This is a genomic window from Acinetobacter sp. Q85-2 (assembly GCF_013420555.1).
Classification (GTDB): domain Bacteria; phylum Pseudomonadota; class Gammaproteobacteria; order Pseudomonadales; family Moraxellaceae; genus Acinetobacter; species Acinetobacter indicus.
The window spans coordinates 229,522-283,265 of sequence record NZ_VOXW01000001.1 but is presented as its reverse complement, the minus strand read 5'-3'; the positions used below and the strand labels follow the sequence as shown (position 1 = coordinate 283,265).

The window sequence follows — 53,744 nt, the reverse complement described above, 5'->3', positions numbered from 1 at the left end:
TAAACGGAATTCCCCACATGATTTTCATATCAGGATGCCAATATCAGCAAGAGCCAAAAAACTTAATCCAGCATTAGGAGATTACTGGGAAGCACGTTTAATTGAAGTTGAGCAGGCAGGAAAAATCAGACGTTACATTACTTCATTATTAGATTCAAAGACATACCCACTTATAGCCTTGGCAAAGTTATATGCTCAACGTTGGGAGATAGAGATGTGTTACCGAGAAATTAAAAGCAATTTACACGAAGGTAAGCACTTAAGGAGCAAACAGCCAGACTTAATTTATCAAGAATTATGGGGTGTCTTGATTGCTTATAATGTTCTAAGAAGACAAATGAAATATATGGCTCAACGAGCTAAAGTAAGTCCTTTGAGAATTAGTTTTCATATTGCATCTATTGCCCTTCTTAATTTACTCAGATTCGACTCTTTGGCTTCTGCAGGTAATCTACCCAAACATCTGGAAAGTTTAATGGAGAAATCTAATCGGTATGTTATACCTGAGAGAAGAGTGAGGAGTTATCCAAGGGTTGTAAAAGGAAAACCTCAAAAATACCCAAGAAAAAGCCAGTCAATCTCTTAACTGACTGGCATTAGCCCGGTTGGACGCTTTTTCATGTTTAATTTACAGCGCGTACTGCGAGCTTATTCTGGTAATGGAATAAACTGTTTATCACTGTTTTGCACTTTACGCTCACCAACCACCACTTGCAGCTCTAAAGACTGTTCTTCACGTTCAATCAGGATATTCACCGGCTGGTTCGGTTGCTGCAGCGCCACATAATTAATCAGGTGTGATGTTGAGCTAATCTCTTCATCATTCACTTTCAGGATTTTATCGCCACGGCGAATACCGGCTTTGGCCGCAGGACCATTGGCCAAGACATCTGCCACCACCACGCCACTTTGTTTTGGCTCCAGAATATTCTGTTGCTGTACCGGCAATAAGCTAATACCTAACCAGCCACGTACCACGCGACCATCTTTTAAAATCGAGTTCAGTACCTGCTGACAGACCTGTGCCGGAATAGCAAAGCCAATGCCCAAAGAACCGCCCGATTGCGAGAAAATTGCGGTATTAACCCCAATTAAGTTCCCGGCCACATCAATTAGCGCACCGCCGGAATTCCCCGGGTTAATGGCAGCATCAGTCTGAATAAAGTCTTCATAGGTATTAATGCCTAAATCCGAACGACCGGTCGCGGAAATAATCCCCTGAGTGACGGTTTGGCCTACCCCAAACGGGTTACCAATCGCCAGCACCACATCACCGACTTCATTGCCACTGAGTTTAAATGGTAAAACCGGTAACTGATCCAGCTCAATTTTAATTACCGCCAAGTCGGTATCCGGATCGGTGCCGACCACTTTTGCCTCGGCACGACGGCCATCATGCAAGGCCACCACAATCTGATCGGCCTGGGCAATCACATGGTTATTCGTCAAAATGTAACCATCGGCACGTACAATCACCCCGGAACCGAGGCTGTTTTCATTAGGTCCCTGGCGATATTGTTCCGGTAACTGATCACCAAAAAATTCACGGAATGCCGGATCATTAAACAAAGGATGATTAGGCTGCTTGATTTTCTGGGTGGTAAAAATATTGACCACGGCCGGTGCTGCTACTTTTACGGCAGCACTATAAGACACCACCCCGCCAGTACGGGTGGTATCAATCAGCGGTTCTACTTTTTCAGCAGGCATTTTCACCCCATCCGGGGCAACGGGAGCTTTCGGTTTTTGAAACTGTTGCCAGCCCAAAAAGCCAATAATCACAATAATAAGTAACACCCAAGGTAACCATGTAAAGGTCCGGCGCACAGCTCTATCCTCTAAAATTTTTTAATTCATTGATGACTAAGTAATTTATGACCTATTGTAAAGCGAAATACATAAGGAAACATAAAAATCACTAAAGAGTTTTGTGCTGCTTTAGTTACAATTCAAAATATGTTTTGATGACAACAAAATTTAAGGCTTTTGAGAGATTTATGGCTAAGCTGCATGACCTGATCCGCTGGTGTGATCAAACCTTAAAATCAGCCGAGTTTAAAGACTATGCCCCGAACGGCTTGCAAATTGAAGGCAAGCCGGAAGTCAAAAAAATTCTGTGTGCGGTAACTGCATCACAAGATGCAATTGAAGCCGCCATTGCCGAGCAGGCCGATGTGCTGCTGGTGCATCATGGCTATTTCTGGAAAGGTGAACCCTACCCGATTACCGGAATGCGCGGTAAACGCATTAAAAGCCTAATCCAGCATGATATTTCACTGGTAGGTTATCATTTACCGCTCGATTCACATCCTGAACTGGGCAATAATGCGGCCATTGCTGATATTTTGGGACTGGAGCAACTAGAAGCACTGGACCCGAGTGAACGTCATCCAATTGGCAATATTGGCTATTTAAAACAGGCCATGTCACCAGAAGCGTTTAAAGCCCTGTTAAGTGAAAAACTGGGGTTTGATACCATTCATTTACCGGCCAATCCAACCGAAATCCGCAAAGTCGGTTTCTGTACCGGCGGCGCGCAGGATTATATTCATAAAGCCGCAGCGCAAGACTGTGATGCCTATATTTCTGGCGAAGTGTCAGAACGTACCTTTTATGAAGCCAAAGAACTGGGCGTCCATTATTATGCCTGTGGCCATCACGCGACTGAACGCTACGGTGTACAGCGTTTGGGACAGGCGCTGGCACGCGAATTTAATCTCGAATATGTCTATTTCGAATTGAATAATCCGATTTAAAACTTGGGAGATGAATTGAGGCTGGCTTATACGTATAAATTAAGGATTTATTGTGTAATGTTATTTATAAGCAATGCGCAATTTTGTTGAATAATCTATTACAATAAGCCGACTTAAACTCAAAACCCAGCATAAGCAAGGAATTGAAAACATGACAACGATTACTTTACCAGCATTACCATATGGTTACGAAGATCTTGCGCCGCACATCAGCAAAGAGACTTTAGAATTTCACCATGACAAGCACCACAACACCTATGTTGTGAACCTGAACAACCTGATCGCAGGTACTGAGCTTGAAGGTAAAACTTTAGAAGAAATCATCAAGGCAAGTGCTGGCGATGCTTCTAAAGCAGGTATTTTCAACAATGCTGCACAAGTATGGAACCACACATTCTACTGGAACTGTATGGCGAAAAACGGTGGTGGTAAACCTACTGGTGCAATTGCAGCGAAAATTGATGAAGCTTTTGGTTCATACGAAAAATTTGCTGAAGAATTTGCAACTGCTGCTGCAACTCAATTCGGTTCAGGTTGGGCATGGTTAGTGGCTGACGACGTAAACGGCAAACTGTCAATCATGAAAACTTCAAATGCAGATACGCCAATGGCGCACGGCAAAATTGCAGTATTAACGATTGACGTTTGGGAACACGCTTACTACATCGACTTCCGTAACGCACGTCCTAAGTACATCTCGACTTTCCTTGAAAGCCTGGTGAACTGGGATTATGCCAACGCGAAACTTGCAGGCCAACCAGCTGGCGTAGAAAAATAATTTTATTTTTCTGTGTAAAAAATCACCCTTTAAGGGTGATTTTTTTATTTTTAGGGAATAACTGCATAAATCTAAGGCAAATGATTCATTTGTTTAAATAATCTGGTTGACGACCGGCGCATTCCTCCCTAAAATGCGCATCAGATTCTCCAATAGCTCAGTCGGTAGAGCGACGGACTGTTAATCCGCAGGTCCCTGGTTCGAGCCCAGGTTGGAGAGCCATCTAATCTCCCATAGCTCAGTCGGTAGAGCGACGGACTGTTAATCCGCAGGTCCCTGGTTCGAGCCCAGGTGGGAGAGCCAAGATTCTAAAAACCCACTCCAGTTGAGTGGGTTTTTTTATGGCGTTTAGATTGGGGGATTCAATGAGAATCATCATCCTAAAATAGCCCCTACCTGTACCACGGCACCCTGCCCGTCATAGACCAGTAAAAGCCACACACCAAGCTTTCTGCTTCCAAACGCCTTCATTCGTTTATTTTTAATTCAGTTAAACTGAAAAACTACATTTTTTCAGGCCGCGGACTTGACCACCTGCCCTTTGCCGCCTAGAATGCGTTTCAGATTCTCCCATAGCTCAGTCGGTAGAGCGACGGACTGTTAATCCGCAGGTCCCTGGTTCGAGCCCAGGTGGGAGAGCCAAGATTCTAAAAACCCACTCCATTTGAGTGGGTTTTTTCTTTATACAAGTATGTGTTGTGTTCAATAGCGCTCAGTCGACTTTCTTCTTTATTGGCTGCCTGGCCACACTGGTGCTGATGCTGCTGGTGGCAGCCTCCTATTTGCGCCCCAAACAGAAATATTTTCCGAAAAAAGTCATTACCCCGTTTGAAGCCAAGATGTTTGCCCGCTTAAAGCAGGCTTTTCCCGAACATCATATTCTGGCTCAAGTTGCTTTTAGTGCGTTAATTACCAATAGTAACTACAAGATCCGTTCCCGCTTTAATCGCAAGGTCACCGATTTTGTTTTGCTGGATCAGCAGATGAATGTGGTGATTATTATTGAACTGGATGATCCCACTCATATTGGCAAAGAAAGCGAAGATGCCGAGCGGGATGCCATGTTGCTTGAGGCGGGCTATCAGGTGATCCGATACACGGAGATTCCGAGTATCAGACAATTGCAGCAGGATATTCTTTAATTAAGGCGCTACAGCTTCAGAAGCTGCTGGTTTCGCATTGGCCTGTTGTTGAGCTTGTTGCTGCGCCTGCTGTTGTTCAGCCGCTTCACGCGCTTTAATCCGCGCAATCATCTCTGCCTGCTGCTGTTTATATTTTTCCTGATTTTTCGCATCGCTGTTGACAGCCAGAAACGCCATACTGACCAGAAAAACAGGAATCAGCAGACCTAAACTGGCCAACAGAATAATCTTTTTGGTATTGAGTGGCTGATTCGGTCGTTGCTGTTCAGGCGCGGTCATGAGAGAGTCCTCTGTCAGATGCATCAAAATGACGCTCAATATAACAAAATCATTTTCGAGGACAAAGCCTCTGTTGATGTTTGCTTGAACCTGAAGATACAACACAGCCGCCTGTACGGCTACAGACGGCTGCGTTACAGATCACGTCAGACTGCTCATCTACCCGATTAGAGGTTCAGCTGAATCTCGCCAAAAACCTGAGTTAAACAGGCCAGATGATCAAAGCCTTGTTCTGGTGTGTCCTGCATCCGCCAAGCCACATAGCCATCCGGACGTACCAGCACGGCACCGGCATCGGCAATTTCCGATTTTTGCTGCCAGGTGGCATAGACATCGCGATGTTCACGTGAACCAATCTGAATCACATCCAGATAGTCCAGCTTTAACCGGGCCGCTGCCGCTTTCCATGCTGCACCCGATAAACCGGTCAGTAGCGTAAAGCGCCCTTTACCGACAATATCCAGGGTGGAATGTTTATAGCCCTGCGCATCAATCAGCCAGGTATGCGGTAGTTTGGCACCCGGACGTGTGGTGGCTTGCAAATACAGCTGCGGGTCCTGTACAAAGATTTCTTCATCTGTTTCTGCCAGCACGGCATTGGACAGATAACGCTGGTTTAGCTCCACCCCTTGAGCATTAAACTCATAATGTTTAATCGCCAGCGCCTGATACAGCTTTTCCCGAATCTCGGCCGCTTCCGGTGTTTCCGCAAAAATCCGCTGCAACATCTCGGCCTGGGTCTGCACGCCCTGATCAAAACCAAATACTGCTTTTAAGTGCTTATAGTCAAAACGGGACTGGTTGGCACGCGCCACAATCTGCTTGCCCACCGGCGCCCGTTCATCACTATAAGAGTCCAGTAGCGCTGGCTTGGCCCAGCCTTTAAGCACATAAGCCAGCTTCCAGCCCAGGTTAAACGCATCCTGCATACAGGTGTTGGAACCTAAACCACTCGATGGCGGATGACGATGTACCGCATCGCCACCACAGAACACACGCCCCACCGAATACTGGGTGGCCCAGGTCTGATTGACATACCAGTAAGATACTTTTTCAATTTCGACCTGCTGCACCTCTTCACCCACAAAGGTGTTCAGTCGCGCCCGAACCTGGGCTTCGGTGACTTGCGGCTCGCCTTTGCTGATATCAAAGCCCCAGCCCATAATCCATTCATTCCAGGGCTGAATGGCACGTAGCAATCCCATGCCCAAGTCACCAAAACTGGCTTCCGGATTCACAATCCATTGTAAAATGGCCGGACGATGCGCCACGTATTTGGACAGGTCGGCTTTAAAAGTGACGTACACGGTTCCGGCACGCGCCATCACTCCTTCTAAGGGCAGCTTCAACTCTTCGACAATTTTCGAACGCGCCCCATCCATACCAATTAAATATTTGGCTCGCAGGCTAAATTCAGTTTGGGTCACCCGATTCAGGAAGGTCGCGGTTACGCCGTGCTCATCCTGAGTATGTGATAAATATTCGGTATTGAAGTTATAAATCGCACCGCGTTCGGCCGCATTCTTGACCAGCAGTGCTTCCATTTTCGGCTGGATCAGATCGACAAAGGGACATGGACTGCCTTTGATGTAATCGCCATGACGTTCATCGCCCGTGCCCCAGCAGCTCATCCGGGCAATTTCTTCCCCGACCAGACTGGTGGTGAGTAAACTTTCGCCCATCTGCTGCCACGGCGTGGCAATGGCTTTGACCTGCTCTTCAATGCCCAAGTCACGCAGAACTTCCATCGCACGCTGATTGGTAATATGCGCACGCGGACTGTTGGCCAGCCAGTTAAACTGGGTAAACAGCTGTACCCTGATGCCATAACTGGCCAAGGCCAGCCCTAAAGTAGAACCCGCCGGCCCCGTACCAATCACCAGCACATCAGTATCATAGTGTGTAGACATTCCGGACTCCTTTCACCGCTGTATCTGTTGCAGAATATTTGTATGCAGTGTAATCCGCTCCATCCAGCCCGCCTATTTCTATGCGTATAAACGATAGTGCTATTGGTTTTAGCTCTAGTCAGCTGCTGGATAAAACACATCGGCTGATGTGAAATGCAGTTCAGACTGTGTTGGGTTACACTAGGGCGATGATCTGCACGGTGGATGAAAGTCATGGAATTACGGCATTTACGCTATTTTGCAGCGGTGGCAGAAGAACAGAGTTTTACCAAAGCAGCCGATAAACTCTTTACCGCCCAGCCCTCTTTAAGCCAGCAGATTAAGGATTTAGAAGAAGAAGTCGGGGTTCGTTTGCTGGATCGCTCCGCGCGGCAGATTCAACTAACCGATGAAGGCCGGGCCTTTTTACCTTATGCCTTGCAAGCGATTGAAAATGCCAAACTTGCAATTGCCGCAGCGCGTCAGGTGGCGCATCAGAAAAACAACCAGATTCATATTGGCTTATTGAACGTGGCCGAGCTGAAAGTGCTGCCGCTGATGCTAGAACGCTTAAAACAGGCCATTCCCAATCTGCAGATTCATATCCAGAGCCTGACCTGTCTGGAGCAGATTCAGCGCCTGAAAAATGCTGAGCTGGATTTAAGCCTGACCCGCTATGCCATTCAGCAGGATGATTTTGTCGATCTTCCCATTTTGTCAGAGAAAATCTATCTGGTGTCAGGGCAAAAATCTGCACCGACCAAGTCGCGGATGAGTGCTGAAGCCTTGCTGCAACAGCGGCTGATTATGTGCGAGCAAACCGCTTCTCCGGTGTTTTATGAACAGGTCACCCGGCAGGTGCCGATTGAACAGATGCCGGCCGAGCAGTTACTCTGGGTCACCAATGTATTGCAGCATATTAATCTGATTAATCTAGGGATGGGCTACAGTTTTGTGCCGGAATATCTGCTGCGCTTTCTGAATGAGCATGTGGCGATCATTGAAACCGATTTTGAAGTTCAGCCGCTCCATCTATATGCCAATTACCGTAAAAATAACCATAATCTGGCACTGCAGCTCATTACTCAGGAACTGGCCAAACTCGAAATCTCGGTCACTGAGAGCTGATCAGCCCCGATCTTCCGGACTGATCAGCGAGTTTTTCAGGAGGACATTATTGCGCAGGCATGTGGGTTTGAATAAAGCGCACCAGCTCGGCATTTCTCTGCACAATGGCCTGGGTATGCGAGGCACCCGGGACCAATTCATATTCAACCGTCGTCCCCATTTCTCTTAAGTTATCTACCAGTGCCGTGGTGACAGCTGCCGGTACAGCAGTATCTGCCTCACCCTGAATCACCATAATCGGTTTATCCAGCTTTTTGGTGGCCGGCTGGTTAATGGCCAGGAACTGCTTAATGGTTGCATTGTCCTGGAAATTTGCCGTCAGTCCCGGATAATCAGCCACAGCAAGATCACTATTTTCAGTAAAGGCATCTATATCTTCTCTAAAGGACTGCATCAGCTCGTCCAGACATTGGCCATTTTCACCATTGTTGCCTTCGGCTTCTGGCACAATATCCTGCGATTCCGGCTGGAAGATGCTGAGGTAATTAAAGTCCGGTTCATAGGCTTTAATGCCGACCGCGACATAGGCAGCATAGGCCATCAGTTCTGCATAGACATTACGGGCCGTTCCAACCGGATACAGACCAACACTCTCTGCCAGCTCCAGATCATGAATGGCCGCCGGCGCGACTTCCGCAATGATATAACCCAGACTCGAAGCCGGTGCTGCTGCCACTGCACCTTTATAATTGGCATCCTGATTGGCAAATTCCGCAGTACCTAAAGAGGCATGACCACCCTGTGACTGCCCCACCGACATCCAGGCACCATGCATGTGTGCACCCAGATCTTCTTTTAAGGCGCGTACTGAATAAATAGCAGACTGGGCCGCACTTTCTAAATGTAAATACGGATGAATGCCCGGCGTGCCCAGCTCTTCATAATCTGGCGCGACAATCACATAGCCTGCGGCCAGTAAACTTTCCGCCATGGCCTTAAAACGCGGATTTAAACTGTTGCGACTCGGTGCACAATGATCAGCAATGCCCACTGTTCCATGTTCCTAGACCACCACACGCCAGCCATCTACCGGACGAGGTGTGGACGGATAAAATACCATGGCGGTAGCTTCTGCTTTCTGGTCACGTACATTTGGCATGTTATAGGTCATGACCCGGATGACCGCACCCTCAATACCATCTTGGGTATAGGCAGCATCAGATACAAAAGTTTTGTCACGGATAAAGTTAAAGTCATTATCATCGCCACCACATGCTGTAAATAACAGCGCCGAGGAGCAGGTTACCGCCAATAACAGTTTTTTAAATGTCGTTGTCATCTTGAATTCCTCTTTATCTTCTTGTTGTTAAGTACTCAGCCTGAGTTCTTTGAGTTAAGCATAAAAAAAAAGCATCCTGCTCGGATGCTTTGTTGGCTTTTTGCAAGATCAGACCAAATGCATAAACCTAGAGAAGTGCAAGAAAAATTCCGGCAAAAATCATCAGCCCAACCCAACGGTTATGCCGAAAAGCCCAGAAACATTGCTGCGGATTGCGGTCTTTGGTTTTGTGCCATTGATAGATAAAATCCAGTGCCACCGCAGCCAGTGCCACCAGACCAAATGGCATGAACAGATTTTCGATCCACAACGCCGCGCCAATCAGGAGCAGACTGATCAGCTGCAAGGCAGAAATAATCTCAATATCATAACGGCCAAATAAAATGGCGGTCGATTTCACCCCAATTTTGAGATCATATTCGCGGTCAGTAATCGCATATTGAGTGTCATAGGCCACAGTCCAGGCCAGGTTGCCAAAGTACAATAACCAGCAGGTTAAATCCGGGGTTGCACCCACCGCGGTATAGGCCATAGGAATAGACCATGAAAATGCGGCGCCCAGAAATACCTGCGGTAAATGAGTATAGCGTTTCATAAACGGGTAGATAAAAGCCAGAAATAACGCCCCAAACGACCAGTAAAAGGTTTCAAGCGGCAAGAACAACAACAGGCAGGCACTGGCAGCAACCAGCACCAGAAACACCATCACCGCTTCTTTAGCGCTAATGATGCCGGTGGCCAAAGGACGGGTTTTGGTGCGCTCAACATGGGCATCGACTTTACGGTCGGCAAAGTCATTAATGGCACAGCCTGCCGCACGCATAAAGATCACACCCAGAATCATTGGAATCAGCACACCTATGGTCGGTGTTCCCTGAGCAGCAATCCATAAGGCCCACATGGTTGGCCAGAACACCAGTTCGGTGCCAATCGGCTTATCAAAACGGCATAAATAGTAATAGGCTTCCAAGCGCTCACGCCAGGTAATTGAATGTGCAGTTGCCATGACTGTCCTTAACCACGTTGCTGTTGAAAAGAAGAATGTAGAAATTGCTCAAAGCTGGGCAAGAAACTTTCTTGCACAATAAATTTACAGCCATGCCAAGTATAGCAGCTCTGTCTGGTCCAGCCTTCGGGCAATAAAATCACCCGGCGCTCACAGGCCGGATTGGTACGTTGAAACAAAAACCGGCCAATCGGCTTTTTACCAATATGCTTGAACAGGCGTGCTTTTTTTTGCAGGCTTAAAATCGGAAAAATACTTTTGGCTTGAACCCAGGGCTGCTCTTCACAGCCATATAAATAGCTTTCCCGCACCCAGGAGGTATGCTGATGCGGCATGCCCAGCCATTTGGCATCTTCAAAGCTCAGGCGCTGGAAACTTTCGCGCAGTGGCTGTACCTGAAACTGGCCACCGGCCAGATCGGTTAATTGTTGTGTCAGAGAGCCCGGTGCATACAGCCATGTCTTCAATCCTGCAGGAATGGTCTGATCCTGAAATTGACAGGTCTGTTGGCCGCGCATCACTTATTCCCCTTTTATCGCTTGGCCTAGTGTAACTGAAATCTGTTACTAAACCATGGGCTTTTCAGCCAAAAAGCGCAAATGTCATATTCACTATCAATCTACCTCACCTAAATGAATATGAAGGCCATAAAAAAATCCGCGACAAGCGCGGATTTTCTGAGCATGAATCTGAGGTCAAATTACAGGCTGTAGTACATGTCTAATTCAACTGGGTGAGTAGTCGTGTTCAGACGACGAACTTCTTCAGTTTTCAGCTCGATATAAGCATCGAGCATTTCTTTTGTAAACACGCCACCTTTTAACAGGTAGTCATGGTCAGCGGCCAGTGCTTCCAGCGCCATTTCAAGGCTGTGAGCAACGGTTGGAATTTTTGCTTCTTCTTCCGGTGGAAGATCGTACAGGTTCTTGTCCGCCGCTTCACCTGGGTGAATCTTGTTCTGGATACCGTCAATACCCGCCATTAACAGTGCCGCGAAACCTAAGTACGGGTTCATCATTGGATCTGGGAAACGTGCTTCAATACGTTTGCCTTTCGGGCTAGACACGTAAGGAATACGGATAGAAGCAGAACGGTTACGCGCTGAGTAAGCCAGCATAATCGGTGCTTCGAAGTGCGGAACCAGACGCTTGTACGAGTTAGTCGAAGGGTTAGTAATCGCATTCAATGAACGGGCATGCTTGATGATACCGCCAATGAAGTACAGTGCCATTTCAGACAGACCAGCGTATTCATCACCCGCGAACAGGTTTTTGCCGTCTTTAGAGATCGACATATGCACGTGCATACCTGAACCGTTATCGCCTACCATTGGTTTAGGCATAAACGTCGCAGTTTTCGCGTATTGGTGCGCTACGTTCCACACCGCATATTTGAACTGTTGCACTTCGTCAGCTTTACGCACCATGGTGTTGAAGCTCACACCAATCTCTAACTGGCAAGATGCAACTTCGTGGTGATGTACTTCTACACGACCTGGGCCCATGATCTCTTCGATTTTTGCACACATATCTGCACGCATATCGTGGTGAGAATCAACTGGAGGAACCGGGAAGTAACCGCCTTTAACGCGTGGACGGTGGCCAGAGTTACCAGACTCGTAGTCTTTACCTGTAGACCAAGCCGCTTCTTCAGCAATTAAAGTGTGGCGTGCGCCAGACATATCGATGTCCCATTTCACTTCGTCAAATACGAAGAATTCTGGTTCTGGGCCAAAGAATGCAGTATCACCAATACCGGTAGACTTTAAGTAATCTTCTGCACGGCGAGCAATCGAGCGTGGGTCACGTTCATAACCCTGACCTGTAGATGGTTCGATGACATCACAAGTCACGACAACTGTTGGTTCCGCAAAGAATGGGTCGATGAAACCAGTTTCAGCGTCTGGACGTAAAATCATGTCAGATGCTTCAATGCCTTTCCAACCAGCAATTGAAGAACCATCAAACATTTTACCGTCTTCGAAGGTATCTTCATCGATACTGTCTGCAGGGTAAGTTACGTGCTGCTCTTTACCCTTAGTATCAGTAAAGCGGAAATCGACCCATTTTGCACCACTTTCTTGTATGAGTTGAAGGACCTTGTTCGCCATGCTCATTTTGCTCCAATGATATTTTGTTGCACACCCAAGTGCGTGTTAGTAGTTGGCAGTTATTAAGCAATTACCGTACCAACTTTTAAAAGCAAAGTTAAAATATTGAATTTCTTATGAGAAATTAAGATTTAGGGATTTTGCTTTGTGCCTATTATACTAGGGCTATACTGAAATGCACCATATTCAAGCACTCTTTGCGATTTTTCCTGCAAAAGATTTCTCGTGTGTATCAAAATAGTGCAAATAATCAGGTTTCATTTTAACACAGCTTAATAATACTGCTGTTTATTTCGCCAATTTCGCGCTTCATGCAATTTTTCTAATGAATTTCAGACTGGATTAATTGAGTGATTTATAGATAAAAACTCTTTTTTCCAGTAAAAATCAGATTTTCATTTATTTCTGCTTATTTTTTCTTCAAGTGCTTTTCTGTGCGCTTTTCGCAAGTCGTGCTCAGCTAAATTTTTATGCCCATTTTAAAATGCGCCATTTTGGTGAATCTGCGTCATTATGCATCATTTTAGGGGTTTGGCAGCAAGAGGGGTCAACATCACAGCGGACACGTAAAAGCCACAAGCTGAATGCAGCTCAGCCATAAACTTAAAAGATTTCATCTGTATAAAAGCTATTCTGCTTGAAAATGTTCAGCCGCACATGTTTATTTTTTGCTATGATGATTTGCACTGCGTTTTCCCCGCATTTTTTCGCTCGAAAAATAGCCGTGTTGTGACCTCCCTCCACTTTGGAAAACCAGGCATTTCAGGGAATTCTTCAAGCACAGTCAGGTGCATAAATTTTGACAGGTTAAGCTCATGCTTTTGATGATCGATAATTACGACAGCTTTACTTACAACATCGTCCAGTATTTTGGCGAGTTAAATCAAGAAGTTAAAGTCGTTCGCAATGACAGCGTCACATTAGAAGATATTGAGCGATGGCAACCGAAGTATTTGGTGATTGGTCCCGGTCCGTGCTCACCATCTGAAGCAGGCATTTCCATTCCAGCAATTCAACATTTTGCCGGCAAAATCCCGTTATTGGGCGTATGTCTGGGCCATCAGAGTATTGGTCAGGCCTTTGGCGGCAACATTGTACGGGCCAAAAAAGTGATGCACGGCCGTTTATCGGATATGTATCACAGCGATCAGGGTATTTTCAGCAATTTGCCCTCCCCGTTTTCTGCGACCCGTTACCACTCGCTGGTGATTGATCAGGCGACCTTACCAGAATGTCTGGAAGTCACCTGCTGGACCAATGAAGCCGATGGTTCCATGGAAGAAATTATGGGCGTGAAACATAAGACATTGCCGGTCGAAGGCGTACAGTTCCACCCGGAATCCATTTTGAGCCAGCATGGCCACAAAATCTTCCAGAATTTTTTAGAAATTTATGCCTAATTTGCACAAAGTGAACACCATGAATATTCAACAAGCTTTAAATCATATTACAAAACAGATTCACCTGACTCAGCCACAAATGGAAGATGTGATGCGTGCCATCATGTCGGGCGAAGCCACCGATGCGCAAATTGGCGCCCTGATGATGGGCCTGCGCCTGAAAGGTGAAAGCATTGATGAAATTACCGCAGCCGCGCGCGTGATGCGCGAGTTCGCGATTAAAATTGACGTTAGCGATATTCCGTATCTGGTCGATATTGTCGGTACCGGCGGTGATGGCCAGAACCTGTTTAACGTATCGACGGCATCCAGCTTTGTGATTGCAGCCGCTGGCGCCACCATTGCCAAACATGGTAACCGCGGCGTATCGACCAAATCTGGTTCCTCTGACCTGCTGGAACAGGCTGGAATTAACCTAGACTTAAACATGCAGCAAACTGAACGCTGTATCCGCGATATGGGCGTAGGTTTCCTGTTTGCGCCGAACCATCATAAAGCCATGAAATATGCAGTTGGCCCACGTAAAGAACTGGGTATTCGCAGTATTTTTAACCTGCTCGGCCCGCTTACGAATCCGGCCGGAGTTAAACGTTTTGTGATTGGCGTATTCTCCAGCGAACTCTGCCGCCCGATTGCTGAAGTGATGAACCAGCTGGGTGCTGAACACGTGCTGGTGGTGCATTCACGTGATGGTCTGGATGAAATCAGTCTGGCATCTGCCACGACCGTAGCAGAACTGAAAGATGGGGAAATCACCGAATGGACCATTACTCCAGAAGAAGTGGGCATTGAATCGCAAACCCTCACCGGTCTGGTGGTGGAAAACTCGGCAGAAAGTCTGGCCCTGATTAAAGATGCACTTGGCAAAAATAAATCTGAACGCGGTGAAAAAGCGGCCAACATGATTGCCCTGAATGCCGGCGCCGGGATTTATGTGTCTGGTCTGACCAAAACCTATCAACAGGGTGTGGCACTGGCGCATGACATTATTTATGGCGGTCAGGCACTGGAAAAAATGGGCGTACTGGCCGAATTTACCAAAACCTTAAAACAGTACGAAGCTTAAGACGGCAGGATAAAATCATGGTGGATATCGCAAATACCATTTTAGGTAAAATTGTTGATCGCAAACAGGAAGAGTTTGCTGCACGTCTGAAACAGCGCAGTCTGAATGATCTGGAACAACTGGCCCAGGCCGCCACACCGGTGCGCGGTTTTGCCCAAAGCTTGAAAAGCAAACGTCCGGGCGTGATTGCAGAAATAAAAAAGGCCTCGCCATCTAAAGGGATTATTCGTGAAAACTTTAATCCGGCTGAAATTGCCCAGCAATATGAAGCTGCCGGTGCTGCCTGTCTGTCTGTACTGACCGATGTCGATTTTTTCCAGGGCGCTGATGAAAATATCGCGCTGGCCCGCAACCATTGCAGCCTGCCTGCACTGCGGAAAGACTTCCTGATTGATCCTTATGGTGTGGTTGAAGCTCGTGCGCTACATGCCGACTGTATCTTGCTGATTGTAGCCTGCCTGTCAGACCAGCAACTGGAAGAAATGTCGAAAACCGCATTTGAACACAATCTGGATGTACTGGTTGAGGTGCATGACGAAGAAGAGCTGGAACGCGCTTTGCGTTTAAGTGATCGCTGTCTGCTTGGCGTGAACAACCGTAATTTAAAAACCTTTGATGTGGATTTAAACACCTCATTGCGTCTGAAAAAATTACTCGATCCAGCACGTTTACTGGTAACCGAAAGCGGTATTGCCACCCCGGCAGATGTCAAGATGATGCAGGAGCATGACATTCATGCCTTCCTGGTCGGTGAAAGCTTTATGAAACAACCGTGTCCGGATCAGGCCTTTAGCGAGCTGTTTGGTACGCCGCAAAAGGTCTAAGTCTTGGTGCAGTTCAGGAGGCAGGTTTATCCTGAACTGTGCGATTGCACTGCCCTACTTTCATAGGGCGGTCATCTTCCTATATCGCCCCATCTTAACATCTCTCATTTCAAGCCAGATGCAGCGCCAAGCTGAATCCGTTTCAGTTCAAATCAGGCGTAATTCAGACTATACTGGATTGAAATTTTATCCTCCTATTTTCGATTATGAGCAAACACGATTCTTCGCTATCGAAAGAACAGTTTAAATTACTCAAAGACTTTAAAAAGCAGATCAGTAATCCGCATCCGCGCGTAGAGCCAGCAGCGCCGGCCATCAAAACGGCTGAACAGGAACAGGCCGAAGATTTTGAGCTGTTTCAAAAAGAAATGCGTGGGGTCCAGAAAATGGATCATGGCAATATCGCGCCAGTGGCCCAACCGGCCAAGAAAAAGCTGGATGCCCAGACGCTGGCTAAACGCGCAGCCGCCGAAGGCCCCATGCAAACTGATGAGACCATTTTGTCGGACACGCAAGCCATGCTCAATCCGGTGGGCAGTCAGGCCAGTTTAAGCTACCGCATTGCCACCTTGCAGCATAAGGTGTTTGAAGATTTAAAAGCTGGCAATTTGCGCTGGTTTGAAGCGGTCGACCTGCATGGCTGTACCGTGGAAGAAGCCCGGGTGGCGGTGCTGCAAATTATCCAGATGGCCAAAGATGAAAACCAGAACGTGATTAAAATTGTGCATGGTAAAGGCCCGGAAGCCATTTTAAAAACCTATGTCAATGGCTGGTTACGTCAGCATCGTGATGTTCTGGCCTTTGTCAGTGCACCGGAAAAACAGGGCGGCACCGGTGCGGTGCTGGTTCTGCTAAAACGTGCAGAAAAGAATCCAAAGTTTAAACAATAAGCGGATTTTTCCTCAAAAGCAGGCATTGTTGCGGTTTTCTGCTACAATGCCGTCCTTGTTCAATATCAGTGTAAGTGAACACGTCTTATGTCTATGCAGCAATCCTACGCAAACATTCTTACTGCCGTTGGTGAAGATTTAAATCGCCCTGGTCTCAAAGATACGCCTATGCGTGCTGCTAAAGCATTTTCGTATTTAACCTCGGGTTATAGCCAGACGTTGGCTGAAGTGACCAACAACGCCGTGTTCCCGTCTGATAACCGTGAAATGGTGCTGGTCAAAAATATCGAATTCTATTCGCTATGCGAGCATCACCTGCTGCCATTTTATGGCCGTGTGCATATTGCCTATTTACCGGAAGGCAATGTTTTGGGACTGTCTAAATTTGCCCGTATTACTGAAATGTTTGCGCGCCGTTTACAGATTCAGGAAAACCTGACCCAGCAGATTGCAGAAGCCGTGGCTGAAGTGACCAAAGCCCGCGGTGTTGCGGTGGTGATTGACTCTGCACACATGTGCATGATGATGCGTGGTGTTGGCAAGCAGGAATCGACCACACGTACCGTGTCATTTATTGGTGACTTTAAAACCGATAAAGATGCACGCCGTGAATTTTTAAGTGCTGTGCCTGAAAGTTACTAAGCTAAAATCATGCTGAAGCCTCGACATCTGTTGGGGCTTTTTTATGTCCTGTTTCTTATACTACCGCTGGTTTCCCTATTATTTTAAGGAATGCAAATGTCTTCAATTTATTTAGCCGGTCAGGGCCTGACCCAAAGTGAATGCAGTGTCGACTTCCCGCGTCCGGATCGTTTGGTCAAAGGCAATCCCAAACGTGATACATATAGTGCCTATGAACATCCCAATATGAGCTGTGGCATCTGGCAGTGCGAAGTCGGCGCCTGGAATATTGTCTTTGCTGACAATAAACAGGAATTCTTTAATGTGATTGAAGGCGTGGTGCGTATTCATGACCAGCACGGACAATATATTGAAGTTACCGCCGGTCAGGCCGGAATTATTCCACCGGGTTTTGTCGGTACCTTTGAAGTGGTTGCAGCAGTGAAAAAATATTATGTGGTGGTTGAGGCCTAAAATACCGCTTGAGCTTTTTGATGTTTTGGCTGGTTTTATCTTGCTGCTTTGATATAAAAAACGCCCGACAGTTTTGGGCGTTTTTTCATGCCGGGATGAGACTTAAAAGGCTTATTTGGCCAGATAGACCTGATTACGTCCGGCATTTTTGGCGCTATATAAGGCTGCATCTGCGGCATCCAGAAAACGCTGATAATCCGGATGGCCATCATACTGCACTGCGCCAATACTCACGGTAAATTTAAAACTCTCACCTTCAGCAGAACGGATTGGGGTATCTTCAACCCGGCGACGGATGGTTTCGGCAATCATCTGGGCCCGGTTCCAGTCACTATCGACCAGCAGCAATAAAAACTCTTCCCCACCAACCCGGAAAGCATAATCACTGCCCTTGCTCGATTCCAGCAGCACTTCGGCCATAAACTGCAAGGCCAGATCACCGGCGGCATGGCCATAGCGGTCATTAATCTCTTTAAAGAAATCGGCATCAATCGCCAGTAGACTTAAAGGTGAGCGGTTTTTGCGCGAGAACTGGATTTCACGAATCAGGATGGTATTTAAATAACGCCGGTTTAACAGCTGGGTCAGCGAATCATTGCCCGTGCCGATATATTCCGCCACCTGAAACAGCTGATCGACCAGATGCTGGATTTCGCGGTTTTTACAGCGAATCTGCTGAATCAGTAACAGCTTCTGCTGCTGATTGGAAGTGTCCAGCAGCTGCTGGTTCAACTGATCCACCTGATAAATCCGCTGGATAATAAACTCGACCTGCTCGGCGCTGGCAAAAGCATAGGCTGCTTTATGAATGAACCACAGGCCAAATTCAGATTTGGAGAGTGGCGGATGAAACAGCTGTGACTGGTCAGAAAAGGCTTTAAACATCAGCTCATTTTCCCAGTCCAGCAGACAACCGCGCTGGCGGTCTTTTTGCACGGCCACATCCTGCATGGCAGAAAACAGGCGGTAGGTGTGTTTCATATCATTATGAATTTCCACCTTGGCCTCATAAGTGCGGCACATAATTTCCGCGGCCAGGCTCAGCACCTGGGTCATATAATCGGCAGCAGCCAGTACATCGGCCTGCGGGGTTTGCAGAAAAAAGGCAAAACTTTTGCGCTGGATTTCGCGGATGCCGCGAATAATCAGCCAGGAGGGAACGCCAATACGCGCATGCACTTCCCCAACTTTCAGCTGCTTGGCGACAATGGCTTTAAAATCCTGCTTGAACGGAACTGCAAAACTGTCCAGCAGCCATTGCTGCAAGGCATTTTTCAGGCGGCTACGCACCAGTTCATCAGACAGGAAATAAGAGGCTTCCTGCTCCTGCATCATCTGTCGATAAAATTCGGCCACCAGCACCGTGACATGCTGTTGAATGAACTCGAAGCTATAGCTTAAATCGGTTTCAGAAAATTGCCCGCAAATCGCCTGCCACTGCGCTGCAAGTTCCTCTATACGCTCTTGGTTCATACAACCGCCTCACACAGATGAATTACAGCGCAGATTTTAACGCAGCTGTCACATAAGACAATTCTTTTGTGAATTAAATGAATATTCACTTAATAACAATCTGGATTTTCAAGCCTGACTTCACGACTTCAGCTTAAAAGAACCAGGCATAACCAAGACTGGTCTGATGCCAGTCCTGTTGATCCTGCTGCTGATATTCCCAGCCCAGACGAATCGCATGCTGCGGATTCAGCACATATTGCAGCTGGCTGTGCAGTCTCAAATTCCATTGCTGGGCATCTTCCCAGTATGGCAATTCCACTTGCAGCACACTATTCAGCTGCGGACTCCAGATATTCTGGCAGCCCAAGGTGGGTCCGACACCCACGCGCCAGCCACGACCCAGTGCTTTACCGGCCTGTAGATGGTTTTGTAGCTGGGCATAGCAAATATGCTCACGGTCGGCACTGGCCCAGCTATAGCCCATCTGGACCTGTAAATTGGCTACACCATGCTGTTCCTGAGTGCTGAACTGACCATGCTGATCGAGCGCTTCCTGGGTCCAGCCCAGATTAAAACCCCAGGACAATGGTGTTTTAAACGGCGTAATCGGGTTATAGGAGTTCACCGCCAGCACATCGAGCTGACTCAGTTTTAGGGTTTCATCCCGATATTGCAGCGCACCCTGTAAAAATAGCAATTGAGTCCCAGTGCGAAAACCACCTTGCGGATCGAGCAGATCATGATAGGCTTGCCGATGGCCCAGTTCGATAAAGGATTGTCCCTGCACTTCACCAGTGCTTAACGTCAGATTACGCGCATGATGGCCCTGGCTTGGATCAACGTTTGGGACGTCCGGCGCGCGGCGCTGCTTGTCGACCTGAAGCTGGCTTCGCAGGCTGAGTAATTGGCGTAAACGTGGCTGGGCAAAACCGGTTTCGACCTTGCGGGCTAAAAACTGCAGGTACAGATCATCGTAGGCCATTTCCAGTATTTTGGCCTGCTCTAATGCGGTATAAGACTGTAATAACGTATTTAAATCGGCAGATTCGGCAAAAGCCAGCTGATGTGCAGCTTGCGCCAGGTCTGTACCATGCTGGCGGGCTTGAGCCAGTAACTGGGTTTCTAGTGCCGGGCGATAGACCGTGTCTTTGACCAGATCTGAATCTGCCAGCGCCTTGATGGTTTCAACTGGAATCGACGCCACTTTAAACTGTTGCTGTAAATTCAGCTCTGGACGGACCAGATCAATCAGGCCCAATAAACGATAGGCACAGTTATCACTGACAAAATAATAGGGAAAGCTGACGTGCTTCATTTCCCAGATATGTTCCACCAGAAAACGGGTTTCATCCGGGCTTAAATCCAGCTCGTATTCCCATAAATCGCGGCTTTCCAGATCACCATATTCCTTAACCTTGCGGTAATACGGCATGAGGGAATATTCACCCGGATACTGTCCGGTCAGACCTTTCCAGGCATAGGACCAGCTTTGCTCACCCGGCACTGTGGCCGCATAATTTACCGCATAGGAAATCAGGTTCAGTTCCTGCTGATCTTTCGGGTCCAGTCGCAGCAAGGTATGCCCGAACATGGAGCTGGGATTGCCCATAAAATCGGTGGCATAAATTAAAGTGGTTTTGTATGGACGAATCTGGCCAATCCATTCATCCAGTTCCGGACAGGCCACGGCAGCCAGTTCCGTCTGTGGAATATTCAGTTGTTGCACCAGCCAGCGGCTACGTGCCGGAAAACGGCATTGTACCGATTGATTTGGCTCGGCCTGCTGAAACAGCGCTGCAATATTCGCCTGTAATTCCTGATTTAAATCGGGTGTTTTGGCCTCTGTTAAAAAATAGCCGGCATAGCTGACAGTACTCTGCCCGGAAGTATTGGCATACATTAAGCGTTGCCAGGTATTTTGCTGTGCCAGTTGCTGCTGTTCAGCACGCTGGATATACAACTGTGCCGGCGTTGAAGATTCAGAAGAAGACGTCGCGGCATACGCCACAGGAGATAACAAAGCAGCACATACAAAAGCAAGAGGTTTCATTCAGCAGATCAATTCTTATTCGGTTCTTATATAGAGAAAAACCCTGCCAGAAGACAGGGTTTTATGGGATGCTTAATTAGACGTAGGCTTTTAAGATGTCGTCTTGTGCCATCACTGACTGTAAAGAAGCCAGCACTTCAACAGAAGTCTGGTTGTCAGCTGAATAAATTTCAGAGAAGTTTTGTTTGGTCACTGCAAAGAAACGTGCTTTGTCTTCTGCTTTAATGCTCAGTAATTCAGCCAGTACGTTCAGGCTTTCACCCTCGCCTACAGCCATATCACGCGCCAGCGTTTCGGCATTTTCATTGGTAAATGTCACCACTTGCGCAGTTACAGTACCAGTACCGCTACAGCCTAAAGTACCGAAGGTAATACCGAACAACTGGTTTGCAAAAATACCATTGGTTGTAGCAGCTAAAATTTTAGGCACTTTACCAGACTGACCTGCCCAAACTTGAGAACCAATACCACAGCCGGCATCAGCGTCTGCAAATGCTGCTGTTGAACCTGCTGCCAATACTGCTGCCAAAGCTAATTTTTTTAACATAAAAGTCTCCAGAATTTATTATCTGAGTTTGTTATTGTTTCACAATGTGTAATTTTTATTACACTGTTTAAAGATAACGCATCCGCCAGCGAACACAAAACACTTTATACCAAAGTGGAAAAATTATTTTTCTGTATCCTTTAAGTGCGCAGGTTTCAGTTGCCAGATGCCATTTGGCTGACGATCACCCAGAATTTTCAAGACCAGCACCAGACTCAGCAATAACAGCAGATACCAGGACCCCAACTTGCCCCAGCCAACCATATGCCAGCTGTCGACCTGACTTGGATACAGCCAGATCTGGTAAAAGGTGCTGATATTTTCTGCAATCCAGATAATAAAGGCCAGTAACAACAAGACCGGTAACATCGGCAGCTGCATCCGGTGATGCTGCAATTCAAACTGGATACGGGTTTTCCAGAATATCAGTACGCTCCAGGCAAACAGCACATAGCGGATATCCGGCACAAAAAACTTGCTCATAAAATTAATATAAGACAGCACCGCCAGACTCAGCATATTGGCAAAACCCGGCAAGCGAGTAAAAGATACCCGATACAAACGCAAGGACCGGGCAAAGAAACTGCCGACGGCCGAATACATAAACCCGGCAAACAGCGGCACGGTCATAATTTTAAATACGGCCGGCTGCGGATACTGCCAGGACGCAATCGCCGGATGGGTCAGAAAAATTTCCATAATCATCGCCAGCAGATGAAACAGCGCAATGACTTTAGCCTCGGCCCAGGATTCCAGCTTGAGATACAACAGTAAAATCTGGATAAGGACCGCATAAAACAGCAAATAGTCATAACGGAAAAAACCGTAATAGTCCTGGCTACCCAGACTGGCGGTAAAAGCAAAAGCTATCAGCAATAAAATTCCAAATAAGGCAGCCGAAGCTGCCTTATAAGTGAATTCAAAACCTGATTTTAAAATTGTGATCAAGGTTGAATCCTAATATTGTTGCATCTTCTTAAAGGTACTTGGCACTGTATTCATGCACCGTATCAATAAAGACTTTCGGATTGGCCGGATCAACCCATTGGGTAATACCATGTCCAAGGTTGGCAATATAGCCAGTTTTTTCACCATGGGCATAGGCATCATCCAGCATGGCTTTGGTCGCCTTGGCAATTGAGTCCGGGCTTCCATATAACGTGGCTGGATCGAGGTTGCCCTGTAAGGCAGCACGGCCATTCACGGTTTGGCGCGCCACATTTAATGGCGTGGTCCAGTCCAGACCAAAGGCATCGGCACCGGTGGCCACCATTGGCTCCAGCCATTGACCGCCGCCTTTGGTAAATAGAATGACCGGAATTTTACGGCCATCTTTTTCACGTTGCAGACCCGCTACAATCTTTTGCATATAGTTCAGCGAGAACTCGATATATTCACGATGCGCCAGTGCCCCGCCCCAGCTGTCAAAAATCTGTACCGCTTGTGCACCAGCATCAATTTGCGCATTCAAATAGTCAATCACGGCGACTGCCAGACGGTCGAGCAAGGCATGCATCACTTCCGGCTGGGCATACATCATCTGCTTGGTAAAGCGGAAATCCTTGCTTGAACCACCTTCAACCATATAAGTCGCCAGCGTCCACGGACTGCCAGAAAAACCAATTAACGGCACCTGTCCGCCCAGAGCCGAACGAATGGTCGACACCGCATTCATGACATAGTCCAGATCTGACTTGGCATTAAAATTCGGCAGATTGGCGACATCCTGCTCGGTACGCACAGTTTTATGAAACTTCGGACCTTCACCAGCTTCAAAGTACAAACCTAAGCCCAAAGCATCCGGTACGGTTAAAATATCGGAGAATAGAATGGCTGCATCCAGCTCATAACGGCGCAAAGGCTGTAAGGTCACTTCACAGGCAAATTCGGTATTTTTGCACAAGGAAAGAAAATCTCCGGCCTTGGCACGGGTTTCACGATACTCAGGCAGATAACGTCCTGCTTGACGCATCATCCATACCGGCGTGGTATCTACGGGTTCACGCAACAAGGCACGTAGAAAACGATCATTTTTTAAGGCCGTCATTTACTTTCCTAACTTCGACTGAATCTTGCATCCATCATATCAAAAAGGCAGAAATTTTAATAACTTCTTTAGTCCTTTAAAAATGCCGGACTGTAAAAGATAAAAGTGATATTTACACAAAACAGATACTGCATCTCCTCATTTTTTCTGTAATACTTGTGTAGTTTTTAAAATGTAAATGAATAATTCTTAAGGTTGACTTACATGTTCGTTCGCACAGTACTCGCCATGAGTTTAAGTTGCATGTTTGCTGGTACAGCCCTGGCTGCAACCACTGCTGAACAGCCGTTGAATCCTCAATTGATTAGCGATACAGCGGTTGAAGATCCGATTGATCCGCTTGCAACAGACGCATCAGCGGCAGTCGTACCTTCAGAAGTTGAAACGCAAATTACGCAACAAGAAGAACAAGATTTAAACAAGGCTTCAGCGACCCTTGAAGACCTGCAAAATGCCGAAGATACCCAGGCTGATATCGGCAGCGCACCGACAACTGCTGCGCCTGCAACGACTTCAGCCAGCACAGCGCCAGCCAAAGCCTCCTGGACTTTAGATGGCCTGAACAATGCCAGCTGGTATGAAAATATTGGCAAAGGCCAGTTCCCGGTCTATGCGCGCGCGCATGTGATGCTCAATAATGCTCATGCTTCTCCGGGTGCGATTGATGGAACCAGCGGTAAAAATACCCTGAAAGCGATTGCCTCTTTCCAGCAGATGAACGGGATTAAACCGACCGGTGTGCTAACGCAGGAAACCTGGGATGCTTTAATTGCCCGTCAGGGTTCAAAACCGGCTTTCGTGGAATACACCATTACTGAAGATGACCTGAAAGGTCCGTATGTGAAATCAATTCCGGGCGATTATGCACTGCAAGCCAAAATGAAAGGCCTGCACTACACCAGCGTCACTGAAATGCTGGGTGAAAAGTTCCATATGGATGAGAACTTCCTGAAAAAGCTCAATCCAAATGCCAACTTTAACAAAGCCGGTCAAAAACTGATTGTGGCCAATGTGCGTAATGACCTGCCGGAAGATATCCACCTGATTGTGGCGCACAAAGGCGCTAAGCAGCTGTATCTATTTAACAGCCGCAACCAGATGATCGCATCATTCCCGGCCAGTATTGGTAATACCAACACCCCTTCACCAACCGGGACTTATAAAGTGACTGGTGTGGCACCAAACCCGTGGTACAGCTACTCGCCAAGTAACTTTATCCAGGGCAAAAACATGAAGCCACTGTCCTTACCACCAGGTCCAAACGGTCCAGTGGGGAATATCTGGATTGGTCTGAGCAAAAAATCCTTTGGTATTCACGGTACGCCAAACCCGTCGATGATTTCTAAATCCTATTCGCATGGCTGTATCCGTCTGACCAACTGGGATGCCAACGACCTGGGCCGTAAAGTCCGTTCAGGGGTTACGGTTAAATTCCTCGAATAATCTGCTTATACCCCATAAAAAGCCTGCCGATGCAGGCTTTTTTGATTACGGAGGTTTGAATCTATGACGTTGCGAATCTGGAACGATATGTTGCATTCCATGCCTAGAACAGGCACCAGGTAAAACACTAAGATAGCCTCAAGCTCAAAAAGAATTAGAGGATTATCTGATGAACGCCTACTTACATCGTAGTGAAGAACGTGGTCATGTTAAAGCCGGCTGGTTAGACACCAAACACAGCTTTTCATTTGGCAGCTGGTACAACCCGAAATACATGGGTGTGAGTGTGCTTCGTGTGATTAATGATGACCGGATTGCTGCCCACAATGGTTTTGGTACCCATCCGCATGACAACATGGAAATTTTAACCTGTGTACTGGATGGCACCATTTCACATAAAGACAGCATGGGCAATGAACGGCATATCAGTGCGGGTGAATGGCAGCTGATGAGCGCCGGAACCGGGGTTCAGCACAGTGAAATCAACCAGGGCGATGTACCAGTGCATATGCTGCAAATCTGGATTCATCCAAATGTGCGTGATGCAGAGCCAAATTATCAGCAAATTAAACTCGACCCACGTGAACAGCCGAACCAATGGCACCTGATTGTTGGCCCGAACGAACAGGCTCCAATGCATATTCGCCAGCAGGCTGAAGTGAAAACCGCGGTACTTGAAGCCGGCCAAAGCCTAAACGTACAGGCGACCCAGCAGCTCAACTATGTGCATGTGATTCGTGGTGAAGTGCAGATTGGTGAACATACGGTTAAAGCTGGTGATGCACTGTTATTCGCGGAACATGCGGATATTCAGGCAACCGAAGAAAGCCAGATGATCTGGTTTGACTTACCGGGCAAATAAACCCGTCCTTCTCTCCCAAGGGCCATGATGATTTTGGCCCAATAGCCGCTCCATTGAGTGGCTATTTTTATGTCTTAAAGCCGGCCTTGATTGACTTTTACCTGAGTGTGAACAGCCTGTTTAAGCTGCACCCTTTGCAGCAACTCAAATACCATTTATGAAAATAAACTGAATAAAATCGGCCGATCGCCTGTAACCCGATAAAACTCTCAAAACTGAAACTATTTACATTCTCATTGGTAAAAACACTCTACATGAGAAAAATTCTCAGTTATGATAACTGCATAAAAATCATCCTGTGAATTGACCATGAATGCTTATACTGCAGCTCAGGCCAATGTCTTGACCATTCGGCAACTGAGCAAACAATTCGGCTCGCGTTTTGCGGTGCATCAGGCCAGCTGGTCTGCACAGCGCGGACAGATTCTCTGCCTGCTGGGCCATTCTGGCTGTGGCAAAACCACCATGCTTCGTCTGATTGCCGGATTAGAAACCCCAAGCAGTGGCTCAATCCAGCTTGAACAGCAAATCCTGTGGAATGAACAGCAACAGATTCCAGCCGAAGCGCGCAATATTGGCCTGGTGTTTCAGGACTATGCCCTGTTTCCGCATTTAAGCGTACTGGACAATGTCATGTTTGGCCTGAAAAAACTGCCCAAAGCACAGCGTCAGGCGGTGGCCGAACAGGCGCTACAGCATGTTTCGATGCAGCATCATCTGCACAGTTATCCCTATACCCTGTCTGGTGGCGAGCAGCAGCGCGTGGCCCTGGCCCGTGCCCTGGCACCTAAACCGCAGGTGCTCTTGATGGATGAACCTTTTTCCAATCTCGATCATCGCCTGCGTGACCAGATCCGGCAAAATACCATCGAAATTCTGAAGCAGACCGGCACCACCACAGTTATTGTTACCCATGATCCGGAAGAGGCGCTGCAAATTGCCGATCAGATTATCCTGATGCATCAGGGTGAAATTATTCAGATCGGTACGCCGAAAGCCCTATACCGGCAGCCAGCCACCTTATTTGCCGCCCGTTATTTTTCTGCCCTGAATGAAATTCCGGCGCAGCGTGTCGCGCAGCAATTACAGACCTGTTTTGGCGCACATCCCATCAGTGAAGCGCTGGCGCATCACCAAGAGCCAATCCGCTGCTGTTTCCGTCCACATCAGGTGCAGGTGTTTAGCCAGCCGACTACCGGTGCAATCCCGGCGACCGTGCTGTCCTCCAGCTTTATGGGGCATGCCGAACAGCTACGCCTGCAACTGGACCCCGAGACTATTATTCTGGCGCAGGTCAGCCCGGCACAGACCGCTTATCAGGAACAGGTTTATGTGCGCCTCGATCTGCAGCAGTGTTTTTTCTTCGCTCAAGATTCACAGCCGAAAGCCCATACAACCACCACGGCTGAAGTGGCCAACGCTTTTTAAATTGACAATAAGGAATGAAAAACGATGAAAGTAACAATCAAAATTCCACTGCTGGCCAGCGGCCTGCTGGCGCTGAGCGGTCTGGCGCAAGCCGCGCAGGTAAACCTGTATACCACGCGTGAACCGGTGCTGATTCAGCCCTTATTAAAAGAATTTACCGAAAGCAGCGGCATTAAGGTCAATACCGTGTTTATTAAAGATGGTCTGCTGGAGCGAGTGAAAGCTGAAGGACGCCGTTCACCGGCCGATGTGATGCTGACCGTCGATTTTGGCAATCTGGTGGATCTGGTCGAAGCGGACCTCACCCAGCGCGTGAATTCCAAAGTATTAAATAATGCCATTCCGGCCAATTTACGTGCAGCCAATGGCCACTGGTATGCCCTGTCAATGCGTGCCCGTGCAGTCTATGCCTCCAAAGAACGTACGCCGCTGAACGCCATTCATTATGAAGATCTGGCCAATCCGCAATGGAAAGGTAAAATCTGTATCCGTTCGGGTAGCCATCCCTACAATACCGCGTTAATTGCCGCCTATATTGCCCATCATGGTGAAAAAGCGGCAGAAACCTGGTTACGCGGCGTTAAAGCCAATCTGGCGCGTCCAGCCAGTGGCGGTGACCGCGATGTGGCGCGCGATATTCTGGGTAAAATCTGTGATATTGGTGTGGCCAATACCTATTATGTGGGCACCATGCGCAATGGCAATGCTGAACAGCAGCGCTGGGGCAATGCCATTAATGTGGTGTTACCGCGCTTTAAAAATGGCGGCACCCATGTCAATGTCTCAGGTGCAGTTGTAGCCAAACATGCGCCAAACCGCAAAGAAGCGGTACAGTTACTGGAGTTCCTGGCCTCAGATCAGGCCCAGGCCATGTATGCACAAAGTGGTTATGAATATCCCGTCAAACCAGGCGTGAAGATTGATCCGATTATCGCCAGTTTCGGCAAGTTAGATATTGATTCACTGCGTTTAAGTGAGATTGCTCGCCATCGTAAGGCAGCCAATCTGCTGGTTGATAAAGTCCAGTTTAATCACTAAACCTGAATCATCAGATAGCGCGGGCAGACTGCTGCTCGTGCTATCAGTCTTATGTCCATGTCCAGCCTGTTGATCCCCCGATGACCCAGAAAAAATCTCCTGTAACTGCACTTTTTTCACTCAGTGGCCTGTTTACCCTGCTGGCCTGTCTGCCTGTGCTGGCTTTGCTTTGGACGGCCTTACAGGGCAATAGCGAGATTTGGGACCATCTGCTGCAATATGTGATTCCTCCCACCCTGATTGAAACCGGCCTGTTGCTGTTTGGTGTCGGGATTCTGACGATTCTGATTGGTACCGGCAGTGCCTGGCTGGTCACGGCCTATCAATTCCGTGGCCGTGGTTTTCTGGACTGGGCACTGTTACTGCCCTTGGCCGTACCGACCTATATTATTGCCTATAGCTATATTGATATTTTGCATCCGATTGGTCCTGTGCAGACCCTGCTGCGGGACTGGCTTCAGCTAGAAATGCAGCAGCTCTGGTTTCCGAATATCCGCTCGCTCTGGGGCGCGATTTTTCTGCTTAGTTTTGTGCTGTATCCCTATGTCTATTTAAGCACCCGTGCCATGTTCCTGATGCAGTCAGCCAGCCTGATTGAAGTAGCGCGCAGTCTGGGATTAAAACCGGAACAGGTATTTTTCCGGGTTGCGATTCCGCTGGCTCGCCCGGCCATTGCGGTTGGTGCCAGTCTGGCCCTGATGGAAACCATCAATGATATTGGTGCCACCGAATTTCTGGGCATTAAAACCCTGACCCTGTCGATTTATTCGACCTGGACCAACCAGTCCGATCTGGCCAGTGCCGCCCAGATTGCAATTTTTATGTTGCTGATCATTAGCCTGCTGGTACTGGCAGAACGGCTGGGACGACGCAAACAGCGCTATATGAACTCGGCCCAGCGTAGCCGGCTGATGCCCGCCCAGCCAGTGACCGGCGCCAAAGCCTGGCTGCTATTCGGCCTAGGGCTGATTCCGGTGATTATTGGTTTTCTGATTCCGATCAGTCATTTACTGGTCGAATCTTATCAGCGTTTACAATATGCCGGTTTCTCTGAATATCTGCTGCAAGCCTCAATCAATACGCTTACCTTAGCCAGTATTGCCACTTTTGTGACCATGCTGATTGGCTTTATGATTGTGAGTACCGCACGGTTTAGCCGAAGCAGCTGGCTAAGCCGGGTTGCCAGTTTGGGCTATGCCATTCCGGGCACCGTACTGGCCATTGGCCTGATGCTGTCTTTGGGCGCGATTGATCACGCCGTGGCGGATTTTCTGGAATTCCAGCTTGGTCTGGATACCGGCCTGCTGTTTTTAGGCACCAGTTTCACCTTAATTTACGCCTATGCGGTACGCTTTCTAGCCATTTCAATTGGCGGGATTGAATCGGGGTATAACCGGATTCATGGCGTTTTTGATGATGCCGCACATAATCTGGGCCAGAGCAAAGGCGGGATTCTGACCCGTATCCATTTGCCTTTATTACGTCCTGCACTGATTTCAGCAGCCTTACTGATTTTTGTGGATTGTATGAAAGAGCTGCCGGCCACATTGTTGCTACGTCCGCTGAATATGGAAACCCTGGCCACGCAGTTATATACCGAAGCCTCACGTGGTACCTATGAAGAAGGCGCAATTGCAGCCTTATTGATTGTTCTGGTCGGACTGATTCCAGTGATTTTACTGGCACGGTTGGGGAAAACTGTACGTTAATCTGAACTAGATGAACTGGCTAAACTCTGCTTCAACATTGAGTGCAAGTTTAGCCTTCTCTCTTTTTATAGTGAAAATCGTTTAAAGATAATAGCCTTATAAAATAGAGATACACTTTTGATTTTTAATAAGCTTGGGATAAAGAATTTTATTCAGAAATAGTTTAGGCAGATAGTGCTTAGAATATTATCCTTAAATCCAATTATTTTTTTATTATTCAATAATAACTAAGAATCAAGAATTAAAAACCAATTATTCATCCGTTTAAAAAAATAAAACGGACAATAAAATACTTGGATTGTTAAGAGAAAATGCACGTATCTCAATTACAGAAATTGCGCAGAAAACCCGAAATTCCCGGGCCACGGTTCAAAAGCGAATCGAGTACATGGAAGCGACTAGCATCATTACCGGCTATACGGTACGCATTAAACCGAACCTGAATCCGCAGCTTATTCAGGCCTGGATGAGTATTATGGTGGAAGGCAACAAGGCACAGGCCGTCATCAAGGAGCTACGTCTCGATCCGGCTATTCAGACCTTACATACGACGAATGGCAAATGGGATTTACTGGTAGAAATCCAGTCCGACAATTTGGTGAATTTTGATTTAATTTTAAGTCGGATCAGAAGTATTTCAGGGATTTATAACAGTGAAACCAATATATTACTGTCAACCTATAAAATTTAAATAATTGATTTTAATCTTCATCTGTCGCATATACATTGCGACAGGTGAAAGATTATCGATGATTATTTTATAGAAAAGCAATCTATATAAATATTCGTTTTTCATATTTTATGGTTTTTTATTTTTAGATATTCGAAGCAAAATAATATATCTTAAAGGTATTTATATAATACCTATAAAATATGTTTAGCTCTCCTCTTTAAAATAAATCAGTTCCATATAAAGAATATAAAAATAAAACGGAGCGCAATAAAAAAAGCCCTGACAATGTCAGGGCTTTTTGAATTTGGCGGAAGCGGTGAGATTCGAACTCACGGAGGACTCACACCCTCGTCGGTTTTCAAGACCGGTGCATTAAACCACTCTGCCACGCTTCCAATGGCGGCTATCATATAAAGAAAATTTTAACTTGGCAAATATTTTTCCAGGTTTTCGCAACCGACTGTACAAAATAAAATCAAAATCGTTTAATTTGCTGAATTTTCAAACTTTTCATAGCGAATGTCGACAATATACCAGTGTTTTGCACCTGATGGCGTCTGCACTACTGCTTCATCATCCACACTTTTGCCCAGCAAGGCGCGCGCCATTGGCGAGTCAATTGAAATATGTTGTGGATGATGATCATAAATTTCATCAACCCCGACAATTCTTAGGGTTTTCTGCTCGCCATCATCATTTTCAATATCGACCCAAGCGCCAAAATAGACCTTGCCCTCCTGTTCAGGTGAAAAATCAATAATTCGCAGCTCTTCCAGCCGCTTGCCGAGGTAACGTACCCGACGGTCAATCTTGCGCAGCAGCTGCTTGTTATATTGGTAATCGGCGTTCTCCGAACGATCGCCTAGACTGGCCGCCCAGTTCACTTTTTTGGTAATTTCAGGGCGTTCTTCATGCCACAAATGCTGAAGTTCCGCGACCAGTTTGTCATGTCCACCACGGGTAATTAAGCTCGATTTCATGGCCTTTAACAGCAGAAAAATATGCCTGTAGCTTACCAAAAACTGCTGCCTTCTCCCCAATTACTCCACTTTTAAAGTTTAAAAAATATTTTTCCTAAATAGAATCATTTACTTATGAAACAGTTTTTTATTTTTTTATGGACAAAATTTGACAACTCAAATTTTGGTCTTTATTATGCGCACATCTTTTAATTATGATCATTTTTTAACCTGTGTGGCGTAGCCACATTTTTTATCTTTCATCCCATGTCATTTTGAATGACGTCATGAGTGCCCACCCTCTTATTGAATTTATCAAACTTGAAAAAGTCTGAGGCCTTTTGCCTCCTGCTTTGTAGGGCATAAATTACTTGTAGCGGAGACAACATGCACAGTAGTTCAACTTCTGGGTCGAGGCTTGGCCTTCACTCTTTTTTCAACTCTCTCCCTTTAAAAGTCTTAGTATTAAGCAGTGCGTTAATTCCGTTTCATAGTATTAATGCAAGTAAAGCAGCGTATCAGTTTGATCGCGTGGTCAATCACAATAAATTGACCGTGGTTTCTGTTTCGAATCCGACCACCGTGTTTCAGAACAGTCAGCATCTGCATGGCTTTGGTTATGACCTGGTGCGCAACTATGCGCATAGCCTGAATGTCAAACTCGAGTTTAAAACCGTACCGGACAATGCGACAGCGTTGCAATGGGTGGCGTCAGGTAAAGCCAACTTTGCCATGACCACTGCCAGTATTCAGAGCATTGAAAACAAGCATCTGACCGGTTTTTCGGCCACCTGTGGCGATTTAAACACCTTGCAGAAAAATGGCCTAAACAGCAATTTAAACTGGGTATTTAAACATGCCGATGATCCGCTGAGCCAGACCGCCAGTGCCTTTGTCTGCCGTGGCAAACAAAGCGGTGCCATCAACCAGCTGGCCTCGTTCTATAACCAGAATGTGGTTAAGCAGGAATCCTGGAATACTATCCAGCGTGACTTAAGCAATCGCATGCCTTTATATAAGGCCAGCTTCCAGCGCACTGCGCAGCAGTATGATCTGGACTGGCATTTACTGGCGGCCATTGGTTATCAGGAATCGTACTTAAAGCCGAACTCTGTTTCACCAACCGGTGTTCGTGGTTTGATGATGCTGACCAACAGCACAGCCAAAGCCATGGGCGTCAGTAACCGTACCGATCCAACCCAGAGCATTCAGGGCGGTGCCAAGTATTACAACCTGATGCTGAACCGTTATAAGCATATTCCGTTTCCAGACCGTAACTGGTATGCACTGGTGGCCTATAACATGGGTCCGGGTGCCGTGAGCCAGATTCAGAAGCGTATTCAGGCCACCGGTAAAAACCCGAACAACTGGGTCAACCTGTATGCTTACTTAGACGGCAATAAAGCCAAGAACGGACGTTATCGTCAGGCCTTACAATACGTGACCCGTATCCGTGCCTATCTGGAACACATCAAGACCACGCCGCAGCTGGTGAATATTTAAATGCTTCACCGTTGATCTTCAAGGCAAAAAAAAGCTTACCTTCGGGTAAGCTTTTTTGTGTCGGGTCACAATCAGGTGGTTTGCGCCAAAACGTTTTTGAACAGGTCTTTTTGCTCTTGGCTTGGTTTTGCAGTTTGCAATGCCATTAATTGAGACATATCGCCTTGTACTTTGATTTTACCGGTCATGAAGGCTTGCATGGCTGCAGCCATATCAAACTCCAGGAACACTTTACGTAAGGTCTCAGCATCCATATTCAGGGTTGTTTTTGCATTTGCAGACAATCCTTTCTGGATTTTGCCACCGTCTAAAGCTAATTCTGTATTGCCTGAAGCATCCGTAACAACCAAATTAATTGCAAGATTCGCAAGCGCAGGTGGTAAATTTAAGTCACCAGCTTGAGCCGTCAGGTTCTCTACGGTTGCAAACCAATCATCAGATAAAAAAGCAGGCATGATTATTCCTCAATTTATTTGTTCATTTGTGTCGCCTGTCCAGACAACATTTTTGTGAAGCAATGATGCTTGTGACCTGTTATAGCATGTAATCATAAAAGATGGCTAAGATTTTTTGTACGATGCGTTCAAATTTTATATTTTTAATACAATATTGAAATAATTCAAATATATAAAAAAAGCACTGAACTGAAGTTCAATGCTTTTTTTGACTATTTAGTCAGCTGCATAGCCTAAATTGACCATGTTGATGCGGTTGGACTGACCATCTTCATTCTCGTGCGAATAACTGCCTTTAAAGTCAAACTCGCGCTCGCTATCGAGTGCTTCAAAGTCAAACAGCTCGCGGTCTGCCAGTTGCGATGGTGATACATTTTGCAATGCACCAAAAATACTGTGCAGACGTTTTGGATGGGCATTGTCCCATTCACGCAGCATGTCATTGATAATCGCACGTTGCAGATTTTCCTGCGAACCACACAGGTTACATGGAATAATCGGGAACTGGCGCATTTGCGCGTATTTGATGATGTCTTTTTCTTCCACATAAGCCAGTGGACGAATCAGCATATTCTTCTTGTCGGAAGATAACAGCTTCGGTGGCATCGCCTTTAAGCTGCCGCCATGGAACAGGTTCAGGAAGAAGGTCGCCAGAATATCATCACGATGATGCCCCAGTGCCACCTTGGTTGCCCCAATTTCCTGGGCAAAGCCGTACAGTGAACCACGACGCAGACGCGAACACACTGCACAGTAGGTTTTGCCTTCCGGGGTCAGACGCTTGGTAATACTGTAGGTATCTTTTTCCAGAATATAATACGGGATATTATTTTCTTCCAGATAACGCGGCAGCACATCTTCAGGGAAGCCCGGCTGTTTCTGGTCCAGATTCACCGCCACCACATCAAAATGAATCGGGGCAATACGTTTAAACTGCAACAGAATATCCAGTAAGGTATAACTGTCTTTACCACCCGAAATACACACCATGACCTTGTCACCGTCTTCGATCATCTTGTAATCACGAATGGCATGACCCACCTGGCGACGCAGCTTTTTCAGCAAACGGTAATACGCAGAGCTGGTTGGCAGTTCTGGTTTAAAATTAAATCCTTGATCGGACTCAACTGGCGAGAACATAGACGAGATTTACCCATAAAAAAAATACCGCGCAATTTTAGCCGATTCAGTCCCGGCACGCATCAAAAGAATGTAATTTCCTGCTTGTCATTTTTTGTCATCTCGCTGTCTTTATTTTTATGCTAATTTGAACGTTTGCGTTCATCTTTTAAGCAAGATGCTTATCTTTTGGACTTTTCCACAGTTTTCCACAAAAGCTGTGGATAACTTTGTGGATTTAAAACAACTTGACAAGGTCACTTGCCTGCAATTGAAGGCTTCTATTTAAATTGATCATTTTTTAATCAATTTTATTTATAATTAAAATCAATGGTTTAAGTGTGTCAAGCAGACCAGAATAAAAAAAAATAAATATTTTTTTTTGATTGTTCTGTCAGCAAACAGGGCTTGATTTTTACAAAGTAAACAGGGAAATAAATGTAAAGACTCTTTTCATCAATGTTTTTTTTGTTAAACTCAAACCACCTGTTTGGGGACAGTATGAACTTCGTTACCATAATGAATACGATAATGTATAAAAGATTACATTTTAAACAACTGGCTTTTTGGGGATGTGTGACGCTGCTTGCGGTTGCATCGCACAGTCATGCCGGACAGATTTATGTCTATAAAGACAATAATGGCTCTACCCTGCTGACCAATCGTAAAAGTTCAGACCAGTCCCTGAAAAAAGTCAAAGTGACGTATTATCCCGACAGCAATATTCATCGTTATAGCAACTGGGGCAGCTCTGAAGCATCGGTCTTACCAAGCTATAGCCGCAATAAAAATGCCTTTGACCATATTATCCAGCAGGCCGCGCAGCGCCACGGTATTTCGTCTGGGCTGATTAAAGCCGTCATGCACACCGAGTCCGGCTTTAATGTCAATGCTCGCTCTCCGGTCGGGGCCCAAGGCTTAATGCAGCTGATGCCGGCCACTGCCAAACGTTTTCAGGTTTCTAATGCCTACGATCCTTATGAAAATATTATGGCCGGGGCCAAATATCTGGCCTGGTTACTAAAACGTTTTAACGGTAATACATCCTTAGCATTGGCCGGTTATAATGCCGGTGAAGGCAATGTCGCCAAATACGGCGGCATTCCGCCCTTCCGTGAAACTCAGGACTATGTGCGCCGCGTGACCAGCCGTTATCACAATCTGTACGCCGGTGGCGTCAGCAGTAGCGATCAGGGACCGTTACTGGCCCAATCCAATACGCTTTCTTCTGGTTCGCATTTAACCGCAGCTCAGCCTGCACGCCCATCGCGTGAAATTATTGTTGCTGCAGATGGCAGCTTTACCGATGCACCGGTCCGCTCCTATGCCACGGCACATGCCTCTGCCGCAGCCCGAATCACCATTTCGGACTAAGACGATTTTTTGTTGATTTTCACGATTTTTTCTTGAATTTTTAATACATTCACCGCATATTTACTTGCATGATTTATGAATCAGATTACATTTTCATTTTAAGAGGATTTACTCAATGATGCGGATTGGTTTGTTCTTGCTAACCAACCTCGCGGTACTGGTTGTAGCTGGCATTATTTTGTCACTCTTCGGTGTCGGTAGTTACCATGGCGCGGGTGGCTTAAATCTAGGCAACCTGTTGGTCATCTGTTTTGTCTTCGGTATGGTCGGTTCTTTAATTTCCCTGTTCATGTCTAAATGGATGGCGAAAAAAACCACCGGTACAGAGCTGATTGACCCGAATGCCCCACGTAACCAGGCTGAAGCGTGGTTATTAAATGAAGTTGCACAATTGTCGCAACGTGCTGGCATTAAAATGCCAGAAGTGGGTATCTTCCCTTCTTATCAGTCGAATGCCTTTGCAACCGGCTGGAACAAGAATGATGCTTTGGTGGCGGTTTCAACCGGTCTGCTGGAGCGTATGAACAAAGATGAATTACGTGCCGTACTGGCGCACGAAATTGGTCACGTGGCCAATGGTGACATGGTTACGCTGGCGTTAATCCAGGGTGTGGTCAACGCCTTCGTGATGTTCTTTGCCCGTGTTGCCGGTGATTTCATTGATCGTAACGTATTTGGCCGTGAAGATGGCGAAGCGCCAGGCATTGCCTACTTCGTGATTACCATTGTGCTGGATATCGTGTTTGGTATTCTGGCTTCGGCCATTGTGATGTGGTTCTCGCGTCAACGTGAATACCGCGCCGATGAAGCGGGTGCCCGTCTGGCTGGCAAACAGGCCATGATTTCTGCCCTGTTACGCTTACAGGCCGAATCTGAAATGCCAGATGCAATGCCAAAAGAAATGAAAGCCTTCGCGATTTCTGCCGGTCAGGAACAAGGGTTTAGTCTGGCAGCGTTATTCCAGACCCACCCGACCATTGAACAGCGTGTGGCGGCATTACAGCAGTTAAACCTGCCTTAATAATAATGCCCAACCGTTAAATAGACAAAAGCCTCCATATGGAGGCTTTTGTTTTTATGTGTGATAGATACTGGTTGGAATGATGACAGCTTACTTAAAGATTTAAACCCTGCATCCACTGCCAGACCCATTGCAGCCCGGCCAAGGTCGCCACCACCAGAATGATCAGGAACAACAGGCCTAATAAATCAGGAAGATGAATCCACAGCCAGGCCACCACAGGATTACGCCAGAATGCCGAATATTGCTGCTTCTGCTCCAGTTTTTCATGCAAGAAAGGATGCACCACATGATGGTCACTCTGGATATCATATTCCTGCCGGATATGATCATGCACAATATCCAGCGCCTTACGGCTAGGGCGAATAAAAATATCAAAAATCGTCCCGGCAATCGGAATAAAGCCCACCACCGCATCCATAACCGCCAGCTTCATGACCGGATTCAGTTTGGCTTGTGGCACGCCGACCTGTTTGGCTTTATAAATTGCATAACAGGTCAGCACAAAACCGGCCAGATCGCCGGCCACCGGAATGGTACTTAAAGCCGCATCAGCGCCCACGCCCTGTTTGGTAAACGGAATCCGCACCACCGAATCCATCATATTGGCAAACTTGGCCAGATCACGCTCCAGGCGAATCACCTCTTGCCGGGAAAGTTTGGGTTTGGTGCTGTGCAGCTCTGTCATGAATCAACCTGATTTTTATCTATTTATGTCATGTTTTTACTATACTCGAGCGCGCTGCTCAAACGTTTTACTGCTTTGTAAATACGGGCTAAAACAGCAGCTGGGAAGCAATAAACAGATAAACCACCACCCCGCTGGCATCGCAAATTGAGGTCACCAGAGGTGCCGACGCACTGGCCGGGTCCAGTTTCAGCTTATTGAGAATAAATGGCAGGCTCATGCCAACCAGACAGCCCATCAGTACAATGCCCAGCATACTTAAGGCCAACACCACCGCCACCATCAAATCGCCACGCACATAACCCAGTACCGACACGGCCAGTGCCATGGTGCCACCTAAACAAAGCGCCACCAGACTTTCCCGCCCGAGCAGATAGAACCAGTCACGAAAATGCACATCGCCGGTGGCTAAAGCACGGACCATTAAGGTCGCCGATTGCGCCCCGGCATTCCCGCCACTACCGACCAGCAAGGGCAAGAAGAACACCAGCACAATATGCGCGGCAATAATCTCTTCAAAATGGGCAATCCCAAAACCGGACAGCAAACTGCCAAACACCAGAAATACCAGCCAGAACACGCGCTGGCGATATAAAGATAAAATTGGTGCATTTTTCAGGCTCAGGTTGGGCAAGGATTCAATCGCACCGGATTTTAAAATATCTTCAGTAGTTTCGGCCTCGACAATGTCCATGGCATCATCATAGGTGACAATCCCGACCAGACGCTGCGCCTGATCAACAATCGGCAAGGCCAGAAAATCATAATGCGCCAGCTTCCAGGCAATCTGTTCCTGATCTTCATCGACCTGGCCCATCACCAGATCCGTGGTCATGAGATGCTGCAGCTGTACCTCTGGCGCGGCCTGAATAATCTGCCGCAAGGACACCACACCGAGCAGATGCTGTAGCGCATCTACAATATAAATCAGGTACAGGGTTTCCCGGTCTGCCGCCACCTGACGCAACTGTTCAATCGCCTGCTGGATCGTCAGCTCTGGGGATAAAGTCACAAAATCCGAACTCATGATCGCCCCGGCAGATTCTTCCGGGTAAGCCGCCAGCTGCTGAATTTGCTGACGTTTTTCCGGGGCCAGCTCGGCCAGAATCCACGGCTGTAGCGTCGGACTCAAACCTTTAAACAGGTCGGTCCGGTCATCTGAATGCATGGCACTCATCAGCTGCAACAAATCGGCTGGGTCCAGCTGTTCGGCAATTTGCGCCTGCACAGTTTTTGGCAAAAACTCAAAGATCAGCGCGGCCTGCTCCAGGGTGGGAATCAATCGAACCTGCGCTTGCAGCGACAGCTGTTCAATCCAGACCGCCAAATCGGCCGGATTCATATGCGCAATCAGGGTCTGTACCCGCTCTGGATGCTGCTGCAAAATGGCCTGTTCCAGTGCCTGAAGTTCAAAAGGATTCAGCATAAACCTCTCATCATTATTCTTGGTTATTTTTTAAAATGTAAAGTGATTTGCACTGCATCTGCGTGCTGCCGCAGTGTCCCTGAAGCAGCAGCATTTTTCTCTGTATAAACCCGGCGGATCAGGCCTGTTTCAGTTTAAAGATCGAACGCACCAGTACATACATAAAGGGAATAAAGATCAGCACCAGAACCGTACCGAAAATCACCCCACCCAGCACACTCACGCCAATTTCCTGACGGCTGACCGCACCGGCACCAAAGGCAAATACCAGCGGAATGACCCCGGCCCCAAAGGCCAGCGAGGTCATCAGAATAGGACGTAAACGCAGACTCGCTCCTTCCAGTGCGGCTTCCACGGCGCTGCGCCCCTGCTGCTGCGCCATCGAAGCAAACTCGACAATCAGAATCGCATTTTTACAGGACAGGCCGATGGTGGTCAGCAGTGCAATCTGGAAATAGATATCATTCGGGAACCCGGCCAGGTAGCTGAACAGGATATTACCACCAATACCCAGTGGAATCGCGCTCATCACCGCAGTTGGAATGGTCCAGCTTTCATACAGCGCTGCCAGACACAGGAAGATAAAACCAATTGATACCAGATACAGCAATAAAGCCTGATTGCTGGACTGCTTTTCTTCAAAGGACAAGCCGCTCCAGGCCAGATCGACACCGTCCTGCTGGTCAACCAGCTGCTGAATATCCTGCATGGCCTGACCAGAGCTGGCACCGGCTGCGGTATCGGCTTCCATTTCCAGTGCGGTATAGCCCATAAACCGGTTCACCACTTCTGGTCCGCCGCCCCAGCTCAGGGTAGAGAAATTACCAAACGGCACCATCTGCCCGTTGGCATTACGGACCGACCAGGCCTGCAAATCTTCCGGGGTGGCACGGAACTCGGCATCACCCTGCATAATCACCCGTTTAATCCGGCCACGATCAATAAAGTCATTGATATAACTGCCGCCCCATGCCGCCGACAAGGTGCTGTTAATCGCGCCTTGGCTCAGGCCATTGGCCATGGCCTGTTTCTGATGAATATTGACATTCAGCTCGGCTTTTTCCGGATTGGATTTTTTATCCAGATTGGCAAAGCTGGAATAACGGTCGGCCTGACTGCGCAGGCTCTGGAATTGCTGCTCCAGATAATCACGGCCCTGCCCATTTAAATCTCGCAGCCAAAACTGCAGGCCATCGGTCTGGCCTAAACCGCGCACCGAGGCCGGCATCCCAATCATAATCTGCGCATCTGGATGACGCTGGAAATGCTGCATGGCCCGCTCACGAATTGCCTGCGCAGCATTGTCACTGCCCGGACGATCATCCCAGTGTTTCAGCGCAATAAAGCCCTGCCCCAAGTTCTGGCCAGTGCCGGAGAAGTTACGGCCATAGCGAATCATCACTAGATCAACATTGGCCTGTTCCTGTTCAATAAAATAGGCACGAATCGTTTCACCAACTTCACGGCTTTTTGACAGGGGCGCGCCTTCTTGCAACTTAAATTGCACCGTGAGCATGCCCTGATCTTCACTTGGAATAAAGCTGGTCGGCAAGGCTCGATAGAACAAGGCAAATACCCCGATTAAAGCCACAAAAATCACCAGACAGATGGTGCGATGTTGCAGGGTCCAGCTTGAAGAACGCAGATAATGCTGTTTCAGATTTTCCAGTTTCTGATTAAACCAGGCGGCCCATCGGGCGGTTTTCTGCTTTGGCTTTAAAATTAAGGCACATAAGGCCGGGGTTAAAATCAGTGCCACCAGCAAAGATAAGGACATCGCGGCCACCAGGGTGATGGAGAACTGACGGTAGATGACCCCGGTCGAGCCACCAAAAAATGCCATCGGAATAAACACCGCGGTCAGCACCAAGGTAATCCCGACCAGTGCCCCGCTAATTTCCTGCATCGACTGGATTGCCGCTTGTTTGGCCGAAAGCTGCTGCTCATGCATCAAACGTTCAACGTTTTCTACGACCACAATTGCATCATCGACCAGCAGGCCAATCGCCAGTACCAGCGCAAACAGGGTTAAGGTATTAATGGTCATGCCCAGCACATACAGCACCGTCAGGGTACCTAAAATCACCACCGGTACGGTGATGGTCGGAATTAAGGTGGCGCGCCAGTTCTGTAAAAACAGGAACATCACAATCACCACCAGAATAATCGCTTCAATGAGGGTTTTTACCACCTCTTTCATCGACTCCTTCACAAACGGCGTATTATCGCGTGGATAGACTATCTTGTAGCCTTCGGGCAACTGTTTGGAGAGATGATCAATTTCCTGCTGGATTAAAGCCGAGGTCGCCAGTGCATTGGCGCCAGAGGCCAGGGAGATGCCCAGCGCAGCTGAAGGATAGCCGTTAATCGTATTAAAGGACTGATAATTTTCTGCCCCCAGCTCGACCCGCGCCACATCTTTTAAATAAACAAAACTGCCGTCCTGGGCCGACTTTAAAATTACATTTTCAAATTCTTCGACAGTTTTTAAACGTGAACCGGAGGTGACTTTGGCATTTAAATACTGATCGGTTGCGGTGGGTAAATCGCCAATACTGCCGGCTGCCACCTGGGTATTCTGGGCTTCAACAGCGGCCCGAATATCGCTTGGCATCAAGGCATACTGTTTCAGTTTTAAAGGATTCAACCAGATTCGCATGGCATATTGCGAACCGAAGACATCCACCTCACCCACGCCTTCAATACGCGCCAGATCCTGTTCCAGATGGGTCATCATATAATCGGACAGTTCAATATTGGAACTGTGACCAGCGCTGTCATACAAACCGATGACCATATGGGTATCACCCAGAGATTTGAACACATTCACGCCTTGGCGCTGTACATCTTCAGGCAAACGGTTAATGGCGCTGTTAATCGCATTTTGCACCTGCACCTGTGCGGTATCTGGGTCTGTGCCATTTTCAAAACTGATACTGATACGGCTGCGCCCCGAAGAATCACTGCTCGAGCTAAAATACAGCAGATGATCCAGCCCTCGAATCTGCTGCTCCAGCACCTGGGTCACGCTCTCCTCCACTGTTTCTGCCGAAGCTCCAGTATAAGTGGCACTCACGGTAATGCGAGGCGGGGCAATATCCGGATAACGCTCGACCGGTAAACCTAAAGTGGAAAAAATACCAAACGCCATGACAATAATGGCCAGGACTCCAGCAAAAATAGGACGTTCAATAAAAAATTTTGACAGCATAGATTTGGTCACATGATGGGGTTGAGCCAAGATTTGGTTGAGCACTTCTGAAGGCGCTTTACCCTAGCAAATTTATATTGATATTCAGTGACTAAAGCCAAAAATACAAGAAAATATTACATAAAGATGTGTTGAACGAAAAATAAGGAGAAAATGTGGAGATAAAAGATTTATCTCGCTCTAGCATCATTTACATTGTCGCTATTTTGCAACCTGTCATGAGAATGCAAGTTTTTCCTTCAACACTACGCATGCGTCAAATAAAATAGCAGCATCATCAGAGGACCGCATGCTAAGAAAAACACTGATACTGACCAGCATTCTCACTTTAACTGCTTGTAATAGTGATGATCGTGATAATCAAACGCATAATCCCACTCCAACGCCGACACCACCGGCCTATGTTGAACCTGAAATTATTATTGTCGGACATCGAGGCGCTAGCGCCTTGCGTCCTGAACATACCTTGGAGGCTTATCAAAAAGCCATTGAGGATGGTGCAGATTTTATTGAGCCTGATCTGGTTCCAACCAAAGATGGTTATTTGGTTGCTCGTCATGAAAATGAAATTGGCGGTACGACCAATGTCAGTGAACTGCCACAATTTGCAGATCGTAAAACCACCAAAATCATTGATGGAGTCAGCTTAACAGGCTGGTTTACCGAAGACTTCACCTTAAGTGAACTGAAGCAGCTGAAAGCCCGCGAACGTATTCCAGATATTCGGCCACAAAACACTCAATATAATGATCAGTTTTTAGTGCCGACGATAGAAGAAATTATTGAACTGGCTGATCAGCACTATCAAAAAACAGGAAAAATTATTGGGCTGTATATTGAGACTAAACACCCAACCTATTTCCAGGATTTAAATATGGCCATGGAAGACCGTTTATTGAGTAGCTTGGCGAAATATGAATATTCGCGAAGTATTGCCCCAGTCTATCTACAATCTTTTGAAGTTAAAAATCTGCAATATCTACGCAGTCAGCTAGATCGTTTAAACACCTTGCAACATGCAAAAATCATTCAGCTCTACAGCGGACAGAGTTCTCAGCCTGCTGATGCACTAAAAGCAGGTCTGGGGACTACTTATGGTCAATTGGCCAGTGCAGAAGGACTTAAAACGGTTGCGCAATATGCTGATGGTGTGGGACCAAGTAAAACCTATATCGTCAGTAATCAGGGAGTAATCACCAATTTTGTGAGTCTGGCACATGCACAGGGCCTGAAAGTACATCCTTATACCTTGCGCCCAGAAAATGATTTTTTACCTGATCGCCTCGATTGTAGTCCAAATCCTGCTGAGAAGTGTGAAACAGGGGCGTTGGCCGAGTTTGAAATCTTCTTTAAAGCCGGTGTTGATGGTGTCTTTACAGATGATCCTGGACTAGGACGTCAGGCTGCAGACCTGTTTTTAAAACAGTAAAAATTCTCATATATTAAAAAAGACGCGGCATGCGTCTTTTTTCTACTCTCAAACAAAACAGCCTATACGATATGCTCAAAATTTACGGTAATGCCCATCAGTAAATGAATTAACTCGGCCTGTGAATTACACTGGGTTTTTGCATAAATATTTTTAAAATAGGTTCGAACGGTACTTAAACTGAGCTGACAATATTCAGCGATCTTTTCTAAATCATGCTCATTAATAAATAACTCGCATAACTCAATTTCCCGGTTTGACAAGTGATATTGCTGTTTTAAAAAATCTGCAGCTAAATAATATTTTTGCTCGGTTTCAGTCACAAAAACCGCGACATAGGCCTGTTCTGGTAGTCCTTCAGTATTCTTTAGCTGGCTTAAATTAAAAGGAATAATGGTGAGCATTAATGTCGTCTGATCTGGAGCAGACAAGGCCATAACCCCACCCGGCTCTTTGTTCCATTGACTTAAATTCGAACCTGCCCCCTCAATGAGCTGATCGAGTTTGGCCTGAAAGCCGCGGCCCACTTTTAAATGATTATAACAGTCCAGCTCAATCAGGCTGGAGCGATTAAGAATTGCTTGAGCCTTTTTATTAGAATAGATTAAACAGGACTGCTGATCGAGTAGCAGCACGCCCGTTTTTAAGTGATCTAAAATATGGCCTAAAGCCAGTTTCTGCTGCTTGGCCTGACAAAGCTGCCGATGAATTTGTAGTGCCCGGCGTAAATGCTTACCGATCCGCTTAAGAAATTCATGCTCTTCCGGACTATAAGGCTGAGCATCGGGCACCCGGTGAATACCCAAGACCGCCCAACGATGTTGCCCCTGATCGAGTAAAACAGCTGCGATATGACAAATCCCGGTTGGTTCCAGACAGCGCTCATAAAAGATATATTCATCTGTGCCTGGCATCTGGCCATAGGACTGCAAGTTTTGTTCAATAGTATCCCCCACCCCGATTTGCTGCCATAACGGCGCATGCAGTTTCATATCAATGACTTTAATCCGTTCGTCCTGATAGGCATCAATACAGGCTTGCGGAATGTTATAGGTATGCACAAAGTCATAACTTGGACTTAACTGGTCCAGAGCGGTAAAAATCGCGGTTTTACTGTTGGTGTAGTGCACAATGGCTTCAATTACTTGCGGCCATAAACGCGTATCCATCGCGGCATCATAAATTAACCCAATGATCTGGTGTTCTTGTTCTTTCATCTCTCCCCCAGCTTAATCATTAAGCCCTACCAATTTAATACAAAAGCTCATCATACATTTAATTATTTTTGAACCATTTATCTATTTCTTACTTTTTTATGCATTAAGTTTAGTTTTACTGCATTGTGTTTTTTATTGACCTGCATATAAAAAAATCCCCGCAATTGCGGGGATTTTTATGATCGAATGACCAGCAGATGTATTACATCATGCCGCCCATACCACCCATGCCGCCCATGTCAGGCATTGCTGGTTTTTCTTCTGGGATTTCAGTGATCATGCACTCAGTTGTGAGCATTAAGCCCGCAACAGATGCAGCATGCTCAAGTGCAGAACGGGTTACTTTCGCTGGGTCAAGAATACCCATTTCAAGCATGTCGCCGTATTCACCACTTGCAGCGTTATAACCGAAGTTACCTTCACCATTTTTCACAGCGTTGATCACAACAGATGGTTCATCACCTGCGTTTGCCACGATTTGACGAAGCGGCGCTTCGATTGCACGGCGCAGGATGTTGATCCCTACGTTTTGGTCATCGTTGGCACCTGTTACACCGTCAAGTGCTTTGGCAGCACGTACCAGTGCAACACCACCACCAGCAACCACACCTTCTTCAACTGCAGCGCGAGTTGCATGAAGCGCGTCGTCTACGCGGTCTTTTTTCTCTTTCATTTCAACTTCAGTTGCAGCACCGATCTTGATCACTGCTACACCGCCTGCCAATTTAGCAACGCGTTCTTGAAATTTTTCTTTATCGTATTCAGAAGTCGATTCTTCGATTTGCGCACGGATTTGTTGAACACGCTCAGCGATTTGGCCTGCGTTACCCGCACCATCCACAATCACGGTGTTTTCTTTAGATACAGTTACTTTGTGTGCAGTACCTAAGTGTTCAAGCGTTGTTTGGTCTAACTGCATACCGATTTCTTCAGAAATCACAGTACCACCAGTTAAAATCGCGATGTCTTGCAGCATTGCTTTACGACGGTCACCGAAGCCAGGTGCTTTCACCGCACATACTTTGATGATGCCGCGCATGTTGTTCACAACAAGCGTTGCAAGCGCTTCACCTTCAACATCTTCAGCGATAATTAATAGTGGCTTACCGGTTTTTGCAACTGCTTCAAGAACCGTAATCAGTTCACGGATGTTGCTGACTTTCTTGTCTACCAGCAGGATGAACGGGTTTTCAAGTTCAGCAGTCAATGTATCTTGTTTGTTGGCGAAGTATGGAGAGATATAACCACGGTCAAACTGCATACCCTCTACAACGTCAAGCGCATCTTCAAAGCCTGAACCTTCTTCAACAGTGATTACGCCTTCTTTGCCCACTTTTTCCATTGCTTGTGCAATTAAAGCACCTACAGTGGTGTCAGAGTTTGCAGAGATCGAACCGACTTGTTCAATTGCTTTCGAATCAGATGCAGGTTGTGCAGTTGATTTGATTTCAGCCACTAAAGTTTTCACCGCGATGTCGATACCGCGTTTCAAGTCCATTGGGTTCATACCCGCAGTCACTGACTTGATGCCTTCGTTCAGGATGGCTTGCGCCAATACAGTTGCAGTTGTGGTACCGTCACCTGCAATGTCATTGGTTTTAGAAGACACTTCACGAACCAGTTGCGCACCCATGTTCTCGAACTTGTCTTTTAACGTGATTTCTTTCGCAACAGAAACACCATCTTTAGTGATGTGCGGTGCGCCGAAAGAACGGTCGATCACCACGTTACGGCCTTTAGGACCTAAAGTTACTTTCACTGCATCTGCAAGAATGTTGACACCCGCAATCATTTTGCTACGAGCTGAATCACCAAATTTTACGTCTTTAGCTGACATGATTTACTCCAATTTTAAATCTTAACTAAATCTGATAACCATTGAGTTAGTGAGAAATTAGCCTTCTAAAACAGCTAAAATGTCAGACTCTTTCATAATAAGCAGTTCTTCACCGTCTACTTTTACAGTGGTGCCGGCATAGGTACCAAACAATACTTTATCGCCAACTTTCACATCTAATGCACGTACGCCATTGTCTGTGATTTGACCATTACCAACTGCAATGATTTCACCCTGAGCAGGTTTTTCAGCAGCAGAACCTGGCAATAAAATGCCGCCAGCAGTTTTTGTTTCTTCTTCGACACGACGAATTACTACACGGTCATGTAATGGACGAATGTTGCTCATAAATAACTCCATCAGACTAAGTCTTCGTTAGATAACTGATGACGACTTATTTATTCCTTTGGTCATCATCAAAATGAATTTTAGATGTCACTTTTGTGGGGATGGAAAAAAACGCTTCAAGGGGAAAAATGAAAAAAAATCTGTTTTTTGTCTTTTTTTTCGCCAGCCATCAGACCACTGTCGCTTTATTCCCCATATTTCTAATACGGTTCAAATTTTTGTGTGCGTTCATTAAAAAAATAGGCCTGAATTTCACCGCTGTCATGAATCACATTAAAGCTGTTATTAAAACGATGATGCAGACGATAAGACAGCGCCGTGCCGGCATGAATATCCAGCACCGGATGACTGGCCTGCAAATGATAAATCTGGTTTAAATCATAGACTGCGGACTGATGCAGATGACCATGCAACAGCCCGAACAGGCCATGCTGACTCCAGCTTTCCAGCGCCATTTTGCCAAGCATTGGACAGTCTTTTACCCCATGCGGATCATCCGGCGGGGTATAAAACGGTTGATGCGCAGCAATCAGCTTGATTTTATGCGCCGGCGCCGCGGCCAGAATCTGATCGACCAGCTGGATTTGCGCCAGCGAAATATGCCCGCGGGTATGGTAACGCCGCCGGATACTGTTTAAACCAATCAGAAAAAAATGCTCGGTTTCCAGCACAGTTTCCATCTTGCCAAAAAACAGCTGATAACGCGCAAATGGATTGACAAAACGGGTCCATAAATCGAATAGCGGAATATCATGATTGCCCGGCACCACCAGATACGGCCGCTCCAGGCTGTCGAGAAACTGCTTACAGTCATAAAACTGTTTAAAACGCGCACGCTGGGTTAAATCACCACTGACCACTATCGCTTCAGCCTGATGCTCCAGGCAAAATTGCCGGATGGCTGCCATGCAGACCGGCTTTTCGGTGCCAAAATGCAAGTCAGACAGATGCAGAATCATAAGGCACCATCATATTTAAGGCATTTTTTTCCACTGTGACTATTAGCGGTGGTCGCATCCGGACAATTTCACCATCAATGGCCACCTGCATGGTTTTTAGTTGTGCATGAATCACCACCTGATCTGCAGCAAAAGTATATACATCGGGCGCTTGTTCAATTTCCCCTTTCACCAGCTGCCATAAAATTTTAAACAGGGTCAGCTTATCGCTTTTCGCCACCACAATGCCGGCCACCTTGCCCTGTGCCACCGCTGCAGCAATACGCAAATTCATCTCCGACAATTGCAGCTGGTTATTGCCAAAAAATACCAGCGGAGTTTTCACCGGAAACAGCTTGCCATCGACTTCAACTTTTAATTTCAGCTCCTTGCGATGGCGAATCATTACATCCAGACCGGAGGTATAGGCATGTAAAGGAAAGCGACCCAGATAGCGGTTATACAGCTCCCGTTTCTGGATAAATAAAGGATATAGCCCCAGGCTGGCATTGTTTAAATAGATATGTTCATTGATCCGCGCGATATGCGCCTTGCGTGGCCGGCCGGTTGCAATCACATGCGCTGCCTGAATAATATCCACCGGAATATCAAATACGCGGGCCACATAGTTAAAGGTACCTAAAGGTAAAATGCCCATGGGAATATCGGTATGAAGCAGTTTGGCGGCCACGGCATTCAAGGTGCCATCTCCTCCTGCAGCTACCACCACGCCATAATTGTCCGGGTCCTGATGACGTAAAAATACCTGCGCCATTAATTCATCAAAACTAGAATACTGTTCGATATCAAAGGACTGGATTTCAAAACCGTATTGGGAAAAAATCTGAATCAGCTCTTCATATACCTCGGTTTTATGGGTCGCATGAAAGCCTGATTTTTTGTTATACACAATAGACAATGGCTTGAATTGTTCAGACATTTTGTCCACATCTTTAAAGCATTTGTTCTAATTTCAGCCAATTAAGTGGAAATTTAAAGCACCTTTATGTAAAAATCGAATTACCACCATTTATTTAATCAATAATGATTCTCAGAAAAAATTTAGATATAAATTATTGTTTTAAAAAGAAATAAATAAATTAAATAATATACATAAATATAAAAAATAAATAAGACACCCCCTTATTTAAACATTATCTTTTTGTTTTTTATAAACTTATCATTTAGATTGCATTAACTACCAAAATAATTCCTTTAGTCCTTTAGTCTTATTTTTTTCGTCATTTTGTGCTTTAATACAGCCACTTTTTTTTCATATTTCATCTGAGCGGTTCATTTCATCTCTCAGATTGTACTTTGTACAACAGTTTGTACACATTTTAGATAGGCCTCACCATGACCCAAGTGAACGCACCAGAATTCGTTCGTCACCCTAAGCTTATTGCTTGGGTGGAAGAGATTGCTAAATTAACAAAACCAGCAAAAATTGAATGGTGTGACGGTAGCGCAGAAGAATATCAACGTTATATCGACTTGATGATCGCTAACGGCACAATGCAAGCGCTTAACCAAGAAACTCACCCTGGTTCTTATCTTGCAAACTCTGATCCTTCTGACGTAGCTCGTGTTGAAGACCGTACTTACATCTGCTCTGAAAACCAGGAAGATGCCGGTGCGACCAACAACTGGGAAGCGCCTGCAGTAATGCGCGAAAAATTGAACGGTTTATTTGACGGTTCAATGGCAGGTCGTACGCTGTATGTGGTTCCATTCTCAATGGGTCCACTCGGTTCACACATTGCACACATCGGGATCGAGTTAACTGACTCTCCTTATGTTGCAGTCAGCATGTCTAAAATGGCTCGTATGGGTAAAGCTGTTTATGACGTATTAGGTACAGATGGCGAATTCGTTCCATGTGTACACACTGTAGGCGCTCCGCTTGCCGAAGGTGAAAAAGATGTTGCATGGCCTTGCAACAAAGAAAAATACATCGTGCACTATCCAGAAACACGTGAAATCTGGTCTTACGGTTCAGGTTACGGCGGTAACGCATTGTTAGGTAAAAAATGCCTGGCGTTACGTATTGCATCGTTCATGGGTCGTCAACAAGGCTGGTTAGCTGAACACATGCTGATTCTTGGCGTGACCAATCCTCAAGGCGAAAAACACTACATCGCAGCGGCATTCCCATCTGCATGTGGTAAAACCAACTTCGCGATGCTGATTCCACCAGCTGGTTATGAAGGCTGGAAGATTGAAACTGTAGGTGACGATATTGCCTGGATCAAACCAGGTGAAGATGGTCGTCTATACGCAATCAACCCTGAAGCTGGTTTCTTCGGTGTAGCACCTGGTACAAACACCAAAACTAACCCGAACTGTATGGCGACGCTGCACAAAGACGTGATCTATACCAACGTTGCTGTGACTGACAATGGCGAAGTATGGTGGGAAGGTCTTTCTAAAGAAGCACCTGCAAACCTGACCAACTGGAAAGGTCAACCACATACTGGTGAAGAAAAAGCAGCGCATCCAAACGCGCGTTTCACCGTATCTGCAGGTCAATGTCCTTCAATTGATGCTGACTGGGAAAATCCAGCAGGTGTTCCAATCTCTGCATTCATCTTCGGTGGTCGCCGTGCAGACACAGTGCCTCTAATTTCAGAAGCATTTGACTGGGTTGATGGCGTGTATAAAGCGGCAACCATGGGTTCTGAAACCACTGCTGCTGCGGTTGGTCAACAAGGTATCGTTCGTCGTGACCCATTCGCAATGCTGCCATTCGCGGGTTACAACATGGCGGACTACTTCTCTCACTGGTTAGAAATGGGTGAGAAAGTGGGTGCGAAAGCTGAAGCTGCAGGTAACAAACTGCCTGGTATCTACAACGTGAACTGGTTCCGTCGTGATGCTGAAGGCAACTTCGTATGGCCTGGTTTCGGTCAAAACATGCGTGTACTTGAGTGGATCATTGACCGTTGTGAAGGTCGTGCAGATGCTGTAGACACTCCAATTGGCCGCGTTCCAACTTACGAACAGCTGAACTGGACTGGTTTAGATTTCTCTAAAGAGCAATTTGAAACCGTGACTGCACAAGACAAAGATCAATGGATCAAAGAACTGGAAAGCCACACTGAGTTATTCAATAAACTGGGTGATCGTTTACCAGAAGCATTGAAAAAACGTCAAGCTGAGCTTTTAGAAGCGGTTAAATCTGCTTAATTGCTGATTAACATGAAAGAGGTCGCGAAAGCGGCCTTTTTTATTGCCTGCCTATACACGCTACATTTTACCGGCAATAAATTTCAACACATCATTGAGGAAAGCAGTCGTCCCCAGGTCAGGCTTTTATGGCATACTTGAAAGTATAAATTAGAGATCATGAGCCATAATAGCGATGAACAATACTTATAAACTTTTAGGACTTGCCTGTACGGTTACCCTGCTCACTGCCTGCCAGAGTGGGCCACGCGAATTTAATGGCAATGTCGGTTATCAGATCGAAAGCCGCACTGACAGCACAGCCACCTTGGCTTACACCCTTGCAACACGCAACAATCAGCAATTAGATGAACAGCGCCTACAACGTGCCTGCCAGAAAGTGCTGGCCAGCAATAAAGTCTTTAAATTAAATATTCTCAGCGTCAATGAAATTGCCAACCCGGCGGCCGGTAATAATCTTACTGCTCCAGGACGTCAAATTGGCGATACCCGTGCCACCTTTAGCCTGTCGAATACCCCTGGCCTGCACAGCAGTGAAAATCCGGCCACACGTGATGCCCTCACTGCCCGCCCAAGCACTTTAACTGTGGTGCGCTATACCTGCTCTTAAGCTTCTGCAAGCCAATAAAAAAGACGCTGTTTACAGCGTCTTATAAAAACTGACATTACGAAATTCGGGCGACTCATCTAAATCGGGCCAAGTGGTGGCACTACGCTCATCCAGCTTTTCATATTTGGGATGGCTAAAGTTTTTCACCCGGCTGTCCGCCACCCACACTTCTGGGGCAAATTTTAAAAACTCATCCAGGAAAAAACGGTTGCATTGATCGTATAGCACATCCGCTGCGAGTAGTACATCAACCTGCTCGGCTTTGTAGAGATCATCCAGATATTCCAGCTCGACGCCATTAAGTTCGGCATTGGCCCGACAGGCATCCAGACTGACCTGATCAATATCACAGCAGATCACCCGCTTGGCACCTGCCATTTTGGCAGCAATCGCCACCACACCTGAACCTGCGCCAAAATCCAGCACCACTTTATTTTTCACATGATGTGGTTCAGCCAGCAACCACTGCGCCATGGCCAATCCTGAGGCCCAGCAGAAAATCCAGTACGGCGTATCATTCCAGATCCGGCGGATGACTTCATCATCGAGTTTATCGGTGGGAAAAACCGGCGGAATCAACCAAAGTGAAATCGGTGTTTCAGGCAATTGCTGTGCCTGCAGTTCACAATGTGGAATCACATCATGCAAAGCACTTAATAGATGTTCAGGGGCTTTAGGAAATTGAAAGGTGCAGCTCATTGGTTTTTTATTCTTTATGTATTTCAGCAAAAATCTGATGTTAGAGGTTTTACCCTCATCCCAACCTTCTCCCTGAGCCGTATACGGCGCAAGAGAAGGAGTATCCATTATTTTTACAATGAATTTTCCCTCTCCTGAGCAAGATTTAAAGCACTGCTTTTAAATCGAAGCGCAAGAGAGGGTCAGGGAGAGGTCAATTTATTAACCCAAAGCCTTCTCAGCCGCTTCTACGGTTTGACGAATCAAGGTTGTAATCGTCATCGGACCAACACCACCTGGCACTGGTGTGTAAGCAGAAGCGATGTCTTCGATACCAACGAGTTGGATATCACCAACACCACCGCCTTCACGTGGGTGGAAGCCCGCATCAACGACCACTGCACCTGGCTTAATCCAGTCTTTCTGAATCAGTTCAGCTTTACCAACTGCGCCCACAATAATATCTGCCTGCTTCACGAATTCAGCCAGGTTTTGTGTGCGTGAGTGACAGGTGGTTACAGTTGCATTGGCTTCTAGCAGCATCGCCGACATTGGTTTACCCAGAATAGCCGAACGACCAACCACCACTGCATGTTTACCCGCGATTTCGATGTTGTTTTCTTTCAGAATAGTCATGATGCCCGCTGGTGTTGCCGAACCATAGGCCGCTTCACCCATCGCCATACGACCATAACCCAAACAAGTCACACCATCGACATCTTTTTCAAGTGAAATGGCATCGAAGCAGGCACGCTCATCAATTTGTGCCGGTACCGGATGCTGTAACAGGATACCGTGTACATCAGGATTGGCATTGAGTTTTTCAATTTCAGCCAGTAACTGCTCAGTGG

At 46.7% G+C, this 53,744-nt stretch carries 46 protein-coding genes, 4 tRNA genes and 2 pseudogenes (1 of these 52 running past the window's edge); 26 read left to right on the top strand and 26 right to left on the bottom strand.

Annotation, left to right across the window (positions count from 1 at the left end; translation table 11 throughout):
• Positions 1–586 (top strand): transposase (locus FTT68_RS01395; protein WP_180175118.1); only part of this gene is annotated, 586 nt, incomplete at its 5' end.
• A gap of 62 nt (positions 587–648) precedes the next feature.
• Here the strand turns inward: FTT68_RS01395 and FTT68_RS01390 are convergent.
• A complete protein-coding gene (locus FTT68_RS01390; RefSeq protein ID WP_005176504.1) occupies positions 649–1,827 on the bottom strand; it encodes a trypsin-like peptidase domain-containing protein in 1,179 nt (392 codons plus the stop codon).
• 170 nt (positions 1,828–1,997) lie between these two features.
• Here FTT68_RS01390 and FTT68_RS01385 point away from each other — a divergent pair, with 170 nt between their 5' ends.
• The 6 genes from FTT68_RS01385 (at position 1,998) to FTT68_RS01360 (ending at position 4,676) form a co-directional block, all read left to right on the top strand.
• Positions 1,998–2,756 (top strand): Nif3-like dinuclear metal center hexameric protein, encoded by a 759-nt coding sequence (locus tag FTT68_RS01385; RefSeq protein WP_005176501.1) that lies wholly within the window; start codon positions 1,998–2,000, stop codon positions 2,754–2,756.
• 151 nt (positions 2,757–2,907) lie between these two features.
• Positions 2,908–3,534, top strand: coding sequence for a superoxide dismutase (locus tag FTT68_RS01380; RefSeq protein WP_005176500.1), 627 nt, complete (start codon positions 2,908–2,910; stop codon positions 3,532–3,534).
• Between the two features lie 146 nt (positions 3,535–3,680).
• Positions 3,681–3,756 (top strand) — tRNA-Asn (locus FTT68_RS01375).
• Positions 3,757–3,761: 5 nt separating this feature from the next.
• Positions 3,762–3,837, top strand: a tRNA-Asn gene (locus tag FTT68_RS01370).
• A gap of 263 nt (positions 3,838–4,100) precedes the next feature.
• Positions 4,101–4,176 (top strand) — tRNA-Asn (locus tag FTT68_RS01365).
• A gap of 56 nt (positions 4,177–4,232) precedes the next feature.
• The gene (locus FTT68_RS01360; protein WP_005176498.1) at positions 4,233–4,676 is read left to right on the top strand and encodes a DUF2726 domain-containing protein; all 444 of its coding nucleotides are present in this window, start codon (positions 4,233–4,235) and stop codon (positions 4,674–4,676) included.
• Here FTT68_RS01360 and FTT68_RS01355 read toward each other — a convergent pair whose 3' ends face one another.
• Positions 4,677–4,955, bottom strand: a complete 279-nt coding sequence (locus FTT68_RS01355; protein ID WP_168397327.1) for a hypothetical protein — start codon at positions 4,953–4,955, stop codon at positions 4,677–4,679. It lies immediately after the preceding gene.
• Positions 4,956–5,122: 167 nt separating this feature from the next.
• Positions 5,123–6,865 carry an FAD-dependent monooxygenase gene (locus FTT68_RS01350; RefSeq protein WP_075167159.1) on the bottom strand — a complete coding sequence of 581 codons (1,743 nt, stop codon included), beginning with the start codon at positions 6,863–6,865 and terminating at the stop codon, positions 5,123–5,125.
• A gap of 213 nt (positions 6,866–7,078) precedes the next feature.
• Between FTT68_RS01350 and FTT68_RS01345 the strand changes: the two genes are divergently transcribed.
• Entirely contained in the window at positions 7,079–7,972 is an 894-nt protein-coding gene (locus tag FTT68_RS01345) for a LysR family transcriptional regulator (protein WP_016659982.1), read from the top strand.
• 46 nt (positions 7,973–8,018) lie between these two features.
• Here the strand turns inward: FTT68_RS01345 and FTT68_RS01340 are convergent.
• The 4 genes and pseudogenes from FTT68_RS01340 to glnA all read right to left on the bottom strand — a co-directional run bounded on the left by FTT68_RS01340 (position 8,019) and on the right by glnA (position 12,373).
• Positions 8,019–9,251, bottom strand: a pseudogene (locus tag FTT68_RS01340) (alpha/beta hydrolase family protein).
• Between the two features lie 127 nt (positions 9,252–9,378).
• Positions 9,379–10,257: a 4-hydroxybenzoate octaprenyltransferase gene (gene ubiA, locus FTT68_RS01335; RefSeq protein WP_104488826.1), complete on the bottom strand. Its 879-nt coding sequence runs from the start codon at positions 10,255–10,257 to the stop codon at positions 9,379–9,381.
• Positions 10,258–10,265: 8 nt separating this feature from the next.
• The gene (locus FTT68_RS01330; protein WP_016659978.1) at positions 10,266–10,775 is read right to left on the bottom strand and encodes a chorismate lyase; all 510 of its coding nucleotides are present in this window, start codon (positions 10,773–10,775) and stop codon (positions 10,266–10,268) included.
• A gap of 182 nt (positions 10,776–10,957) precedes the next feature.
• Positions 10,958–12,373 (bottom strand): type I glutamate--ammonia ligase, encoded by a 1,416-nt coding sequence (glnA, locus tag FTT68_RS01325; protein WP_171065055.1) that lies wholly within the window; start codon positions 12,371–12,373, stop codon positions 10,958–10,960.
• A gap of 809 nt (positions 12,374–13,182) precedes the next feature.
• Here glnA and FTT68_RS01320 point away from each other — a divergent pair.
• The 6 genes from FTT68_RS01320 (at position 13,183) to FTT68_RS01295 (ending at position 17,642) form a co-directional block, all read left to right on the top strand.
• The gene (locus FTT68_RS01320) at positions 13,183–13,767 is read left to right on the top strand and encodes an aminodeoxychorismate/anthranilate synthase component II (protein ID WP_218952640.1); all 585 of its coding nucleotides are present in this window, start codon (positions 13,183–13,185) and stop codon (positions 13,765–13,767) included.
• A gap of 19 nt (positions 13,768–13,786) precedes the next feature.
• Positions 13,787–14,833 carry an anthranilate phosphoribosyltransferase gene (trpD, locus tag FTT68_RS01315; RefSeq protein WP_016659977.1) on the top strand — a complete coding sequence of 349 codons (1,047 nt, stop codon included), beginning with the start codon at positions 13,787–13,789 and terminating at the stop codon, positions 14,831–14,833.
• A gap of 17 nt (positions 14,834–14,850) precedes the next feature.
• Entirely contained in the window at positions 14,851–15,657 is an 807-nt protein-coding gene (trpC, locus tag FTT68_RS01310) for an indole-3-glycerol phosphate synthase TrpC (RefSeq protein ID WP_005176475.1), read from the top strand.
• Positions 15,658–15,863: 206 nt separating this feature from the next.
• Positions 15,864–16,547: a Smr/MutS family protein gene (locus FTT68_RS01305; RefSeq protein ID WP_005176474.1), complete on the top strand. Its 684-nt coding sequence runs from the start codon at positions 15,864–15,866 to the stop codon at positions 16,545–16,547.
• Positions 16,548–16,640: 93 nt separating this feature from the next.
• Positions 16,641–17,189, top strand: a complete 549-nt coding sequence (folE, locus tag FTT68_RS01300) for a GTP cyclohydrolase I FolE (protein ID WP_005176473.1) — start codon at positions 16,641–16,643, stop codon at positions 17,187–17,189.
• Positions 17,190–17,285: 96 nt separating this feature from the next.
• Positions 17,286–17,642 carry a cupin domain-containing protein gene (locus tag FTT68_RS01295; protein WP_005176472.1) on the top strand — a complete coding sequence of 119 codons (357 nt, stop codon included), beginning with the start codon at positions 17,286–17,288 and terminating at the stop codon, positions 17,640–17,642.
• Positions 17,643–17,753: 111 nt separating this feature from the next.
• On the opposite strand, the gene FTT68_RS01290 is transcribed toward FTT68_RS01295, so the two are convergent.
• The 5 genes from FTT68_RS01290 to hemE all read right to left on the bottom strand — a co-directional run bounded on the left by FTT68_RS01290 (position 17,754) and on the right by hemE (position 23,741).
• Positions 17,754–19,115 (bottom strand): diguanylate cyclase, encoded by a 1,362-nt coding sequence (locus tag FTT68_RS01290; protein WP_104473477.1) that lies wholly within the window; start codon positions 19,113–19,115, stop codon positions 17,754–17,756.
• A 133-nt stretch (positions 19,116–19,248) separates the two neighbouring features.
• A complete protein-coding gene (locus tag FTT68_RS01285) occupies positions 19,249–21,147 on the bottom strand; it encodes a DUF4105 domain-containing protein (protein ID WP_180006714.1) in 1,899 nt (632 codons plus the stop codon).
• A gap of 76 nt (positions 21,148–21,223) precedes the next feature.
• On the bottom strand, positions 21,224–21,694 hold the full coding sequence (locus FTT68_RS01280) for a DUF3015 family protein (RefSeq protein ID WP_005176467.1): 471 nt from the start codon (positions 21,692–21,694) through the stop codon (positions 21,224–21,226).
• Positions 21,695–21,817: 123 nt separating this feature from the next.
• Complete coding sequence (locus FTT68_RS01275) at positions 21,818–22,642, bottom strand: DUF817 family protein (RefSeq protein ID WP_016659970.1); 825 nt, start codon at positions 22,640–22,642, stop codon at positions 21,818–21,820.
• 28 nt (positions 22,643–22,670) lie between these two features.
• Complete coding sequence (gene hemE / locus FTT68_RS01270) at positions 22,671–23,741, bottom strand: uroporphyrinogen decarboxylase (RefSeq protein WP_168398982.1); 1,071 nt, start codon at positions 23,739–23,741, stop codon at positions 22,671–22,673.
• A 204-nt stretch (positions 23,742–23,945) separates the two neighbouring features.
• On the opposite strand from hemE, the gene FTT68_RS01265 reads away from it, so the two are divergent.
• The 6 genes and pseudogenes from FTT68_RS01265 to FTT68_RS01240 all read left to right on the top strand — a co-directional run.
• A complete protein-coding gene (locus FTT68_RS01265; protein ID WP_016659969.1) occupies positions 23,946–25,184 on the top strand; it encodes a L,D-transpeptidase in 1,239 nt (412 codons plus the stop codon).
• Between the two features lie 169 nt (positions 25,185–25,353).
• Positions 25,354–26,046, top strand: coding sequence for a pirin-like bicupin family protein (locus FTT68_RS01260; protein WP_005176460.1), 693 nt, complete (start codon positions 25,354–25,356; stop codon positions 26,044–26,046).
• Positions 26,047–26,355: 309 nt separating this feature from the next.
• Positions 26,356–27,474 (top strand): ABC transporter ATP-binding protein, encoded by a 1,119-nt coding sequence (locus FTT68_RS01255; protein ID WP_168398984.1) that lies wholly within the window; start codon positions 26,356–26,358, stop codon positions 27,472–27,474.
• A 24-nt stretch (positions 27,475–27,498) separates the two neighbouring features.
• Positions 27,499–28,512, top strand: coding sequence for an extracellular solute-binding protein (locus FTT68_RS01250; RefSeq protein ID WP_016659966.1), 1,014 nt, complete (start codon positions 27,499–27,501; stop codon positions 28,510–28,512).
• A gap of 80 nt (positions 28,513–28,592) precedes the next feature.
• Positions 28,593–30,221: an iron ABC transporter permease gene (locus FTT68_RS01245; RefSeq protein WP_180036424.1), complete on the top strand. Its 1,629-nt coding sequence runs from the start codon at positions 28,593–28,595 to the stop codon at positions 30,219–30,221.
• 271 nt (positions 30,222–30,492) lie between these two features.
• Positions 30,493–30,912 (top strand): annotated as a pseudogene (locus FTT68_RS01240) (Lrp/AsnC family transcriptional regulator); the annotation flags it as partial.
• A 287-nt stretch (positions 30,913–31,199) separates the two neighbouring features.
• Here the strand turns inward: FTT68_RS01240 and FTT68_RS01235 are convergent.
• Positions 31,200–31,289, bottom strand: a tRNA-Ser gene (locus FTT68_RS01235).
• A gap of 90 nt (positions 31,290–31,379) precedes the next feature.
• Positions 31,380–31,874 carry a transcription elongation factor GreB gene (greB, locus tag FTT68_RS01230; RefSeq protein WP_005176376.1) on the bottom strand — a complete coding sequence of 165 codons (495 nt, stop codon included), beginning with the start codon at positions 31,872–31,874 and terminating at the stop codon, positions 31,380–31,382.
• A 366-nt stretch (positions 31,875–32,240) separates the two neighbouring features.
• On the opposite strand from greB, the gene FTT68_RS01225 reads away from it, so the two are divergent.
• On the top strand, positions 32,241–33,356 hold the full coding sequence (locus FTT68_RS01225) for a transglycosylase SLT domain-containing protein (RefSeq protein ID WP_005176374.1): 1,116 nt from the start codon (positions 32,241–32,243) through the stop codon (positions 33,354–33,356).
• Positions 33,357–33,427: 71 nt separating this feature from the next.
• On the opposite strand, the gene FTT68_RS01220 is transcribed toward FTT68_RS01225, so the two are convergent.
• Positions 33,428–33,811, bottom strand: a complete 384-nt coding sequence (locus FTT68_RS01220; protein ID WP_016659963.1) for an SCP2 sterol-binding domain-containing protein — start codon at positions 33,809–33,811, stop codon at positions 33,428–33,430.
• 216 nt (positions 33,812–34,027) lie between these two features.
• Positions 34,028–34,951 (bottom strand): tRNA 2-thiocytidine(32) synthetase TtcA, encoded by a 924-nt coding sequence (ttcA, locus tag FTT68_RS01215; protein WP_005176370.1) that lies wholly within the window; start codon positions 34,949–34,951, stop codon positions 34,028–34,030.
• A 510-nt stretch (positions 34,952–35,461) separates the two neighbouring features.
• Between ttcA and FTT68_RS01210 the strand changes: the two genes are divergently transcribed.
• Together FTT68_RS01210 and htpX are read left to right on the top strand one after the other, a co-directional pair.
• Positions 35,462–36,304 (top strand): lytic transglycosylase domain-containing protein, encoded by an 843-nt coding sequence (locus tag FTT68_RS01210; protein WP_034597413.1) that lies wholly within the window; start codon positions 35,462–35,464, stop codon positions 36,302–36,304.
• A 115-nt stretch (positions 36,305–36,419) separates the two neighbouring features.
• Complete coding sequence (gene htpX, locus FTT68_RS01205; RefSeq protein WP_005176364.1) at positions 36,420–37,325, top strand: protease HtpX; 906 nt, start codon at positions 36,420–36,422, stop codon at positions 37,323–37,325.
• Positions 37,326–37,419: 94 nt separating this feature from the next.
• Here htpX and FTT68_RS01200 read toward each other — a convergent pair whose 3' ends face one another.
• The 3 genes from FTT68_RS01200 to FTT68_RS01190 all read right to left on the bottom strand — a co-directional run bounded on the left by FTT68_RS01200 (position 37,420) and on the right by FTT68_RS01190 (position 42,650).
• Complete coding sequence (locus tag FTT68_RS01200; RefSeq protein WP_005176362.1) at positions 37,420–38,013, bottom strand: DUF4112 domain-containing protein; 594 nt, start codon at positions 38,011–38,013, stop codon at positions 37,420–37,422.
• A gap of 88 nt (positions 38,014–38,101) precedes the next feature.
• Positions 38,102–39,439, bottom strand: coding sequence for a magnesium transporter (gene mgtE / locus FTT68_RS01195; protein ID WP_005176359.1), 1,338 nt, complete (start codon positions 39,437–39,439; stop codon positions 38,102–38,104).
• Positions 39,440–39,557: 118 nt separating this feature from the next.
• Positions 39,558–42,650 carry a multidrug efflux RND transporter permease subunit gene (locus FTT68_RS01190; RefSeq protein ID WP_168370418.1) on the bottom strand — a complete coding sequence of 1,031 codons (3,093 nt, stop codon included), beginning with the start codon at positions 42,648–42,650 and terminating at the stop codon, positions 39,558–39,560.
• Between the two features lie 289 nt (positions 42,651–42,939).
• Between FTT68_RS01190 and FTT68_RS01185 the strand changes: the two genes are divergently transcribed.
• Positions 42,940–44,079 carry a glycerophosphodiester phosphodiesterase gene (locus FTT68_RS01185; RefSeq protein ID WP_168398986.1) on the top strand — a complete coding sequence of 380 codons (1,140 nt, stop codon included), beginning with the start codon at positions 42,940–42,942 and terminating at the stop codon, positions 44,077–44,079.
• A 62-nt stretch (positions 44,080–44,141) separates the two neighbouring features.
• Here the strand turns inward: FTT68_RS01185 and FTT68_RS01180 are convergent, their stop codons facing one another.
• The 5 genes from FTT68_RS01180 to FTT68_RS01160 all read right to left on the bottom strand — a co-directional run bounded on the left by FTT68_RS01180 (position 44,142) and on the right by FTT68_RS01160 (position 49,359).
• Positions 44,142–45,296: a LuxR C-terminal-related transcriptional regulator gene (locus FTT68_RS01180; RefSeq protein WP_180175117.1), complete on the bottom strand. Its 1,155-nt coding sequence runs from the start codon at positions 45,294–45,296 to the stop codon at positions 44,142–44,144.
• 202 nt (positions 45,297–45,498) lie between these two features.
• Positions 45,499–47,133, bottom strand: coding sequence for a chaperonin GroEL (groL, locus tag FTT68_RS01175; RefSeq protein WP_180175116.1), 1,635 nt, complete (start codon positions 47,131–47,133; stop codon positions 45,499–45,501).
• Between the two features lie 57 nt (positions 47,134–47,190).
• A complete protein-coding gene (groES, locus tag FTT68_RS01170; protein WP_004810787.1) occupies positions 47,191–47,481 on the bottom strand; it encodes a co-chaperone GroES in 291 nt (96 codons plus the stop codon).
• Between the two features lie 200 nt (positions 47,482–47,681).
• Positions 47,682–48,440, bottom strand: a complete 759-nt coding sequence (locus FTT68_RS01165; RefSeq protein ID WP_127798940.1) for a metallophosphoesterase — start codon at positions 48,438–48,440, stop codon at positions 47,682–47,684.
• Complete coding sequence (locus FTT68_RS01160) at positions 48,421–49,359, bottom strand: diacylglycerol kinase family protein (RefSeq protein ID WP_168389704.1); 939 nt, start codon at positions 49,357–49,359, stop codon at positions 48,421–48,423. The genes FTT68_RS01165 and FTT68_RS01160 overlap by 20 nt, the downstream gene beginning before the upstream one ends.
• Before the next feature lie 416 nt (positions 49,360–49,775).
• Here FTT68_RS01160 and FTT68_RS01155 point away from each other — a divergent pair, with 416 nt between their 5' ends.
• Both FTT68_RS01155 and FTT68_RS01150 read left to right on the top strand, forming a co-directional pair.
• Positions 49,776–51,605, top strand: a complete 1,830-nt coding sequence (locus FTT68_RS01155; protein WP_104470892.1) for a phosphoenolpyruvate carboxykinase (GTP) — start codon at positions 49,776–49,778, stop codon at positions 51,603–51,605.
• 175 nt (positions 51,606–51,780) lie between these two features.
• A complete protein-coding gene (locus FTT68_RS01150; RefSeq protein WP_005176335.1) occupies positions 51,781–52,215 on the top strand; it encodes a hypothetical protein in 435 nt (144 codons plus the stop codon).
• Positions 52,216–52,245: 30 nt separating this feature from the next.
• Here the strand turns inward: FTT68_RS01150 and FTT68_RS01145 are convergent, their stop codons facing one another.
• Both FTT68_RS01145 and folD read right to left on the bottom strand, forming a co-directional pair.
• Positions 52,246–52,914: a methyltransferase gene (locus tag FTT68_RS01145; RefSeq protein ID WP_034597408.1), complete on the bottom strand. Its 669-nt coding sequence runs from the start codon at positions 52,912–52,914 to the stop codon at positions 52,246–52,248.
• Between the two features lie 201 nt (positions 52,915–53,115).
• A protein-coding gene (gene folD / locus FTT68_RS01140; RefSeq protein WP_005176331.1) for a bifunctional methylenetetrahydrofolate dehydrogenase/methenyltetrahydrofolate cyclohydrolase FolD crosses the window boundary here: on the bottom strand, positions 53,116–53,744 show its 3' portion. Its footprint extends 220 nt past the window's final position; 629 of the gene's 849 nt are visible here — the last part of the coding sequence; its start codon lies off the right edge, out of view — the gene reads right to left on this strand; its stop codon occupies positions 53,116–53,118.

What these genes read in the sequence shown, in the direction of transcription:
- FTT68_RS01385 (WP_005176501.1), top strand. Translation starts at nt 1,998, where the DNA reads ATGGCTAAGCTGCATGACCTGATCCGCTGGTGTGATCAAACCTTAAAA.
- FTT68_RS01380 (WP_005176500.1), top strand. Translation starts at nt 2,908, where the DNA reads ATGACAACGATTACTTTACCAGCATTACCATATGGTTACGAAGATCTT.
- FTT68_RS01355 (WP_168397327.1), bottom strand. Translation starts at nt 4,955, where the DNA reads ATGACCGCGCCTGAACAGCAACGACCGAATCAGCCACTCAATACCAAA.
- FTT68_RS01350 (WP_075167159.1), bottom strand. Translation starts at nt 6,865, where the DNA reads ATGTCTACACACTATGATACTGATGTGCTGGTGATTGGTACGGGGCCG.
- FTT68_RS01345 (WP_016659982.1), top strand. Translation starts at nt 7,079, where the DNA reads ATGGAATTACGGCATTTACGCTATTTTGCAGCGGTGGCAGAAGAACAG.
- ubiA (WP_104488826.1), bottom strand. Translation starts at nt 10,257, where the DNA reads ATGGCAACTGCACATTCAATTACCTGGCGTGAGCGCTTGGAAGCCTAT.
- FTT68_RS01330 (WP_016659978.1), bottom strand. Translation starts at nt 10,775, where the DNA reads ATGCGCGGCCAACAGACCTGTCAATTTCAGGATCAGACCATTCCTGCA.
- glnA (WP_171065055.1), bottom strand. Translation starts at nt 12,373, where the DNA reads ATGAGCATGGCGAACAAGGTCCTTCAACTCATACAAGAAAGTGGTGCA.
- FTT68_RS01320 (WP_218952640.1), top strand. Translation starts at nt 13,183, where the DNA reads ATGCTTTTGATGATCGATAATTACGACAGCTTTACTTACAACATCGTC.
- trpD (WP_016659977.1), top strand. Translation starts at nt 13,787, where the DNA reads ATGAATATTCAACAAGCTTTAAATCATATTACAAAACAGATTCACCTG.
- trpC (WP_005176475.1), top strand. Translation starts at nt 14,851, where the DNA reads ATGGTGGATATCGCAAATACCATTTTAGGTAAAATTGTTGATCGCAAA.
- FTT68_RS01305 (WP_005176474.1), top strand. Translation starts at nt 15,864, where the DNA reads ATGAGCAAACACGATTCTTCGCTATCGAAAGAACAGTTTAAATTACTC.
- folE (WP_005176473.1), top strand. Translation starts at nt 16,641, where the DNA reads ATGCAGCAATCCTACGCAAACATTCTTACTGCCGTTGGTGAAGATTTA.
- FTT68_RS01295 (WP_005176472.1), top strand. Translation starts at nt 17,286, where the DNA reads ATGTCTTCAATTTATTTAGCCGGTCAGGGCCTGACCCAAAGTGAATGC.
- FTT68_RS01290 (WP_104473477.1), bottom strand. Translation starts at nt 19,115, where the DNA reads ATGAACCAAGAGCGTATAGAGGAACTTGCAGCGCAGTGGCAGGCGATT.
- FTT68_RS01285 (WP_180006714.1), bottom strand. Translation starts at nt 21,147, where the DNA reads ATGAAACCTCTTGCTTTTGTATGTGCTGCTTTGTTATCTCCTGTGGCG.
- FTT68_RS01280 (WP_005176467.1), bottom strand. Translation starts at nt 21,694, where the DNA reads ATGTTAAAAAAATTAGCTTTGGCAGCAGTATTGGCAGCAGGTTCAACA.
- hemE (WP_168398982.1), bottom strand. Translation starts at nt 23,741, where the DNA reads ATGACGGCCTTAAAAAATGATCGTTTTCTACGTGCCTTGTTGCGTGAA.
- FTT68_RS01265 (WP_016659969.1), top strand. Translation starts at nt 23,946, where the DNA reads ATGTTCGTTCGCACAGTACTCGCCATGAGTTTAAGTTGCATGTTTGCT.
- FTT68_RS01260 (WP_005176460.1), top strand. Translation starts at nt 25,354, where the DNA reads ATGAACGCCTACTTACATCGTAGTGAAGAACGTGGTCATGTTAAAGCC.
- FTT68_RS01255 (WP_168398984.1), top strand. Translation starts at nt 26,356, where the DNA reads ATGAATGCTTATACTGCAGCTCAGGCCAATGTCTTGACCATTCGGCAA.
- FTT68_RS01250 (WP_016659966.1), top strand. Translation starts at nt 27,499, where the DNA reads ATGAAAGTAACAATCAAAATTCCACTGCTGGCCAGCGGCCTGCTGGCG.
- FTT68_RS01245 (WP_180036424.1), top strand. Translation starts at nt 28,593, where the DNA reads ATGACCCAGAAAAAATCTCCTGTAACTGCACTTTTTTCACTCAGTGGC.
- greB (WP_005176376.1), bottom strand. Translation starts at nt 31,874, where the DNA reads ATGAAATCGAGCTTAATTACCCGTGGTGGACATGACAAACTGGTCGCG.
- FTT68_RS01225 (WP_005176374.1), top strand. Translation starts at nt 32,241, where the DNA reads ATGCACAGTAGTTCAACTTCTGGGTCGAGGCTTGGCCTTCACTCTTTT.
- FTT68_RS01220 (WP_016659963.1), bottom strand. Translation starts at nt 33,811, where the DNA reads ATGCCTGCTTTTTTATCTGATGATTGGTTTGCAACCGTAGAGAACCTG.
- ttcA (WP_005176370.1), bottom strand. Translation starts at nt 34,951, where the DNA reads ATGTTCTCGCCAGTTGAGTCCGATCAAGGATTTAATTTTAAACCAGAA.
- FTT68_RS01210 (WP_034597413.1), top strand. Translation starts at nt 35,462, where the DNA reads ATGTATAAAAGATTACATTTTAAACAACTGGCTTTTTGGGGATGTGTG.
- htpX (WP_005176364.1), top strand. Translation starts at nt 36,420, where the DNA reads ATGATGCGGATTGGTTTGTTCTTGCTAACCAACCTCGCGGTACTGGTT.
- FTT68_RS01200 (WP_005176362.1), bottom strand. Translation starts at nt 38,013, where the DNA reads ATGACAGAGCTGCACAGCACCAAACCCAAACTTTCCCGGCAAGAGGTG.
- mgtE (WP_005176359.1), bottom strand. Translation starts at nt 39,439, where the DNA reads ATGCTGAATCCTTTTGAACTTCAGGCACTGGAACAGGCCATTTTGCAG.
- FTT68_RS01190 (WP_168370418.1), bottom strand. Translation starts at nt 42,650, where the DNA reads ATGCTGTCAAAATTTTTTATTGAACGTCCTATTTTTGCTGGAGTCCTG.
- FTT68_RS01185 (WP_168398986.1), top strand. Translation starts at nt 42,940, where the DNA reads ATGCTAAGAAAAACACTGATACTGACCAGCATTCTCACTTTAACTGCT.
- FTT68_RS01180 (WP_180175117.1), bottom strand. Translation starts at nt 45,296, where the DNA reads ATGAAAGAACAAGAACACCAGATCATTGGGTTAATTTATGATGCCGCG.
- groL (WP_180175116.1), bottom strand. Translation starts at nt 47,133, where the DNA reads ATGTCAGCTAAAGACGTAAAATTTGGTGATTCAGCTCGTAGCAAAATG.
- groES (WP_004810787.1), bottom strand. Translation starts at nt 47,481, where the DNA reads ATGAGCAACATTCGTCCATTACATGACCGTGTAGTAATTCGTCGTGTC.
- FTT68_RS01165 (WP_127798940.1), bottom strand. Translation starts at nt 48,440, where the DNA reads ATGATTCTGCATCTGTCTGACTTGCATTTTGGCACCGAAAAGCCGGTC.
- FTT68_RS01160 (WP_168389704.1), bottom strand. Translation starts at nt 49,359, where the DNA reads ATGTCTGAACAATTCAAGCCATTGTCTATTGTGTATAACAAAAAATCA.
- FTT68_RS01155 (WP_104470892.1), top strand. Translation starts at nt 49,776, where the DNA reads ATGACCCAAGTGAACGCACCAGAATTCGTTCGTCACCCTAAGCTTATT.
- FTT68_RS01150 (WP_005176335.1), top strand. Translation starts at nt 51,781, where the DNA reads ATGAACAATACTTATAAACTTTTAGGACTTGCCTGTACGGTTACCCTG.
- FTT68_RS01145 (WP_034597408.1), bottom strand. Translation starts at nt 52,914, where the DNA reads ATGAGCTGCACCTTTCAATTTCCTAAAGCCCCTGAACATCTATTAAGT.